The 54,788-nt window shown below is 67.5% G+C and carries 57 protein-coding genes, 1 tRNA gene and 1 pseudogene (2 of these 59 running past the window's edge); 27 read left to right on the forward strand and 32 right to left on the reverse strand.

Annotated features, from left to right (window positions below; genetic code table 11):
- From AC5JCN_RS00525 to AC5JCN_RS00545, 5 genes are all read right to left on the reverse strand, one after another.
- On the reverse strand, positions 1-388 hold the 5' portion of the coding sequence (locus AC5JCN_RS00525; protein WP_495753047.1) for a VOC family protein. 8 nt of this gene lie to the left of the window's left edge; only the first 388 of its 396 coding nucleotides appear in the window; its start codon is at positions 386-388; its stop codon lies beyond the left edge, outside the window.
- Positions 389-455: 67 nt separating this feature from the next.
- Complete coding sequence (locus AC5JCN_RS00530) at positions 456-854, reverse strand: GFA family protein (protein WP_495753048.1); 399 nt, start codon at positions 852-854, stop codon at positions 456-458.
- A gap of 35 nt (positions 855-889) precedes the next feature.
- Positions 890-1,906: a GlxA family transcriptional regulator gene (locus AC5JCN_RS00535; RefSeq protein ID WP_495753049.1), complete on the reverse strand. Its 1,017-nt coding sequence runs from the start codon at positions 1,904-1,906 to the stop codon at positions 890-892.
- A 159-nt stretch (positions 1,907-2,065) separates the two neighbouring features.
- The gene (locus AC5JCN_RS00540; protein ID WP_495753050.1) at positions 2,066-3,208 is read right to left on the reverse strand and encodes a hypothetical protein; all 1,143 of its coding nucleotides are present in this window, start codon (positions 3,206-3,208) and stop codon (positions 2,066-2,068) included.
- 112 nt (positions 3,209-3,320) lie between these two features.
- Positions 3,321-3,959, reverse strand: coding sequence for a DUF1134 domain-containing protein (locus AC5JCN_RS00545; protein ID WP_495753051.1), 639 nt, complete (start codon positions 3,957-3,959; stop codon positions 3,321-3,323).
- Between the two features lie 230 nt (positions 3,960-4,189).
- Between AC5JCN_RS00545 and AC5JCN_RS00550 the strand changes: the two genes are divergently transcribed.
- The 7 genes from AC5JCN_RS00550 (at position 4,190) to flhA (ending at position 12,068) form a co-directional block, all read left to right on the forward strand.
- Positions 4,190-4,579, forward strand: a complete 390-nt coding sequence (locus AC5JCN_RS00550) for a YHS domain-containing (seleno)protein (RefSeq protein ID WP_495753052.1) — start codon at positions 4,190-4,192, stop codon at positions 4,577-4,579.
- Positions 4,580-4,684: 105 nt separating this feature from the next.
- Positions 4,685-5,344 (forward strand): histidine phosphotransferase ChpT, encoded by a 660-nt coding sequence (gene chpT / locus AC5JCN_RS00555; RefSeq protein ID WP_495753053.1) that lies wholly within the window; start codon positions 4,685-4,687, stop codon positions 5,342-5,344.
- Between the two features lie 83 nt (positions 5,345-5,427).
- The gene (locus AC5JCN_RS00560; RefSeq protein ID WP_495753054.1) at positions 5,428-8,070 is read left to right on the forward strand and encodes a hybrid sensor histidine kinase/response regulator; all 2,643 of its coding nucleotides are present in this window, start codon (positions 5,428-5,430) and stop codon (positions 8,068-8,070) included.
- Complete coding sequence (locus AC5JCN_RS00565) at positions 8,067-8,588, forward strand: chemotaxis protein CheW (RefSeq protein ID WP_495753055.1); 522 nt, start codon at positions 8,067-8,069, stop codon at positions 8,586-8,588. Before AC5JCN_RS00560 ends, AC5JCN_RS00565 begins: the two co-directional genes overlap by 4 nt.
- On the forward strand, positions 8,588-8,953 hold the full coding sequence (locus tag AC5JCN_RS00570) for a response regulator (protein WP_495753056.1): 366 nt from the start codon (positions 8,588-8,590) through the stop codon (positions 8,951-8,953). Before AC5JCN_RS00565 ends, AC5JCN_RS00570 begins: the two co-directional genes overlap by 1 nt.
- Positions 8,954-8,969: 16 nt before the next feature.
- A complete protein-coding gene (locus AC5JCN_RS00575) occupies positions 8,970-9,830 on the forward strand; it encodes a CheR family methyltransferase (RefSeq protein WP_495753057.1) in 861 nt (286 codons plus the stop codon).
- A gap of 135 nt (positions 9,831-9,965) precedes the next feature.
- Complete coding sequence (gene flhA, locus AC5JCN_RS00580; protein WP_495753719.1) at positions 9,966-12,068, forward strand: flagellar biosynthesis protein FlhA; 2,103 nt, start codon at positions 9,966-9,968, stop codon at positions 12,066-12,068.
- A gap of 176 nt (positions 12,069-12,244) precedes the next feature.
- Here the strand turns inward: flhA and AC5JCN_RS00585 are convergent, their stop codons facing one another.
- Together AC5JCN_RS00585 and AC5JCN_RS00590 are read right to left on the reverse strand one after the other, a co-directional pair.
- Positions 12,245-13,075 (reverse strand): class I SAM-dependent methyltransferase, encoded by an 831-nt coding sequence (locus AC5JCN_RS00585; RefSeq protein ID WP_495753058.1) that lies wholly within the window; start codon positions 13,073-13,075, stop codon positions 12,245-12,247.
- A gap of 7 nt (positions 13,076-13,082) precedes the next feature.
- Positions 13,083-14,030 carry a lysylphosphatidylglycerol synthase transmembrane domain-containing protein gene (locus AC5JCN_RS00590; protein WP_495753059.1) on the reverse strand — a complete coding sequence of 316 codons (948 nt, stop codon included), beginning with the start codon at positions 14,028-14,030 and terminating at the stop codon, positions 13,083-13,085.
- Positions 14,031-14,128: 98 nt separating this feature from the next.
- On the opposite strand from AC5JCN_RS00590, the gene AC5JCN_RS00595 reads away from it, so the two are divergent.
- A complete protein-coding gene (locus AC5JCN_RS00595) occupies positions 14,129-14,818 on the forward strand; it encodes a GNAT family N-acetyltransferase (RefSeq protein ID WP_495753060.1) in 690 nt (229 codons plus the stop codon).
- A gap of 44 nt (positions 14,819-14,862) precedes the next feature.
- Here the strand turns inward: AC5JCN_RS00595 and fliJ are convergent, their stop codons facing one another.
- Both fliJ and fliI read right to left on the reverse strand, forming a co-directional pair.
- Positions 14,863-15,282 carry a flagellar export protein FliJ gene (fliJ, locus tag AC5JCN_RS00600; protein ID WP_495753061.1) on the reverse strand — a complete coding sequence of 140 codons (420 nt, stop codon included), beginning with the start codon at positions 15,280-15,282 and terminating at the stop codon, positions 14,863-14,865.
- Between the two features lie 62 nt (positions 15,283-15,344).
- Positions 15,345-16,682, reverse strand: a complete 1,338-nt coding sequence (gene fliI / locus AC5JCN_RS00605) for a flagellar protein export ATPase FliI (protein WP_495753062.1) — start codon at positions 16,680-16,682, stop codon at positions 15,345-15,347.
- A gap of 363 nt (positions 16,683-17,045) precedes the next feature.
- Between fliI and ctrA the strand changes: the two genes are divergently transcribed.
- A complete protein-coding gene (ctrA, locus tag AC5JCN_RS00610; RefSeq protein ID WP_495753063.1) occupies positions 17,046-17,747 on the forward strand; it encodes a response regulator transcription factor CtrA in 702 nt (233 codons plus the stop codon).
- A 174-nt stretch (positions 17,748-17,921) separates the two neighbouring features.
- On the opposite strand, the gene flbD is transcribed toward ctrA, so the two are convergent.
- The 8 genes from flbD to AC5JCN_RS00650 form a co-directional block, all read right to left on the reverse strand.
- On the reverse strand, positions 17,922-19,283 hold the full coding sequence (gene flbD, locus AC5JCN_RS00615; RefSeq protein ID WP_495753064.1) for a sigma-54-dependent transcriptional regulator FlbD: 1,362 nt from the start codon (positions 19,281-19,283) through the stop codon (positions 17,922-17,924).
- Positions 19,284-19,299: 16 nt separating this feature from the next.
- Complete coding sequence (gene fliN / locus AC5JCN_RS00620) at positions 19,300-19,668, reverse strand: flagellar motor switch protein FliN (protein ID WP_495753065.1); 369 nt, start codon at positions 19,666-19,668, stop codon at positions 19,300-19,302.
- A 4-nt stretch (positions 19,669-19,672) separates the two neighbouring features.
- Complete coding sequence (locus tag AC5JCN_RS00625; RefSeq protein WP_495753066.1) at positions 19,673-20,308, reverse strand: FliH/SctL family protein; 636 nt, start codon at positions 20,306-20,308, stop codon at positions 19,673-19,675.
- Between the two features lies 1 nt (position 20,309).
- Entirely contained in the window at positions 20,310-21,320 is a 1,011-nt protein-coding gene (locus AC5JCN_RS00630) for a flagellar motor switch protein FliG (RefSeq protein WP_495753067.1), read from the reverse strand.
- A 20-nt stretch (positions 21,321-21,340) separates the two neighbouring features.
- Positions 21,341-23,014: a flagellar basal-body MS-ring/collar protein FliF gene (gene fliF / locus AC5JCN_RS00635; RefSeq protein WP_495753068.1), complete on the reverse strand. Its 1,674-nt coding sequence runs from the start codon at positions 23,012-23,014 to the stop codon at positions 21,341-21,343.
- A gap of 260 nt (positions 23,015-23,274) precedes the next feature.
- Positions 23,275-23,550 (reverse strand): CtrA inhibitor SciP, encoded by a 276-nt coding sequence (gene sciP, locus AC5JCN_RS00640; protein WP_482753050.1) that lies wholly within the window; start codon positions 23,548-23,550, stop codon positions 23,275-23,277.
- Between the two features lie 114 nt (positions 23,551-23,664).
- The gene (locus AC5JCN_RS00645; RefSeq protein WP_495753069.1) at positions 23,665-24,339 is read right to left on the reverse strand and encodes a flagellar hook capping FlgD N-terminal domain-containing protein; all 675 of its coding nucleotides are present in this window, start codon (positions 24,337-24,339) and stop codon (positions 23,665-23,667) included.
- A gap of 14 nt (positions 24,340-24,353) precedes the next feature.
- Positions 24,354-26,144 carry a flagellar hook-length control protein FliK gene (locus AC5JCN_RS00650; RefSeq protein ID WP_495753070.1) on the reverse strand — a complete coding sequence of 597 codons (1,791 nt, stop codon included), beginning with the start codon at positions 26,142-26,144 and terminating at the stop codon, positions 24,354-24,356.
- A 265-nt stretch (positions 26,145-26,409) separates the two neighbouring features.
- Here AC5JCN_RS00650 and mnmA point away from each other — a divergent pair, with 265 nt between their 5' ends.
- Together mnmA and AC5JCN_RS00660 are read left to right on the forward strand one after the other, a co-directional pair.
- Positions 26,410-27,594 (forward strand): tRNA 2-thiouridine(34) synthase MnmA, encoded by a 1,185-nt coding sequence (gene mnmA, locus AC5JCN_RS00655; RefSeq protein WP_495753720.1) that lies wholly within the window; start codon positions 26,410-26,412, stop codon positions 27,592-27,594.
- A gap of 2 nt (positions 27,595-27,596) precedes the next feature.
- Positions 27,597-28,295: a class I SAM-dependent methyltransferase gene (locus AC5JCN_RS00660; protein WP_495753071.1), complete on the forward strand. Its 699-nt coding sequence runs from the start codon at positions 27,597-27,599 to the stop codon at positions 28,293-28,295.
- A 4-nt stretch (positions 28,296-28,299) separates the two neighbouring features.
- Here the strand turns inward: AC5JCN_RS00660 and AC5JCN_RS00665 are convergent, their stop codons facing one another.
- The gene (locus AC5JCN_RS00665; RefSeq protein WP_495753072.1) at positions 28,300-28,719 is read right to left on the reverse strand and encodes a DUF2721 domain-containing protein; all 420 of its coding nucleotides are present in this window, start codon (positions 28,717-28,719) and stop codon (positions 28,300-28,302) included.
- A gap of 588 nt (positions 28,720-29,307) precedes the next feature.
- On the opposite strand from AC5JCN_RS00665, the gene AC5JCN_RS00670 reads away from it, so the two are divergent.
- Together AC5JCN_RS00670 and AC5JCN_RS00675 are read left to right on the forward strand one after the other, a co-directional pair.
- A tRNA-Met gene (locus tag AC5JCN_RS00670) sits at positions 29,308-29,384 on the forward strand.
- A 351-nt stretch (positions 29,385-29,735) separates the two neighbouring features.
- Positions 29,736-30,419 carry a hypothetical protein gene (locus AC5JCN_RS00675; RefSeq protein WP_495753073.1) on the forward strand — a complete coding sequence of 228 codons (684 nt, stop codon included), beginning with the start codon at positions 29,736-29,738 and terminating at the stop codon, positions 30,417-30,419.
- Positions 30,420-30,548: 129 nt separating this feature from the next.
- Here AC5JCN_RS00675 and AC5JCN_RS00680 read toward each other — a convergent pair whose 3' ends face one another.
- Both AC5JCN_RS00680 and AC5JCN_RS00685 read right to left on the reverse strand, forming a co-directional pair.
- The gene (locus AC5JCN_RS00680) at positions 30,549-30,761 is read right to left on the reverse strand and encodes a hypothetical protein (RefSeq protein WP_495753074.1); all 213 of its coding nucleotides are present in this window, start codon (positions 30,759-30,761) and stop codon (positions 30,549-30,551) included.
- 433 nt (positions 30,762-31,194) lie between these two features.
- The gene (locus tag AC5JCN_RS00685; protein ID WP_495753075.1) at positions 31,195-32,130 is read right to left on the reverse strand and encodes a LysR family transcriptional regulator; all 936 of its coding nucleotides are present in this window, start codon (positions 32,128-32,130) and stop codon (positions 31,195-31,197) included.
- 104 nt (positions 32,131-32,234) lie between these two features.
- On the opposite strand from AC5JCN_RS00685, the gene AC5JCN_RS00690 reads away from it, so the two are divergent.
- The 3 genes from AC5JCN_RS00690 to AC5JCN_RS00700 are packed head-to-tail and all read left to right on the forward strand — an operon-like array spanning position 32,235 to position 34,037.
- Positions 32,235-32,993 carry an SDR family NAD(P)-dependent oxidoreductase gene (locus AC5JCN_RS00690; protein WP_495753076.1) on the forward strand — a complete coding sequence of 253 codons (759 nt, stop codon included), beginning with the start codon at positions 32,235-32,237 and terminating at the stop codon, positions 32,991-32,993.
- A gap of 26 nt (positions 32,994-33,019) precedes the next feature.
- On the forward strand, positions 33,020-33,622 hold the full coding sequence (locus AC5JCN_RS00695; protein WP_495753077.1) for an NADPH-dependent F420 reductase: 603 nt from the start codon (positions 33,020-33,022) through the stop codon (positions 33,620-33,622).
- 28 nt (positions 33,623-33,650) lie between these two features.
- On the forward strand, positions 33,651-34,037 hold the full coding sequence (locus tag AC5JCN_RS00700) for a nuclear transport factor 2 family protein (RefSeq protein WP_495753078.1): 387 nt from the start codon (positions 33,651-33,653) through the stop codon (positions 34,035-34,037).
- A 231-nt stretch (positions 34,038-34,268) separates the two neighbouring features.
- On the opposite strand, the gene AC5JCN_RS00705 is transcribed toward AC5JCN_RS00700, so the two are convergent.
- On the reverse strand, positions 34,269-34,796 hold the full coding sequence (locus tag AC5JCN_RS00705; protein WP_495753079.1) for a TetR/AcrR family transcriptional regulator: 528 nt from the start codon (positions 34,794-34,796) through the stop codon (positions 34,269-34,271).
- A 103-nt stretch (positions 34,797-34,899) separates the two neighbouring features.
- Between AC5JCN_RS00705 and AC5JCN_RS00710 the strand changes: the two genes are divergently transcribed.
- On the forward strand, positions 34,900-35,304 hold the full coding sequence (locus tag AC5JCN_RS00710) for a VOC family protein (RefSeq protein WP_495753080.1): 405 nt from the start codon (positions 34,900-34,902) through the stop codon (positions 35,302-35,304).
- A 112-nt stretch (positions 35,305-35,416) separates the two neighbouring features.
- Here AC5JCN_RS00710 and AC5JCN_RS00715 read toward each other — a convergent pair whose 3' ends face one another.
- The 3 genes from AC5JCN_RS00715 to AC5JCN_RS00725 are packed head-to-tail and all read right to left on the reverse strand — an operon-like array spanning position 35,417 to position 37,304.
- Positions 35,417-35,872 (reverse strand): carboxymuconolactone decarboxylase family protein, encoded by a 456-nt coding sequence (locus tag AC5JCN_RS00715; protein WP_495753081.1) that lies wholly within the window; start codon positions 35,870-35,872, stop codon positions 35,417-35,419.
- A gap of 30 nt (positions 35,873-35,902) precedes the next feature.
- The gene (locus AC5JCN_RS00720; RefSeq protein ID WP_495753082.1) at positions 35,903-36,319 is read right to left on the reverse strand and encodes a cupin domain-containing protein; all 417 of its coding nucleotides are present in this window, start codon (positions 36,317-36,319) and stop codon (positions 35,903-35,905) included.
- Positions 36,306-37,304, reverse strand: a complete 999-nt coding sequence (locus tag AC5JCN_RS00725; protein WP_495753083.1) for a catalase family peroxidase — start codon at positions 37,302-37,304, stop codon at positions 36,306-36,308. The genes AC5JCN_RS00720 and AC5JCN_RS00725 overlap by 14 nt, the downstream gene beginning before the upstream one ends.
- A gap of 144 nt (positions 37,305-37,448) precedes the next feature.
- Here AC5JCN_RS00725 and AC5JCN_RS00730 point away from each other — a divergent pair, with 144 nt between their 5' ends.
- On the forward strand, positions 37,449-38,342 hold the full coding sequence (locus AC5JCN_RS00730) for a helix-turn-helix domain-containing protein (protein WP_495753084.1): 894 nt from the start codon (positions 37,449-37,451) through the stop codon (positions 38,340-38,342).
- 144 nt (positions 38,343-38,486) lie between these two features.
- Here AC5JCN_RS00730 and AC5JCN_RS00735 read toward each other — a convergent pair whose 3' ends face one another.
- The 7 genes and pseudogenes from AC5JCN_RS00735 to AC5JCN_RS00765 form a co-directional block, all read right to left on the reverse strand.
- Positions 38,487-39,485, reverse strand: coding sequence for an aldo/keto reductase (locus tag AC5JCN_RS00735; protein ID WP_495753085.1), 999 nt, complete (start codon positions 39,483-39,485; stop codon positions 38,487-38,489).
- Positions 39,482-40,762, reverse strand: a complete 1,281-nt coding sequence (locus AC5JCN_RS00740) for a Bcr/CflA family multidrug efflux MFS transporter (RefSeq protein WP_495753086.1) — start codon at positions 40,760-40,762, stop codon at positions 39,482-39,484. The genes AC5JCN_RS00735 and AC5JCN_RS00740 overlap by 4 nt, the downstream gene beginning before the upstream one ends.
- A gap of 174 nt (positions 40,763-40,936) precedes the next feature.
- Positions 40,937-42,479 (reverse strand): annotated as a pseudogene (locus tag AC5JCN_RS00745) (cation:proton antiporter).
- Positions 42,480-42,485: 6 nt separating this feature from the next.
- Entirely contained in the window at positions 42,486-42,971 is a 486-nt protein-coding gene (locus tag AC5JCN_RS00750) for a GNAT family N-acetyltransferase (RefSeq protein ID WP_495753087.1), read from the reverse strand.
- A 32-nt stretch (positions 42,972-43,003) separates the two neighbouring features.
- Positions 43,004-43,831 (reverse strand): SDR family oxidoreductase, encoded by an 828-nt coding sequence (locus tag AC5JCN_RS00755; RefSeq protein ID WP_495753088.1) that lies wholly within the window; start codon positions 43,829-43,831, stop codon positions 43,004-43,006.
- 41 nt (positions 43,832-43,872) lie between these two features.
- Positions 43,873-44,706 (reverse strand): SDR family oxidoreductase, encoded by an 834-nt coding sequence (locus tag AC5JCN_RS00760; protein ID WP_495753089.1) that lies wholly within the window; start codon positions 44,704-44,706, stop codon positions 43,873-43,875.
- 147 nt (positions 44,707-44,853) lie between these two features.
- Positions 44,854-45,768, reverse strand: coding sequence for a LysR family transcriptional regulator (locus tag AC5JCN_RS00765; protein ID WP_495753090.1), 915 nt, complete (start codon positions 45,766-45,768; stop codon positions 44,854-44,856).
- 57 nt (positions 45,769-45,825) lie between these two features.
- Here AC5JCN_RS00765 and AC5JCN_RS00770 point away from each other — a divergent pair, with 57 nt between their 5' ends.
- Positions 45,826-46,161, forward strand: coding sequence for an NAD(P)H-binding protein (locus AC5JCN_RS00770; protein WP_495753091.1), 336 nt, complete (start codon positions 45,826-45,828; stop codon positions 46,159-46,161).
- A gap of 11 nt (positions 46,162-46,172) precedes the next feature.
- Here AC5JCN_RS00770 and AC5JCN_RS00775 read toward each other — a convergent pair whose 3' ends face one another.
- Positions 46,173-47,045 (reverse strand): aldolase, encoded by an 873-nt coding sequence (locus AC5JCN_RS00775; RefSeq protein WP_495753092.1) that lies wholly within the window; start codon positions 47,043-47,045, stop codon positions 46,173-46,175.
- Positions 47,046-47,209: 164 nt separating this feature from the next.
- On the opposite strand from AC5JCN_RS00775, the gene AC5JCN_RS00780 reads away from it, so the two are divergent.
- From AC5JCN_RS00780 to AC5JCN_RS00815, 8 genes are all read left to right on the forward strand, one after another.
- Complete coding sequence (locus AC5JCN_RS00780) at positions 47,210-48,202, forward strand: LacI family DNA-binding transcriptional regulator (RefSeq protein WP_495753093.1); 993 nt, start codon at positions 47,210-47,212, stop codon at positions 48,200-48,202.
- Positions 48,203-48,256: 54 nt separating this feature from the next.
- A complete protein-coding gene (locus AC5JCN_RS00785; protein WP_495753094.1) occupies positions 48,257-49,582 on the forward strand; it encodes an ABC transporter substrate-binding protein in 1,326 nt (441 codons plus the stop codon).
- 13 nt (positions 49,583-49,595) lie between these two features.
- Positions 49,596-50,495 (forward strand): carbohydrate ABC transporter permease, encoded by a 900-nt coding sequence (locus AC5JCN_RS00790; RefSeq protein ID WP_495753095.1) that lies wholly within the window; start codon positions 49,596-49,598, stop codon positions 50,493-50,495.
- Positions 50,496-50,498: 3 nt separating this feature from the next.
- The gene (locus AC5JCN_RS00795) at positions 50,499-51,314 is read left to right on the forward strand and encodes a carbohydrate ABC transporter permease (protein ID WP_495753096.1); all 816 of its coding nucleotides are present in this window, start codon (positions 50,499-50,501) and stop codon (positions 51,312-51,314) included.
- Positions 51,311-52,207 (forward strand): PfkB family carbohydrate kinase, encoded by an 897-nt coding sequence (locus tag AC5JCN_RS00800; RefSeq protein ID WP_495753097.1) that lies wholly within the window; start codon positions 51,311-51,313, stop codon positions 52,205-52,207. The genes AC5JCN_RS00795 and AC5JCN_RS00800 overlap by 4 nt, the downstream gene beginning before the upstream one ends.
- A 48-nt stretch (positions 52,208-52,255) precedes the next feature.
- Positions 52,256-52,987, forward strand: a complete 732-nt coding sequence (locus AC5JCN_RS00805) for a cyclase family protein (RefSeq protein WP_495753098.1) — start codon at positions 52,256-52,258, stop codon at positions 52,985-52,987.
- Between the two features lie 79 nt (positions 52,988-53,066).
- The gene (locus AC5JCN_RS00810) at positions 53,067-53,795 is read left to right on the forward strand and encodes an SDR family NAD(P)-dependent oxidoreductase (RefSeq protein ID WP_495753099.1); all 729 of its coding nucleotides are present in this window, start codon (positions 53,067-53,069) and stop codon (positions 53,793-53,795) included.
- 259 nt (positions 53,796-54,054) lie between these two features.
- On the forward strand, positions 54,055-54,788 hold the beginning of the coding sequence (locus tag AC5JCN_RS00815) for an acyl--CoA ligase (protein WP_495753100.1). Its footprint extends 805 nt past the window's final position; only the first 734 of its 1,539 coding nucleotides appear in the window; its start codon is at positions 54,055-54,057; its stop codon lies off the right edge, out of view.

Raw genomic sequence — 54,788 nt, forward strand, 5'->3', positions numbered from 1 at the left:
CCTCCAGGTAGACGGCATTGAGCTTGTTCCCGTCGAGGTCGCGGACATAGGCCGTGTAGAAGCCTGGCCCGTACTGCGGACGCAGGCCGGGGCCACCTTCGTCCCGTCCACCCGCGGCGATGGCTGCAGCATGGAATGCATCCACCGCGCGGCGGGAGGGCGCCTCGAAGGCGACGTCGACGCCATTGCCCGGCGTTGCGGGGCCGCGATCGAACGGCTCCAGCACCCAGAAGCGGCACACGGCCGTCTGGCCCACCGGCACCGGGCCGTAGCCTATTTCGGCCTTGGTCGTCTTCAGCCGCGCATAGCCGAGCGCGCCCAGCGTGGCGTCATAGAAGAGTGCGGCGCGCTTCAGGTTGCTGGCGCCGACGGTGACGTAGCGGATCATGGACATCCCTCCAGCGCGCGAGCTTAGGCGGCCCGCTCGGCGGATGTCACCTGCGCAGCGCGCGCTGTCACCAGGCGTCGTGGCGCGGTGCGTCGTCCGTGATGTCGTAGAAATCCGACTTGTCGGCGACGAAGATGTGGAGCGCCACGGAGAGACCTGTCGGCGGGTCCACCGTGCCTGCCATGATGCTCGTGCGATCGCCGCCGAAACGCCGCCAGAAGAGGTTGCTTCCGCACTCGCGGCAGAACCCCCGTTCGGCAGCATCCGAAGAGCGGTGCCAGGCAAGCTTTTCGCTGCCGTCGACCGCGAGATCGCCACTGGCAGCGGAGGTGGCGACGACGAAGTTTCCGCTGCTGCGGCGGCACTGCGAGCAGTGGCAGGCGACGCACTCCCGCAGTGGACCATTCACGCGGTAGCTCACCGCGCTGCACAGGCAGCGGCCGGTGGCGGTTCGGGATGCAGTCATGCGGTGCTCCTGGGATGGAGGATGCGCCCGGGCGTCTACGCGACGTGCCGGCGTTCCTGGGACGGCGTACGGCCGAAATGTTCGCTGTAGCACTTGGAAAAATGCGAGGCGGAGACGAAGCCGCAGGCAAGCCCGATGGTGAGGATCGGCATCGAGGTCTGGCGCAGCAGGAAGCGCGCCCGGTTCAGCCTGAGGCTGAGATAGTACTTGGTGGGCGCCTCGCCGATATACTTGCGGAACAGCCGCTCCAGCTGGCGGGTGGAGAGGCCGACCTGTTCGGCGAGTTCGGAGCAGGAGAGGGGGACCTCCAGGCTCTTCTCCATTTCCGACACGACGGCGAGCAGCTTGGGATGCGCCACGCCGAGGCGGGCGCGAAGCTCCATCCTCTGGCGTTCATGGGCGTCGCGGATGCGGTGGTGGATGAGCTGGTCGGTGACCTGCGCCGCGATGTCCGGCCCTTTCTGCTTGGCGATCATCGACAGCATCATGTCGATGGCGGCGGTGCCGCCGGCGCAGGTGAAGCGGTTCCGGTCGATCTCGAAGAGCTCCTGCGTGACGTCGATGTCGGAGAACTCCTCCTTGAAGCTGTCGTGGTTCTCCCAGTGGATCGTGCACTTCCGGCCGCTGAGCAGGCCGGCCTTGGCGAGGATCCACGTTCCCGTGCAGACGGCGCCGATGGAGACACCGTAGAAGGCCAGCGTGCGCAGCTTTGCGATCAGTTCGCGATGATCGAAGCGATGCACGTCGACGCCGGCGCAGACCACGACGGCCGGCATCGGTCCCACATCCGCATAGGAACCGTCGACCGCGATGGCGACGCCGTTGGAGGCCTTCACCGGATTTCCGTCCGGCGAAAAGACGCGCCAGCCGTAGAGCGTGCGCCCGGAGCAGCGATTGGCGAGCCGCAGGGCCTCCAGCGCGGAGGTGAAGGCGATCATGGAGAAGTCGGGCACCATCAGGAACCCGAAGGTGTGGACGCTGTCGGGTGTTCCGATTTGCCCGGCTTCGGCGGCCGCCTCGCCGGATCCGGATGTCGCGTGAGTCCTGAACATGTCCACTTCCCCCAAAGCGACACCCTGTGTCCAACTCTGGACCCCACTGCCGCAACGTCAATTCTGAATCCGACAGTTCATGTCGGTTTCAGGGCAGGGACGGGTTTCAGGACATTAAAATCCGGACCTTTACTGCCCCGGATGCGACGCGACGGCGGATCAGCTCGCGTCGGGGACCGCGGCAAGACGGGCGCGGCGGCGATCCGGCGTGCCGGTTGCGGCCGGGGGAGGGCCGTGAATGCGGAGGATCTCGGAAGCGATTCTGTCGATCTCGGAGCGCAGCGCCGCGTGATCGGCCTCGCTGGCGTTGGAGATGTCGGCGAGCGCCTGCCGGGCTTCCACCAGGTCCGATTGCAGCTGGCGGCGCTCGGCCCGCAGGGTGTCCAGCGCACCGTCCGCGGCGGCCTTCTCGGCCCGCAGCTTCTCGAGATGGGCGGAGAGCTCCGCCTCCACGACGTGCACCTGCTCGCGGGCGCGCAGCAGGCTTTCCTCGGCCTTGACCGCGCGATCCTCCATCGCCACGAGGTTGGTGCGCAGTGTCTCGTTCTCGGCATCGACCTCGGTAAGGCGGGTCGTCACGTCGGCGAGATCCTCCCTCACCTGCTCGAGCGACTGCGTGCGCTCGTCGCGGCTGCGCGTCGCGTCCGTGAGGCGGTGCTCCAGCACGGAGCGCGCCGTCTGCAGCTCGGCGATCGACAGGTCCCGGGAGGACACGGCCTGGCGCAGTTCGGCTCCCTCGCGCTGCAGTTCGCCGATACGGACCCGGAGCGCCTCGCCCGTCGTTTCCAGCGAGGCGATCGTGAGCCGGCGTTGCTCGGCAGTCTCCTGCACGCCGGCATGGGCTTCGCGCAGTGCGGCGAGATCAGCCTCCCGTGCGGCAAGGGTCTCCGCAGTCAGGTCCCGCTCCGACACCGTCCCCGACAGGGTCTCGCGCGTGCGGGCGAGATCCTCGAGCGCCGTTTCGTGGCGAGCGGTGAGGGTGGCCAGTTCATCGCTGCGGGAGGTGAGATCACGATCGAGATCGGCGATGCGCACGGCGCGGCGGCCGAGTTCGACGACGTGCTCACCGATGCGCTTCTCGATGTCGGCTTCCCTGAGTTCGAGGCGCCGGGCCTGCACGGCGAGATCGGCACGCAGGTGGTCACGCTCGGCGGCGATCTCGGCCATCGACAGGGGAAGGCGTGCCTCGACACGGCGGCGCGCCAGCCTCTCGGCGCGGCGGGAGAGCGCCGGCAGCACGAGCAGTGCCAGCAGGGCCGCCACAAGGAAGCCCACGCCGAACAGCATGGCTGCTTCGATCACTGCTGTTCGCCCTCGCTCCGCGACAACGCCATGTTCTGGGCTTCAACGTCTTAGCATATTCTTGAGCCCCCACCACATCGCGTTGAGTTGATGCGAGGGCAAGGCCGGGAGTTCAGAAGGGGTTCCAGGTCGCCTGCGGCGTGAACTTCAGGTAACCCACATTGACGCCGAGGCGAGCGCCGACGCCGGCGCTGATGGGCACCACGACCGTGTCCTGGGCGACGAGGGCCGTCATGCCGAAGCCGCCGACGAAATAGGCCGATCCGTCCACGCCCCCGAAACGCTGGAACAGCGAGTCCACCGCGGGAAGGTTGTAGACCAGCATCATGGTGCGGGCCCCCTGGCCGCCGAAGTCGAAGCCCAGCGACGGGCCCTGCCAGAAGACGCGGCGGTCGCCGGCATTGCGGGTGTAAAGCACGCCTTCCCCATAGCGCAGGCCACCGACGAAGGCGGCGCTGCCTTCCTGGCCGAGCACGTAGCCGTTTGGCTGGCCCCAGCGGCGCGTCGCTTCCTCGATCACGGAGGCGAGGCCGCGCGAGACGTTGCCGAAGAACTTGTGCCCCGAATTGACGAGCTCGTCCGGCGAGAACGTGCCGGGCGCCCCTCCCTGCTGTTGGGCCAGCGCCGCCGGCGCCGCGGTCAGGGCCGCTGCCAGGAAACCAAGTGCAAGGCTTCGCCGGCTGATGGCGGACGGCCTCGGCGCGGGCGCTTCGTCGTCGGTCCCTGCGTTCCCGGGGCACGCGTTCCGCATTCCTGCAATCTCCCGCTCTGCGTATCAACCCGGCGTCAAGCTCTCGATGCTAGTGTCCGGACCAGCCGAGTCTGACCGTTCCGAATCAAGCCCGGTCCCGCTCATTTCTCAGTGTCTAGGCAAAGATGTCTGTTGCAAGGCGTTTTGGCGCCGCTGCCCTCGTTGTCGCCCTGACCGTTGCCGCCGGGACTCACCCGGCGCGTGCCGGTGAACCGCGCGTTTTCGACGGGGTGGCCGAGCGTGTCCTTTCCGACCCCGCGTCGGGGTTCGCCCTCTTCGGTTTCGACCCCGTCGCGTATTTCGTCGAAGGCGAGGCACAACCGGGTCGGCGCGACGTCGAATACCGAATCGGCAGCACGGTCTGGCGATTCCAATCCGAAGCCAATCGCGACGAATTCGCAGCCCACCCGGAGGTTTACATCCCTGCCTACGGTGGCTACGACGCCGAAGGCATGGAGCGCGGCGTCATCGTCGTCTCGGATCCGCACTACTTCGTGGTGCAGAATGATCGTCTCTACCTCTTCCGGTCGAGCGAGGCCCGCCAACAGTTTCTGCAGCACCACGACAGCGCGGCGGCCGACAAGGCATGGGTCCAACTCGCCGCAACGCTGAGCCACTGATGCCCTTCCGCCGGCCGGACTGGCTGAAGGTTGCAGGCTCGCGGGCTTGACAGGCCCGGCCCTCTCGGCAATTTCGGGCGTGCGGCACAGGCCGCGGAGGCCATCATGACCGCTGTCACGCTCGAATCCCTCGACCTCGCCGCCCTGCTGTGCAGCCGGGTCTGCCACGACGTGATCAGCCCGGTGGGCGCCATCGTCAACGGCCTCGAAGTGCTCGAGGACGAAAAGGACGAGTCCATGCGCGGCTTCGCGCAGGACCTCATCAAGAAGAGCGCGAGGCAGGCCTCGGCCCGCCTTCAGTTCGCCCGGCTGGCTTTTGGAGCGGCTGGATCGGCCGGCGCCTCGATCGACACTGGCGACGCCGAGCAGGTGGCCCGCGGCTTCATCCAGGACGAGCGCACCACGCTAGTGTGGAATGCACCCCGCGTGCTGCTCCCCAAGAACCAGGTGAAGCTGCTCCTGAACCTGCTTCTGATCGCCACTACTGCCGTTCCGCGCGGCGGCACGATCGAGGTGAACGTCACCGTCGAGGGCGAGCAGGGCACGTTCCGCGTCGTGTCGAAGGGCATCAATGCCCGCATCCCCCCGCCGGTGCCCGGGCTGCTGGCGGCCGAGCCGGAGAGCGGCACTGTCGACGCCCACTCCATCCAGCCCTACTACACCGGCATGATCGCCCGTGCCGCGCACATGGACGTGTCGCTCTCGATCGAGGGCGACACGGTGACGATCTCGGCGCTGCCGCAACCGCAGGCCGCAGCGGCCTGAGCTTCGCAACGCGATCTTAAGCCCTTTTTGTCTTTCATGGACCGGTTTGGGGCGTCTGCCGCAGCGCCGCCGGAACAGGCTCCATGGACGAGATCCTTCGCGATTTTCTGACCGAGACGTCTGAAACGATCGAGAGCGTCGATCGCGAACTCGTGCGTTTCGAGCGAGAGCCGAACAACGAGACGGTTCTCGCGCATATTTTCCGGCTGGTTCACACCATCAAGGGCACCTGCGGCTTCCTCGGGCTGCCTCGGCTGGAGGCCCTCGCGCACGCCGCCGAGAGCATGATCGGGCATTTTCGCGAGGGCGCGCCGGTCACTGCGGACGCCGTCACACTGACTTTGGCGACGATCGACCGCATCAAGGCGATCATCAAGGGCCTGGAGGAGACCGCGGCCGAGCCCGACGGCGACGATCTAGAACTCATCTTCAAGCTTGAGGGACAGGTCGGAAACAGCGCGGCGGATACCTTCGCACTTCCCGATGACGGCTTGCCCGTGATCGACCCTCCGGCGCGCCAGGGTGACCAGCTCGAGGCCGCCGCGCTCGACCTCATCGCCTCGCTCGCGCCCGCCCTTCCGGCGCAGCTCCAGGCCATTGTATCGCCTCCGCCGGCTGCTCCGAAGGAAGACCTTCCCGCCGACGCCACCACCAAGCCGGCCCCCGCTTCACGCCCGGGGAGCGTGCAATCTGTTCGCGTCGGCCTCGACATCCTCGAAAGCCTGATGACCATGGTCTCGGAGCTGGTGCTCACCCGCAATCAGCTGATCGAGATCGCGCGGCGCAACGAGAACAACGACTTCAAGGTGCCGCTGCAGCGCCTCTCCAGCGTGACGGCCGAGCTGCAGGAGCGCGTGATGAAGACGCGCATGCAGCCGATCAGCACCGCGTGGCAGAAGCTGCCGCGGCTCACCCGTGATCTCTGCGCCGAGCTCGGCAAGGACATTGAGCTCGTCCTCACCGGGGCGGAGACCGAGCTCGACAGGCAGGTCCTGGAACTGGTGAAGGACCCCTTCACCCATCTCATCCGTAACGCCGCGGACCATGGCATAGAGCTTCCCCATGAGCGCATCGCCGCCGGCAAGCCGCCGCGCGGGGTGATCAAGGTCTCGGCCGTCCACGAGAGCGGCACCATCACCATCGAGGTCGCCGACGACGGCAGGGGGATCGACACGCGCCGGGTCGGCGCCAAGGCGATCGAACGCGGTCTCGCCACGCCGGCCGAAATCGAGCGCATGAGCCCCGGGCGCGTTGCCCGCTTCGTCTTCGAACCGGGTTTCACAACCGTTTCCAAGGTGACGCATGTCTCCGGCCGCGGGGTCGGCATGGACGTGGTGCGCAGCAACATCGAGCTCATCGGAGGCAGCGTCGACGTGCGCTGGGTCCCGGGCCAGGGCACCGTCTTCAGCATGAAGATCCCGCTCACGCTGGCGATCGTCTCGGCGCTCATCATCGAGACGGCCGGTCAGCGCTATGCGGTCCCGCAGGCGTCCGTCGTCGAACTGGTGCAGGCGCGCGGCTCCGGCGAGCAGCGCTTCGAGCGGATCAGCGGAACGTGGCTGCTGCGCCTGCGCGACATGCTGGTCCCGGTGGTCCGCCTGACGCACCTCCTCGGTCTCGACAACCCCGCCGAGTCCGCCCCCGGTGACGACGGATTCGTGGTCGTGATGCGGGTGGGCAAGCGTACCTTCGGCGTGGCCGTCGACGCCGTGTTCCATACCGAGGAGATCGTGGTGAAGCCCATGTCCGGGCTCCTGCGCAACCTCACGCTGTTCTCCGGGAACACGATCCTCGGCGACGGAGCGGTCATCCTCATTCTCGATCCCAACGGCATGCTGGCCCGTATCGGCGAGGCACCGCAGCCGATCCGTGCCACCCCCGAGGAGACCTCTCCGGTCCGGCGCCGCCTGCACGAGGAGCGCAGCTCATTCCTCGTCTTCAAGGCCGGCGACGGCGACCTGAAGGCCGTGCCGCTGGCTGCCGTGACACGGCTGGAGGAGTTCGACGTCACCGCCATCGAGACGGTCGGCGGACGCAACGTGGCGCAGTACCGTGGCGACCTCATTCCCATCGTGCAGGCCGCGCCGGGCATGGCGATCCGGTCCGGCGGCGTGCAGCCCGTGCTCGTCTTCTCCGAGCAGAACCGCACGGCGGGACTGGCCGTTGACGAGATCGTCGACATCGTCGAGGACCACGTCGAGATCCGCGCGACGGGGCAGGGGCCCGGCGTCATCGGGTCGGCGGTGATCCGCGGCCGCGCGACGGAGATCATCGACCTCGCGCACTACCTCCCGCTCGCATACCCCGACTGGTTCGAGACAACGCCGTCGCAGCGCGCCAGCCGTCCGCAACGCATCCTGCTCGTCGACGCTGCCCCGTTCTTCCGGGGCTTGCTGGTGCCCGTGCTGAAGGCGGAGCGCTACGAGGTGATCGCGCTCGCCGAGGTGGACGCCGCGCTGGAATTGCTGGAGCGGGGTGATCCCATCGACCTCGTGGTCGCCGACATCGACGCCGCCGAACGTAATGGCTTCGACATAGCCGAGGCGATCCGCCGGGACCGACGCCTTCCGCAGGTGCCGATCGTGGGCCTCGCCTCGCAGATGCGGCCCGACGCGCTGGACCGCGCACGCCGGCTCGGCCTGGCCGACGTGGTCGCCAAGTTTGACCGCAAGGGGCTGATCGAGGCTCTGGCCGAAGCCTCCGAGGCAGGCGAGATCGCAGCATGAGCGCCGCGATGCTCCAACGGGCCGACGAGGACGCCGCAGCCCTGCGGCAGGAATTCGTGACCATCGTTGTGGGCGGCCAGCGCTTCGGCCTGCCGATCGACCTCGTGCAGGACGTGTTCTTCGCCGGTGCCATCACCCCCGTCCCGCTCTCCCCTCCCGAGATCTGCGGGCTGCTGAACCTGCGCGGCCGTGTCGTCACGGCCCTTTCGATGCGCCGCCTTCTGGAACTGCCGGATCTCCCGGTCACGGGCGAGCGCATGGTCGTCGGCGTGGAATATGGCGGTGAGTCCTTCGGCCTCATCGTCGACAGCGTCGGCGAGGTCGTGAGCCTGCCCGTGGCCGACAAGCAGCCGAACCCGATCAATCTCGACCCCCGCTGGGCCCGTTTCTCGTCCGGCATCCATTGGCTGGACGACGGGCTGCTCGTCGTCGTCGACATCGACGCCGTCCTCTCCCCTGCCGCGCTGGCTGGCCACTCCGACCGGCCGCGCCCCGCCGCTTCGAAAGGCGAATTCTGATGAAGCACTGTCTCGTCGTGGACGACTCGCCCGTCATCCGGAAAGTGACGCGCCGCATTCTCGAGGCGCTCGACTTCGAGATCACCGAGGCCGAGGACGGCCAGCAGGCACTCGCCATGTGCTACGAGCGCATGCCCGACGCCATCATCGTCGACTGGATCATGCCCAACATGGACGGCTACGAGTTCGTCAAGGCGCTGCGCCGCTCGCCCGGCGGGCGGTCGCCGAAGGTGGTGTTCTGCACCACCGAGCACGACGTGGCCCACATCGCCCGCGCCATGCATGCCGGGGCCGACGAGTACATCATGAAGCCCTTCGACCGGGAGATCATGACGACAAAGCTTCAGCAGGTCGGGCTCGTTTAACGAAACGGACTGTGCCGTGAACGCAGCGGACTTCTCCTTCGTCCAGGCGCTCGCGCAGTATCGCGCGGGCCTTCTGGTGCTGCCGGAGAAGAAGCTCTACGTGGAGTCGAAGCTCACGGCGCTGGCGAGGGCGGAAGGCCTCTCCGGGGAAGACGAGGTCGTGCTTCGCGCGAGGGCGGACGAGAACGGCGAGGCCGCTGCCCGCCTTGTCGAGGCTCTGCTGCCGGACGAAACGTCGTTCTTTCGCGACCCGGCGATGTTCGAGCGCCTCGCCACCACGGTGCTGCCCACCCTTGCAGCGGCGCGCGCCGCCAGGCGGCGCCTGCGGATCTGGTGCGCCGGGACCGGCAGTGGGCAGGAAATCTACTCCGTCGCCATGCTCGTGCAGGAGCAGAGCTCGATCTTCGCGGGCTTTGCCGTCGACATTCACGGCACGGATCTCTCCCGGCGCGCCGTGGCGCAGGCCTCGCTCGGGCGCTACGGGCAGATGGACGTGCAGCGCGGGCTTTCCATCAATCGCATCCTGACCCACATGCAGCGTGTCGACGACGATACCTGGGAGGTCTCCTCCCAGCTGCGCACGGCTGTCACCGTGCGGCAGGGCAATGTGCTGCATGGCGGCGAGCAGGGTTCCTTCGACCTCGTCCTGTTCCGCAACGTGCTTCCGTCGGTCGAATCGGCGGCGAGGGTGGCGATGATGGCGCGGATCGTCGACGTGCTCGACGACGACGGCGTCGTAATGCTGGGCATGTCGGAGACGCTGATCGGGCTCGGTCCGGCCCTTGCTCCGGCGCCGGGCATGCGTGGCTTCTACGTGCGGCCGGGGATGTCCCTCTTCTCCACCGCCCATTCGGAGCGCATGGCCCTGCGCGCCTGATATCTTAACCCGCCGCTAACCATGAGCCCGGCAGAAATTGCCGGGGTGGCGCATTGCGCCGCATGGAACGCGTCCGGCATGAGCGACATCACCACCGCGCAGACAGGGGCCGTGGGGACGGGCGCAGCCGAGCGCATGGCTGGCATCGGTGGCGGCCTGAGCGGCGGCCTGGGCGGTCTCGCGCGCACGCTGCGCCGTCCCGACATCGCACTCGCCATCGGCGTGCTCGGCATCCTGGTGGTGCTGCTCGTCCCGCTGCCGCCGTTCCTGCTGGACCTCTTCCTCGCGGTCTCGATCATCTTCTCCGTCCTCATCCTGATGACGGCGCTGTTCATCGAGGAGCCGCTCGAGTTTTCCGCCTTCCCCACGGTGCTGCTCATCGCAACGATGCTGCGCCTGGCGCTGAACCTCGCCTCGACCCGCCTCATCCTGTCGGAGGGGCATACGGGGACTGGCGCCGCCGGCCACGTCATCGAGGCCTTCGGCCAATTCATGATGGGCGGCAACTACGTCATCGGCCTCGTCGTCTTCGGCATCCTGCTGGTGGTGAACTTTGTCGTTATCACCAAGGGCTCGGGCCGTATCGCCGAGGTGGCGGCGAGGTTCACCCTCGACGCCATGCCGGGCAAGCAGATGGCGATCGACGCCGATCTCTCCGCCGGCCTGATCGACGAGGCCACGGCCCGCAAGCGCCGCAAGGACCTGGAGGACGAGTCCAGCTTCTTCGGCGCCATGGACGGCGCGTCGAAATTCGTGCGCGGCGACGCCATCGCGGGGTTGCTGATCACATTCATCAACGTGGTGGCCGGCATCATCATCGGCGTCGCCCAGCACGGTGTCAGCTTCTCCACCGCGGCGCAGACCTACACGCTGCTCACCGTCGGCGACGGCCTCGTCTCGCAGATCCCGGCGCTGATCGTCTCGACCGCGGCCGGCCTGCTCGTGTCGAAGGCCGGTGTCTCCGGTTCCGCGGCGAAGGCCCTGTCCAAGCAGCTTGCCAACATGCCGAAGGCGCTCGGCATGTCAGCTGCCGTGATGGCGCTCATCGCGCTCCTGCCAGGCATTCCGATGCTGCCCTTCCTGGGCCTGGCCATCGGTGCCGCGCTGCTGGCGCGCCATACCTCCCGTCTGCAGACGAAGGTGATCGACGACGCCGCGACGGCGGCCCGCACCTCGGCCGAGACGACGGAGGCGGCACGCGAGGAAAAGATGAGCGACGTCCTGAAGATGGACGAGCTCAAGATCGAGATCGGCTACGCGCTGCTGCCTCTGGTCAACAGTCCCGATGGCAGCGACCGCCTGACCGAGCAGATCAAGGCGCTGCGGCGCACGCTCGCCACCGAGATGGGCTTCGTGATGCCCTCGGTGCGCATCCTCGACAACGTGCAGCTGGAGGCCAACAACTACGTCATCAAGGTCAAGGAAGTGGATGCAGGGCAGGGGCAGGTGTTCCCCGGCCAGTTCATGGCCATCGACCCGATGGGCGGCATGATCCAGCTGCCGGGCCAGCACACGATCGAGCCGACCTTCGGCCTGCCCGCCACCTGGGTGGACGCCTCGCTGCGCGACGAGGCGCAGGTGCGCGGCTACACCGTGGTCGACGCAGCGACCGTGATCTCGACCCACCTCACCGAGATCCTGAAGGCGAATGTCGGCGAGCTGCTCTCCTACGTGGAGCTGCAAAAGCTGATCAAGGAACTGCCCAAGGAGCACGCCGACCTCGTCAAGGACCTCGTGCCCTCCCAGGTCCCGATGACCGGCGTGCAGCGCGTCCTGCAGCTGCTGCTGGCCGAGCGGGTCTCGATCCGCGACCTCGGCACCATCCTCGAAGGCATCGCCGACGCCGTGAACTCCACCCGCAACGCTCGCGAGATCGTCGAGATCGTCCGCCAGCGCATCTCCCGCCAGATTTGTGCGCAATACACGGCGCCGAACGGCCAGCTGCCCATCATCACGCTGTCTCCGACCTGGGAGACCGTTTTCGCTGAATCGATCATCGGCAGTGGCGACGAGCGCCACCTTGCCATGCAGCCCTCGCGCCTGGCCGAGTTCGTCAACCTCGTCCGCGACCGCTTCGAGGATGCCGCCCGCGCCGGCGAGATACCCGTCCTGGTCACCTCCGCCCAGGTCCGCCCGTTCGCCCGCTCCATCATCGAGCGCTTCCGCCGCGAGACGCCGGTGCTGTCCCAGGCGGAGATCCACCCGAGGGTGCGGCTGAAGACGGTGGGGAGCCTGTAGGGGCCGTTGGCCTCCGATTGAGAGCGCGCGTCATCCCGTGCACGCCATAAGCGGAAAGCTGCGACGCAGATCCGGCATCCAGGACCGTTACGGACAGTGATCCTGGATCCCGGCTCTCCGCTGCGCTTCGGCTGGGATGACACAGCTTGATGGCATCGGACGCCCGCTGACCCTCCTCAGGAAACTTTCCTGAGCCAGAGGCTCGTCTCCAGCGCGCCGGGGACGAGCGGGATGCGGCCCGCGGGTCCAGCGTTGACGCGGTTCGTCATGCGCGTCGCCGCCCAGTGGCTGGCGAAGAGGATTTCGAAGCCGCCGCCCAGCAGGAGGGCGCCGGCGACGGTCTGCTCGTTGTAGCCGCGCCACTCCCATTCCGGGGGGTAGGGGTCGGGCAGCAGGATGTCGTGGATGTGGACGAGGACGCCGGCCTTCAGCCGGGGCAGGACGTCCAGAACCAGGCGGTCGACGTCGGTGCCGGGCATGGCGACATGGCTGGAATCGATGAAGAGGATGTCGCCCGCGTCGAGCTCCGCGAACAGGGGAAGGTCGGCCTCGCTCATCACGCGCGGGACATGCGTGACACCGAGTGTCGAGATGACGGCGCGCGGCGCCGGGTCGATGCACGTGATGCGCGTCGGCAGGCCGCGATCCGTGACGGCCCTGGCCATGAAGCGGGTCGAGTGGCCCGAACCAACCTCCACGATGCGCGAGGGCGCCCGCGTTGCGACGATGGCATAGGCGGCGGCGGCGTCGAGGCGGGGGAACCAGTCCTGGTCGAAGCGGGCCGGGAGGCCCTGTCCGGCGGCGATCGTTTCGAGTGCACCGGCACAACCATCGATGGCGGCCAGGACCTCCTCCATCGCCGGCCTTGCCGCCTCGAAGAGCGGCTCCAGCGCGGGGTAGGCGGCGGGCCGTACCGTGCCGGCATAACGATAGGGGATGAAGAAGCCGCGCCTGGCGGCGCCTGTCAGCGTGGCGAGGCCGAAGCGCAGGCGGCGCAGCGCCTTCACGGGGCGATCAGGCTTCGGGAGTGGCTTCGCCCCGGCGGGCGAGGCGGGAGCGCTCGAACACCACCACGACGAAACAGGCGAAGACGAGAGGGATCAGCAAATAGAGCAGCCGGAACACCAGGAGCGCGGCCACCACGTCGGCGCGCGGCACGTCGGGCATCGCCTTGACGAAGACGTATTCCAGCACCCCCAGCCCGCCCGGCGCATGCGACAGCAGGGCTGCCGAAAACGACAGCAGGAAGATGCCGAGCACGATCCAGAAGCCCGGGTTCCCCTGCTCGGGCAGGGCGAAATAGATGATGGCCGCCGCGCCAAGAAGCTCCAGCGGCGCGGCGAAGAGCTGCCGGAACACCACCGGCAGGCGCGGGTAGTAGATGTGGAACGAGCCGATGGTGAGGGGCCGGAAGTTCAGCCAGGATCCCAGCACGTAGAGGCTCACCAGCGCGAGCATGGCAACGCCTGCCAGCCGGGCCCAGAGCACCGGGATGTCGAAGAGGCGCTGCATCAGCTCGGGTTCGCCGACCAGGATCAGGCCGAGCAGCAGCACCGTTCCGAGCCCGAAGGTGAAGGAGCACAGCGCGACGAGGACGCCGATCTCGGCCGCGCTCAGTCCCTTCGTGCTGTAGGCCCGGTAGCGCACCATGGCGCCGGAAAAGACCGAGGCACCGATGTTGTGGGAGAGGGCGTAGGTGGTGAACGAGACCATCGAGATGAAGGTCCACGACAGCTTGCGCCCGAGATGCAGCAGGGCAATGCGGTCGTACCAGGCGAGCGCGCCATAGGCGACGAGCGTACCGGCGACGGCCATCACCCAGCGGTGCAGGGGTATGGCCGCAAGGGCGGCGACCACGTCGGCCGCCGAAAGGCCCCGGAGTTCCTTCCACAGCAGCCAGCCGGAAAACGCCACCGCCGCGAGGCCGATCACCGGCCAGACGTAGTCCATGATCTTCTTCATGTGAGGCGGCAGGGTCCGGGGAGGTCGTCAGGGAGCCCGGCATCACTGCACCAGCCGGGCCGGGACCGCAAGCCCGGGACGGCTCCGGACGCTACCGCATGGCGCGCCTGACCGAAACGCGCCACCATCGACCAGCCGCGACCGTTCTCGCCTCCGGAGACCCGATGTTCTACTCGCTCGACCGCCAGCCCCTTCAGGATGGCTATACCCCCGTTCCGCCCGGCAAGATCGTGACCGTGGTGACGGAGCTCGAGATGCTGGATCGCCCGGCCCGCCTGCGTGAGGCCCCGGCGGGTTGGAGCGTTACACAGGTCTCCGGCGCGGGCCTCGATCGCTATCTGGCCGTGTACCGGGCGATCGGGGAGAAATGGATGTGGTTCTCGCGTCTTGCGATCCCGCGCGAGCGGCTGGCCGCGGCCCTTGACGACCCGGCGCGCGAGGCTTGGATAGCAGCACGGGACGGGCGGGACATGGGCCTGTTCGAGCTCGATCGCAGCCGTGAGGCCGATGGCGAGGTCGAGGTCGCGATGTTCGGGCTCGTCGCGGACGCGACGGGGCAGGGGGCTGGCGGCTGGCTGATGGGCGAGGCGATCCGTCGCGGCTTCGGCTCGGGCGTGCGCCGCTTCTGGCTGCACACCTGCGACCTCGATGATCCCAGGGCGCTCGGGTTCTATCGCCACTGCGGCTTTCGCCCCTGTGGACGCTCCGTCGAGGTGGCCGACGATCCGCGCCTCACCGGCGCGGTGCCGCGGGGCACGCGCCCGGACATCCCGGTCATCGAAGCCTAGAATTTGCGAGCGCCGCCGTCATCTCGAAGCGGAGCCTGTACGGATCAGGCGCGGGCGAAGCTCGACCGCATGCTGAGCGCCACCCGGTCGAGTTCGGCCTGGTCGCGCACTGCCTCGGTGGCGCGGTCACGCGCATGCTCGCGGTCGTCGAGGATCTCGAATTTCTTCAGTTCCTCGAATGCCTCCTCGAGCTCGCCGCGGGCGTCGTTGAGCTGGGCGCGGAGGTCGTCCGCCGAGCGCACGAGGTTCTCCTTGCGCTGCATGGCGGCACGGGCATAGGTCGGGTAGGCGAAGTGCGCCTTGTCCGAGATGCCGGCCCGCTGCTCCTCCAACTGGATCTCTCGGTCGAGTTCGGTCGCCATCCGCTCGAAATCGGCGATCATCATTTCGATCTGCGCCACACGACGCCGCTTCTCGTCGACCTGGAAGCGCTTCAGACGCAGAATCGTATCGCGCGACTTCATGGGCCTACTCACACCTGCTCGTCCGGTCTAGCGACCGGAGGGACGTTGGGCGGAGGGCCTGATCATGGGGAGGCCAGGATCTCCGCGAGACGGTGATAACCATGACCGATTGAGGTTGACTCTTCCTTACCTTGACGGAGGAAGTCCTCGAGTACCGGATGAAGCGTGATCGCCTCGTCCACTTCGGCCGACGATCCGGCCCTGTAGGCGCCCAGCCGGATCAGTTCCTCCATGTCGGAATAGGTGGCCATCACCTGCTTGGCGCGCTGCACCACCGGCCAGTACTCCGGGTCGCAGGAACGCGGCATGGTGCGCGACACCGACTTCAGGACGTTCACCGCCGGGTAGCGGCCGCGCTCCGCGATGGCGCGCTCCATCACGATGTGGCCGTCCAGGATGCCGCGCACCGCGTCCGCGACGGGCTCGTTGTGGTCGTCGCCGTCGACGAGCACGGTGAAGACCCCGGTGATGGCGCCGTCGCCCGTGCCGGGTCCTGCGCGCTCCAGCAGGCGGGGCAGTTCCGTGAAAACGGTGGGCGTGTAACCCTTGGTGGTCGGCGGCTCGCCGGCCGCCAGCCCAATCTCGCGCTGGGCCATGGCGAAGCGGGTGACGCTGTCCATCATGCACAGCACCTGCGAACCCTGGTCGCGGAAATATTCCGAGAGCGCCAAAGTGAGATAGGCCGCCTGCCGGCGCATGAGGGCGGGTTCGTCGGAGGTCGCGACGACGACGATGGACCGTGCGAGGCCCTCGGCGCCGAGATCCTCCTGCAGGAACTCCTGAACCTCGCGGCCGCGCTCGCCGACGAGGCCGATCACGGCGACGTCGCTCGCGGCGTTGCGGGCCATCATCGACAGCAGAACCGACTTGCCGACGCCCGAGCCGGCGAAGATGCCGACGCGCTGGCCCCGGCAGCAGGTTACGAACGTGTTGAGGACGCGCACGCCGAGGTCCATGGGCTCGCCGACGCGGCGGCGTGCATGGGCCGGCGGCGGGTCGTTGCGGAAGGCGACGAGGTCGGGGCCGACGGGCAGGGGGCCGAGCCCGTCCACGGGCTCGCCCAGCGCGTTGACGACGCGGCCGAGCCAGCCGCGGGTCGGACGGACACCGCCCGGCGCGGATTGCACGACAGCCTTGCAACCCCTGCGCAGCCCCTCGACGACACCGAACGGCATGACCAGGGCGCGTTCACCCGAGAAACCCACCACTTCGCAGCGCACCGAGCGCTGCGGCGTCACCTCGATGTCGATGATGCCGCCGACATGCATGGCCCAGAGCGGTCCGGCCACCTCGATCATGAGGCCGCGCACGCTGGCCACGCGGCCCCATACGGCGGTGTCTTCGATGGAGCCGACCTCCGTTCGAAGCCCGAGGATTCGCGTCAGGGTTGTGTCGTTCATATTTCTGCACCCAGCGTAACCATTTCTTTACCCGGTCGGTTAACACTGCACCAGCCGTCACGTCTGCTCGTGGACCTGATCCCTGAACGGGGCAAGCTGCGAGTCGGGAGAGTCGGTTAGGTTTGTTTCTTCACTCGAAACATGAGCTGGTGAGTCCGCTGAAAATCGTTCTGCGAGAAGAGATTACGGCGATTCGCAAAGAATCTACCCATCCTCTCTTGCGAAGCAGAATCAGGTTTTGTTAACCAGTGTGGGCTAGCTTGCGAGTCGGAGTGAATAGGGCAGCCGCGGGGGTGTCCCGAGGCCTCAGCCGGGTCGTCCCGGCGGATGTCGAGGACGATAGGGCGAGCGTGGAGACCTGAAATGCGCGTATTGCTCATTGAAGATGACAGCGCAACCGCGCAGAGCATCGAGCTCATGCTGAAGTCCGAGAACTTCAACGTCTATACGACGGATCTCGGAGAGGAAGGCATCGATCTCGGGAAGCTGTACGATTACGACATCATTCTTCTCGACCTGAACCTCCCCGACATGTCCGGGTACGAGGTGCTGCGCAGCCTGCGCGTGGCGAAGGTCAAGACACCGATCCTGATCCTCTCCGGCCTCGCCGGGATCGAGGACAAGGTGCGGGGCCTCGGCTTCGGAGCCGACGACTACCTGACCAAGCCGTTCCACAAGGACGAGCTGGTCGCCCGCATCCACGCCATCGTGCGCCGCTCGAAGGGTCACGCCCAGTCGGTGATCACCACCGGCGACCTGGTCGTGAACCTCGACCAGAAGACCGTCGAGGTCGGTGGCCAGCGCGTGCATCTGACGGGCAAGGAGTACCAGATGCTGGAGCTCCTCAGCCTGCGCAAGGGCACCACGCTGACCAAGGAAATGTTCCTGAACCATCTCTACGGCGGAATGGACGAGCCGGAGCTGAAGATCATCGACGTCTTCATCTGCAAGCTCCGCAAGAAGCTCGCCAACGCCTCGCAGGGCAAGAACTACATCGAGACCGTATGGGGCCGCGGCTACGTGCTGCGCGAGCCCAACGACGGCGAGGAACGCATCCCCGCCTGAACGGACAGGTCCCGAGCAACACGACAAGAGCCCCGCGCGAAGCGGGGCTTTTTTGTTGGCGGTATCGAGGCCGCAGCTTGTAGGTGAGCGGGCGCCTGCATTCGGAGCGCGGGTCTTCAGACCCGCAGTTCTGAGCCCATCAGCGCGGCTGAAGACGCGCGGGTCCTCCCTGAACTACAGCCCCACCACGCGCGCCTCGCCGGGCGGCGGGATGGGCACGCCCTCGGCGGAATACTCGTTCAGCTTGTTGCGCAGCGTCCGGATCGAGATGCCGAGGATCTTGGCGGCGTGCGTACGGTTGCCGAGGCAATGGTCAAGGGTGTCGAGGATCAGCTCGCGCTCGACCTCAGCCACAGTGCGCCCGACGAGGGCCCGCGTCGTGGCCTCGGCGGTTTCCGCGGCTCGGCGCGCCTCGTCGCGGGACATGCCACTGAGGGCGTCGCCCTCCGGCGTCATCAGGGCCTCCGTGCCGATCTCGTCGCCGCTGGCGAGAAGGACGGCGCGGTGCATTGTGTTCTCCAGTTCGCGGACATTGCCCCGCCACGGATTGGCGAGCAGCGCGCGGCGGGCGTCGGCGGAAATCGGCCGCATCGGCAGCCCGTTGGCGTCTGCGTATTTGCGCGCGAAGTGGCCCGCCAGCTCCAGGATGTCCTGCGTGCGCTCCCGCAAGGGCGGGATCTTCAGGTGGACGACGTTCAGGCGGTACAGCAGGTCCTCGCGGAATGTGCCGTTGCGGACCTCGTCGGCGAGGTTGCGATTGGACGTCGCGATGATGCGCAGATCCACCGGCACCGGCTTGCCGCCGCCGACGCGGTCGATCACCCGCTCCTGCAGCGCCCGCAGCAGCTTGGCCTGCAGGCGGATGTCCATCTCGGAAATCTCGTCGAGCAGCAGAGTGCCGCCGGAGGCTTCCTCGAACTTGCCGATGCGCCGGGCCACCGCGCCGGTGAACGCTCCCTTCTCGTGGCCGAAGAGTTCCGATTCCAGCAGATTGTCGGGGATCGCCGCGCAGTTCACCGAGACGAAGGGCTTGTCCCTGCGGTTCGACTTCTGGTGCACGAAGCGGGCGACCACCTCCTTGCCGCTGCCGCTCTCGCCGGTAACGAGGATGGAGGCTTCGGATCGGGCGATCTGCTCGGCCAGCCGCACAACGCGTGCCATGGCCTCGTCGCGGAACACGAAGGCGCGGCTGTCGCGCGAGACCGCCTCGATGACGGCGGCGATCAGTTCGGGATCCGGGGGGAGGGGGATATATTCGCGGGCTCCGGCCCGGATGGCCGCGACCGGCGCGCCGGCATCGCTGCCGGTGCCGCAGGCGACGACCGGCGTGCGGATGCGCTCGGCTTCCAGCGCCTCGACGAGGTCCTTCACCGAAAGCGCCACGTCGATCATGACGAGGTCGGCGCCCTTGCTGCGCATCACGGCAAGCGCCTGCTCGACGCTCTCGGCGTTGACCACGCTGGCGCCGCGATCCACCGCCATCTTGGTGGCGAGGATGAGCTGGCCCCTCATTGTGCCGACGATCAACAGGCGCATGGTTCAGTCTCCCGTGTCAGCGGTCGGCCTTGATGATTTCGGTCATGGTCACGCCCAGGCGGTCCTCGACGAGAACCACCTCGCCGCGGGCAACGAGACGGTCGTTCACGAAGATGTCGATCGCTTCGCCGACGCGCCGGTCGAGCTCGAGCACGGCGCCGGGGGCAAGGCGCAGCAAGTCGCCGATCTCCATCCGTGTGCGGCCGAGGACGGCCGACACGTTCACGGGCACGTCGAACACGTGCTCGAGGTCCTGCGCCACCTTGCCGGCTGGGGCCTCGCTGCCGGCCACCGCGCGGCTACCGTCGTCGGAGAAGCCGAGGTCGAGGTCGGAGGCGCCACCGCCCTTCAGGTTGGGGAGCGGTATGTCGTCGGGGCCGGCCATCGTCTCAATCCCTTCCTGTCAGCCCGCCCGCAGGCGGGCCGATATGGCGCGCGATCGCCTCGCTCACCTGGCGATCGAGCGCGCGGGCGTCACGGGCAAGTCCCCCGTCCGCCCATTCCAGCTGGAAGTCCCCCACCGCCATGTCGGGCTCGCCGAGGATGACGAGGCGTCCCTCGAAGCCGCGCTCATGGGCTTGCCGGTCCAGGACAGCCTTAACGCGATCGACCAGGTCGGACGGGACGCGCGCCACGAGGTGCGGCGCGGCGGAGAGCTGCCGGAAGCACTCTGCGGCGGCTGCTTCCAGCGCCGCCAGGGGCTCCCTCGCGACGGCCTCGCCGGCGAGCTTGCGGGCGAAGGCCATGGCAAGCTCTGCCGCCTCGGTCTCGAAGTGCGCGCGCTCCCCGTCGAGCCTCGCGAGGATCTCCGCCGACTGTGCCGCCAGCGCCTCGATCGCGACCGCCATGCGCATCGCGGCTTCGTCCTCGGTATCCCGCCGGCCCTCGATCAGGCCGCGGGCAAAGCCCTCCTCCTCGGCCTGCTTCAGCCGTTCGAGGTCGGCCGAGCGTCGTCCGAACGAGGTGGTCCGGCGGTCGGACGTGAATTCTTCGTCGAAGGCGAACTTCGTGGCCTTGATGGTCATTTCAGTACACCAGATCGTCTTCGAGCTTGCCGTGCGGGATGGCGATCAGCCCATCCTTGTCGAGAGCCTTGGCAATTTTGACAACGGCCCCCTGTGCCTCGTCCACTTCGCGCAGGCGCAACGGTCCAAGCGAGGTCATTTCTTCCTCCAGAAGCCGCTGCTGCTTGCTGGCCATTCGCGACGTGAAGCGCCGCCGCACCGCCTCCGGTGATCCCTTGAGGGCCTTGGCCAGCACGGTGCGGTCGGTGCGCGAGATGACGAGCTGAATGGCGCCGGCATCCAGCCTGACCAGGTCGTCGAACGTGAAGAGCAGCGCCTTGATCTTCTCCGCGGCCGGAGTGTTCACCCGCCCGAGATCCGTCAGCAGCGCCGCCTCCACGCTGCGGTCGAGCTGGTTGACGATGTCCACCACCTTCCCGAACGCGTCCAGCGGCGTCTCGCGCAGCGCGTTCGTGACGAACTCCTGCCTCAGCGTGTCCTCGATCCGCTCCATCACGGGGCGGGCGACGTTGCTGGCCGTGAGCATGCGGTCGAGCAGTTCCGCCGACTGCTGGCGTGGCAGCAGACCGAGGACCTTGGCGGCCTGCTGCGAGGAGAGCCTGCCGAGGATCAGCGCGGAGGTCTGCGGCAGCTCCGACTTCAGGTAGTTGGCCACCACCGACTCGTGCAGCTGCGAGAGCCTCTGCCACGTGCTGCGGTCGGACTTGGTGCCGATCTCCTCCATGATCTGCGACACCCGCTGCTCCGGCAGCAGGCGCGACAGCAGCATGCGGGTGTTCTCCATGTCGCCCGTGACCGAGCCGGCGCCCATCTTGCCGGCAAAGTCGACGATCAGGGTTTCCACCTGCTCCGAGTCGACCACGCCGAGATGCGCCATGGCCGAGGAGATCGTCCTGACCTCCTCGTCGTCCAGCCGCTCCCATACCTCCTTGCCGTGCTCTTCCCCCAAAGCCAGCAGCACGATGGCTGCGCGCTCGGGTCCGCTGAACCGTCGCTGTACGCTCGGCGGCATCGATCTCTCCGTTCTGGAAATCACGATCCTTCATGGATCCACTGCCTTAGAATGGTGACGGTGCCGGCGGTGTTCTCCTTGACCATCGAGCCGATGCGCTCGATCGACTTGGCCTGCACCTGCCCGTTGACGCGGGCGATGTCCATCATCCGTCCCGTCGCCGATTCGTCGGCGAGCGCGGCGGCGATGTGGGGCGGGAGCGCGCCGTTGTTGGGGGCTGCTGCAGCGGCATCGCTGCCCCCGGATTGGTCGCCCCCGCCTGCGGCGGCGCGCGCCGCGGCGGCGATGTTCGGGGCGAAGGGGGCGAGAATGGTCTTCACCAGCGGGCGGACGACGACCAGCGTCACGACGAGCGTCATGAGGGCGAGCACGAAGAGCTCGATGCCCTTCATCACGTCGTCCTTGGTCGGCGTGAACATGGCGAGGAAGCCGGACGATGCAGCCGAGCCGTCGACCGCGGTGGGCAGCTCGGCGAAACGGAGGTTCACAACCTCCACCTGGTCTCCGCGCTTCTGGTCGTAGCCCATGGCGGAGCGGACGAGCGCTCCGATGCGGTCGAGTTCCTCCTGCTGGCGCGGCGTGTAGGTGGGCGGGTTGGTGCCATCCTGCTGATAGACGCCGTCGACGAGCACGGCGACGGACACGCGCTTCAGGCGGCCGCCGTCCATCATCTCGGTCTTGGTCGTCTTGGTCATCTCGTAGTTGACGGTCTCCTCGGTCTTGTTGGAGGCATCCTTCTGGACGGGGGAGTTGTTCTGGCCCGTGCCGGGAGCGCCCGGCAGTTCGTTGCCGACGCTGACGCTGTCGCCCTTGCTGTCGGTCGTCTGCGCACTCTCGTTGCGGGTCTGGGTGGAGCGCACGACCCGGCTTTCGGGATCGAAGGATTCCGTCGTCTGCTGGATCCGGTTGTGGTCGAACTCGGCCGAGACCTCGACCCGCGTGCGGCCCTCGCCGACGACGCTGGCGACGATCTCCTCGATGCGGCCTTTCAGGCGGCGCTCGAAGCCGACCTGCTTCTCGTCCAGCTGAAGGGCAAGGGGGTTGTCGCCTTCCCCGCCATTGGCCAGCAGCCTGCCGCGCTCGTCGACGATGGAGATGTTCTCCGGCTTCAGCCCTTCCACGGCCGAGGCGACGAGATGGCGAATGGCGCTGACCTGCTGTTGGTCCAGGTCGCCCGTCACCTTCAGCGCGATGGAGGCGCGGGCCTGCTGACGATCGCGCTCGAAGAGCTTGCGCTCGGGCATCACCAGGTGCACCCGGGCGTTCTGCACCTTGGAGATCGAGCGGATGGTGCGCGACAGCTCGCCCTCGAGCGCCCGAAGTGCGTTCACGCCCTGCACGAAGCTCGTGGCCGAGAAGGCGTCGCCCTTGTCGAAGATCTCGTAGCCGACGCTGCCGCCGCTCGGAATGCCCTTGGACGCGAGTTCCATCCGCAGCCGGGGAATGTCGGCCTTCGGCACGGCGATGGCCCTGCCTTCCGCCCGAAGCTCGTAGGCGACGCCGCGCGTATCGAGTTCCTTGGCGATCGCCGTTGCGTCCTCGGGCTGCAGGTCCGTGTACATGACGCCGTAATTGGGCTGCGACGCCCGCATGATCATGAAGGCGAAGAACCCCACCAGGGCCAGAGTCACGGCGCCCATCGCCGCGATGCGGCCGGGTCCGAGCCTGGTCAGGAAGTCGGTGACGCCGTTCAACGCGGTCCCCATGCCCTGCGCGCCGCTGCCGAGGGGCAGTGACGGACGCGGCAAAATTTGCCCGGTACAGGGTTAGCGAACGGTTAAAGTCCGGTCCGGGCAGCGGATTTCGTTGCAATCCGATGCCACAGGTTGCGCCTTTTCGGGTTCACACCCGCTCTCGCGCGTCATTCGCATTGGCCGGATCCCGTTAGCCATGCCGAAACGCGAACGCCGGCCCAGGGGGCCGGCGCCGCAAAACTTTCGGGGGCGGAGGACCGTCAGTGACGGTACTGCTGGATCCGCGTGGTGCGCAGGCCGGCAAGGCCGTGCTGGTCGATCGAGGCCTGCCAGGACAGGAACTCCTCGACGGTCAGAGTGTAGCGGCTGCAGGCCTCTTCGAGGCTTAGAAGCCCGCCACGGACCGCTGCAACCACCTCGGCCTTCCGCCGGATGACCCAGCGCCGGGTATTGGATGGCGGCAGGTCGGCGATCGTCAAAGGACTGCCGTCCGGGCCGATCACGTATTTCACCCTCGGTCGATAGGGTTCGGTCATTGTACGCTCACACACACTCGACTGACCAAAATCACGGTGAACGATAGGGCGGTTCCGCTTAAGAATTGCCTAAGCGAATCGCCGAATTTCTCATTCCCGCCATCTCGGGTTGTGTCAGGCTGCAGAGCGGCGGACGGACTTTACCTTGTCCATCGGAACCGAGATGTCGCCGATCTTCAGCACCGTGCCGGCATCCGTGATGTCCACCGCGTCCACGAGGCCGTTGATCATGGTGGAGACGTTGACGCCCTTGCCGCTGATGTCGGTTGCCGTCACGCCGATTGTGTAGGTGCCCGATGCGGCCTTCGCGCCGGCGGTCGTGCGCCCATCCCATGTGAAGGTCTGGTCACCCGCCGTCAGGCTGCGCTGCTCGGTCCAGACCGTCTCGCCCGAACTGTTCTTCACCGTGACGGTCGCGGTGGACGCGCGCGGGGCGTTGAGGTTCCAGGTGCCCGACGTCCCGTTGAACGGCGCTGCGGCGCCGTCGGCCGTCACCGTCATGCCGACGAAGTTCGCGGCCGCCGAGGCGTTGGCCGCCTTGGTCGCGCTGAGCAGGTCGCCGAGCGTGGTGTTGGACTTGATGAGCTGTTCGACCGAGGCGAACTGCACCAGCTGCGAGGTGAACTGGTTGGTGTCCATCGGGTCGAGCGGGTTCTGGTTCTTCAGCTGCGTCGTGAGCAGCAGCAGGAACTGGTCGAAATTGTTGGCGATCGACTTACTGTCGCTCACGGTTTTCGACTGCGAGGTCGCGGTGCTCGCCGACGAGCCGGTGCCGGAGACGGTGGCCATGGCTGCTGCTCCTCTCAGATCCGGATGTCGAGGCCACCCGGCCCCGCCTGAACGCGGCGGATCGCCGCCATCAAATCCTCGGGCGGTTCAATCTTCGTTGCCGCGTTCGGGACATTCGTCTGCTGCTGCCGCCGCTCTTCGCCGCCGGACCATGCCTGCTGCTGGCCGGCGCCGTTATTGAGCGTGAACTGCAGGCTGCCTTCGGAGGTCTTCAGGCCGGCCTGGTCGAAGGCCCGCTCCAGGGTGCGGGAATCGCGCTGCAGCATGGCGAGCGTCTCGACCTTGTCGACGACGAGCTGAGCGGTGACCTTGCCGTCGTCGTCGACGCCGATGCGCACGTCCACACGCCCGAGATCCTCGGGATGCAGGCGCACGGTGAACTGCTGCGCCCCCTCGAGGACGCGCATGCCGATCTCGATCGGAACGGCCTGCACCGGCACGGCCGGCGTCTGCGCAGCCGGCTGGCCGCCAGGTGCAGGAAGCTGCGATGCCGCCTGCGTGTCGCGGTGGAGCCCGGCAGCGTGCATCGGGCCCTGCCCGGCGGAGGCCGGGTCGAGGCTGAAAGTGGTGATCTGGAGCTCGCGCTGAACGCCGAGGGGGGACGATGCCTTGTCGCTGCCCGGGACCTCGCCGGCAGCCTTTGTCTCACCGGCCCGGCCGGTGCGAGCCGCGCCATCCTTGCCGGCTTCGGTGTCCCCCTTAGGGGGCTCTGCGGCCGTGGCGCCAGCTGTCGCGACGTCCGTGGCAGGCGCTGCCGGCGGAGCGGGTTGCGGGGCGGTGAGGGCCCCGGCCTGAGCCGCCGTCGGCGGCGTGCCCGGCTCGCCCTTGCCCGCTCCGCCGGGCAGCCGCATGTCGGGGAGCACGGCCCCGTCCCTGGCGGACGCGTCCTTCTGCTGCGCCTTTCCGGCCTCAAATCCTCCTTGGGCCGGCGCCGGTGAATCCGTCCCATTGCTCTCGTCTGCCGCGTCAGATGAGGAAACGACGGGCTGGTCGGGGCTCTGCTGGCGGGCGGCGCCGGTCCGGGGCGACGAAGAAAAGCTCCCTCTTGCGCCTGCCGTGCCGGCCACAGCGAGTGCGGCGACATCATCCTGCGCGGCGGTCTGCGCTGCCGGCTGGGTCTCCACCGGCTGCGCCGGAACGGGCTGCAGCAAGGCCACTGCCGCCGGCGCAGGTGCCGTCGCGACAGGCGGAGCGGGCTCCGCCGGCACGGCATCGCCGAGGGCGGCCATGAGGGCTGCCAGCGCGGGGTCGGCCGAAGGCGAGGCAGCATCCTGCTCGTCCTTGCCGGTCTTACCCGCCTCCTTGGCGCCATTCGCTTCAGCCGGGGTCACCGCGTTCACCTCGGTTCCCTCGGGAGGAGCGGTGGGCAGCGTGTCCGGCGCTGGCGCCGATATCGACCTGTCGGCCGGGCGGACCGTCAGATCCTGGTCATCGTCGCCGTCATGCTGCTGCCGGGCTGCGTCGTTCCGGCCGGTGCGGGCCTGGCGGGAAGGCGGGGAGGGCCTGTCGGCCTGCGCCGCCCTGTTGGCCCCAGCGTCACTGCGATCCGGTTCCCGGACCGGCTGCCTCGTCTCATCGCTTGTGTCGGCGCGAGCCGCGCGGTCGGGCCGCTGGCGCTCCACGTCGCGGGGCCCTGCCTGTCGGCTGACCGGACGCGAAGGCTCCCGGACACGATCCTGCGCGCTCGCGGCCTCGTCGAGGCGGGCGCCGAACTCGTCCCGCCGGCCCGTGCCGCGAGCCTGTGACGGGCGCAGGGAGGCCTCGGGAAGCGGGACGGTGGTGCTATTCTGGACTGCGGACGCCATGGTGCTCACTCTCTCGGGCCTTCCGGCTGCAAGCACCGCGCCAGCACCAAACGTCGCCTCTTTCCCTTGATTTTCCTCGCTTTCCGCCCATCTCTCTGCAGCGGGGGAGAGGTGGGAATCTGCCGTGAGCGGCAGAATCTGCCCGGTCCGGGCCGAGAGCGCGGGCAGGCACCGCGGTGCCGGTGGCACGTCCGGCCGCATCGGAGTAAAGAGGAAGACCCCGGTGATCGACACTGTCCCCCGCGTGACATCCAGGCGTACGACCATGACGAACAGCCTCGACCTTCCTGGACGGCCGCAGGACCACCGCGTGGTCGTTGCGATGTCGGGCGGCGTCGACAGCTCCGTGGTCGCCGCGCTGCTGGCGCGCGAGGGCTTCGACGTGGTCGGCGTCACCCTGCAGCTCTACGATCACGGAGCGGCCGTGCACCGGGCCGGATCCTGCTGCGCGGGCCAGGACATCCACGACGCCCGCCGCGTGGCCGAGGCGCTCGCCATCCCGCACTACGTGCTGGACTACGAAACGCGCTTCCGCGACGCGGTGATCGAGCGCTTCGTCGACAGCTATCTGTCCGGCGAGACGCCGGTGCCGTGCATCGAGTGCAACCGGCAAATCAAGTTCCGCGACCTGCTCGACACCGCCCGCGAGCTCGGCGCCTCGGCGCTGGCCACCGGGCACTACGTCGTCAGCCGTCCCGCCCCCGGTGGCGGACGGGCGCTCTACCGCGCGCATGATGCCGAGCGCGACCAGAGCTATTTCCTCTACGCCACCACCCCCGAGCAGCTCGACCTGCTGCGCTTTCCGCTGGGCGGGATGCCGAAGAGCGAGGTGCGTTCCATCGCCCGCGACCTCGGCCTGGCGGTGGCCGACAAGCACGACAGCCAGGACATCTGCTTCGTGCCCAGCGGCCGCTACGCCGAGGTGATCGAGCGGCTGAAGCCCGATGCGGCGCGGCCGGGAGACATCGTGCACGTCGACGGGCGCGTGCTCGGCCGCCACCCCGGCGTGCTGCACTACACGGTGGGCCAGCGACGCGGGCTCGGCCTGTCCACGGGAGAACCGCTCTACGTGGTGCGGCTCGACGCGCAGGGCGCACGCGTGATGGTGGGGCCGCGCGAGGCACTGGCGACGCAGAGGGTGCAGTTGCGCGACCTCAACTGGCTCGGCGACGCGCCGCTCTCGACCCTGCCCGCCGAAGGCGTCGAGGTGGCCGTGCGCGTGCGCTCGACGCGGCCGCCGCAGCCCGCCCTGCTGCGCCTTGCAGCTGGCGAGGCCGAGGTGGAACTGCTGACCGGAGAATACGGCGTTTCGCCCGGGCAGGCCTGCGTGCTCTACGCCGATGCGGGACCGGGCGCGCGGGTGCTCGGCGGCGGGTCCATCGTGGCCGGGACCGGGCGAGCCGAACTCGCGGCGCAGGGCGGCAGCGTGGCCCTCGCCGTCGGATCCTGACCATGCCCGAGACCCTCGACAACCAGGCCGTCGTGCGGGCCTATGAGCGCTGGGCGCCGGTCTACGACCTCGTCTTTACCGCAGCGCTGGCGCCGGGCCGTGCGGCGGGCGTGCAGGCGGCCGAGCGGGCGGCGCGCCGCATCGGCGGAGCCGTCCTCGACGTGGGCGTGGGCACCGGCCTCGAGCTGCCACGCTTCAGCCATTCCGTTCCCGTCGTGGGCGTCGATCTCTCCGAACCCATGCTGCAGCGTGCCGCCGAGCGCGTGGCGCGCGAGCGCCTGACCGGCGTGCAGGGGCTCGCGGTGATGGACGCGCAGCATCTGGCCTTCGCCGACGGGGCCTTTGCGGCGGCGCTGGCGCCTTATGTGATGACGGTCGTTCCCGATCCGTGGGCGACGCTGGACGAGCTTGCCCGCGTGACGAGGCCCGGCGGCGAGATCGTGCTGGTGAACCACATCGGCGCGGAGGAGGGACCCCGGGCCGCGGTCGAGGCCTGGATGGGCCGGCGTGCCGAGCGGCTGGGCTGGCGCCCTGAATTCCCGTGGTCGATCATCGGCGACTGGTCCGATGCGAGCCCCTGCGTGCGCCTGGTGGAGCGGCGCAGCCTGGCACCCTTCTCGCTCTTCACGCTGGTGCGGCTGGCACGTCTCGACGGCCTGTATCGCCCCGCGTCACGCCCGGCGCCCGTGAGGGCGCAGTAAGGCCTCAGCCCTCACCGGGAGGAACCAGCCGGTCGACCTCGGCGAGGCCCACCCGCACCTCGCGGTAGAACTCGACCAGCGCCGCCGCGACGAAGCCGTTGGCGGCGAGGAACAGCAGCGCCGCGCCGTAAATGTGGTCGAAGTGGAAGAACGCGCCGGTGAAGGCCAGCGCTAGCAGCAGGGCCGTGCACATGCCCGACGCGAGCGCCAGGTTGATCGCCCTGTGCAGCCGGCGGGCGCGCCTGCGCAAGGCATGGCGGCTCGCCTTGTCCGGCGCCTTGTTGTCCTCCAGCGCCGCCATGACCCCGTTGAGGCGCGACGTGAGGATGGACACCAGCCCCGTGACCGCGCCCAGAAAGAAGGCCGGCGACGCCGCCTGGGTGAAGACCGAGGCCAGGCGTGCGGAATCGAGAGGAAGGTCCACCAGCGTCTTGCCCCGTTCGCGCGGCCCCGACCGCGCACATCTTGCGCGGGAATGCGTCCGGCGCCACCGCGCGGCCAGCCGCGCCTTCCTCTCGTTGGCGGTGCAACCGTGTCCTGTCAATCGCCCAGGTTGAGCCAGCGCGGCACCCAGCGCCCTTCCGTGTGGACGACCGGCAGTCGCGTCGCGGCGAAACCCGGCATGCCGCCGAGCCGTGCTCCCGGCCATGTCCCCCGAGCCGGGCTCCCGCCCGCGCCTCCGAGCTGAGCGACAGCTCCGTGGCCCCGAGCCGTGCCTCCACATCATGCTCCCCGGCCCAGCTCTTGTGCGCGTCCCCAGAGGCTCTACCGCGGTGGCCTCGGCCCCGGCCCGCGCCGCCTCAGCGCTCCCGCGGCGCGCCTGCGCAAGAGGTCCCGTCAGGCCGCACGCAACGGGTTCGACAACCCGCGCGCAAGCTTCGGAAAAGCCGCGCGCATGTTACCCCATGCTCCCGGACCCTTCCTTGACACCCGCCACGGCCCCAGCCTATATCCGCACCGCCCAGCGGGGGTGCACCGACCGAACCCCGCAAAGCCAGCCGCAAGGCACCGGGGCGGAGTAGCTCAGCTGGTTAGAGCAGAGGAATCATAATCCTTGTGTCGGGGGTTCGAGTCCCTCCTCCGCTACCATTTTGCGATAAGTATCTGAAATAACTTACGAATTTCCGATTTACGGTAGCGGTTCTTGTAACCTGAAAGGCACTCCCAAGTGTTCTTTTCCGGCTCCCTCAAACTGGAGCCTCGCCGTGACCAAAGATCGTTCTGGAACGCCGATTACGCCTAGCGCCCTGACCCGTGACCAGCAGCTTGCGTTCATCAAAGCTTTGGCGCGCTTCCACGCTCGTGTAGACCATGACGCTGGAGTGTCAGGGCTGCGCCGGAAGCGGTTGCTGATGCCGCGCATAAAAACCTGAGCGTAGCCCGCGATTTCTGACTGGCTGCGTTGGCGCTATCGTTCTCGATCGCTCGTCGAGAATCGCCATGTCAGAGAAGCCCTCCGAGTTCAGACCTTGCAACGTCGACAGCTACCGTGGGCTGGTGTGCCGCCTCGTTGACCATCGCTCCACGAGCGTCCCACGACCTATGAACATCGCGTCCAACATCAGCTACAGCCTGCAGTATGTAGAGTTTCTGTCTACGTATTACCGCAAGTACGACCACCACTTCACGATCGATGCGCTACTCGTGAAAGACTTCATCATAGTTTGCTGCGGCATCCTCGAAGCCGTTTTCTACTATGTCGTTAAATCTAGGGGGTGGGCTAGAACAACTGACTTGGAGTTGATCAAGGTGTCTAAGGGTAACCCGTTCGAGCACGGGGGCGACAAGATCATCATACACACCCATATGCTTCGGGTGCTGCCAGAGCCGGTTTTTGAGCAGATGACGTTTGACCAAATGGCCAAGAAAGTGGAAAGCAAGCGTGTCTTCAACGACTCTGGGCTGTATCAGAAGCTCGCGAAAATGCGGAAGCTTCGAAACCACATACACCTTCAGAGCACGTCCCAGGATTTCACCAAGACAGATTTCAATGCCTTCTCACGAGCCGATTTCTGGGAGATGTCGGAGTTGCTTTGGTTGGTGCTGTCCAGCCACTTGTTCAATCCGACTTCTGAGCAGCTGGAGCTTATCGCCTTCCTCAAGAAGCCAGCAGCTACCTCTTAACGCAGCCAATTGCACGACAAGCAGGCTGCACTCGGGACCAAGGGGAGTGGCCACCTCCGTCTTCCATATGACGGGTCCCCGCTACAACCTACCTGCCGTGCACCTAGGCGGCCCCACCTAGGGTAGAACTCAGCCCGGGTTCGTAAGGCCATCCCACTCGCAGTCTGCCGCTTCGATTGCGTCCAATGCTGCACGCAAGGAACTATCGATACCGCTTTCCGGCTGTTGCGCAGAGGCAAGGCGCACGCCTTCGACAATGCCGTACGCTTTGGCGAGGTCGAACTTGTTACAGTTCACATGACGCTCGGTGGCGTCTTTGCCGTCTGCCGTGATCTTGACCATTAGTACCTCCTGGAAATGAATTAAGTCCTATGCCTCCTTTCTAACTCCTAGCCGTGCGTGGGCAAGGGAAAAGCGCCTAGCTGCAATTAATTGCATTGCAGTTGATTGCACCGGTGTCGTTTCGATAACTTCAAAAAGTCCAAATCTGTCAGCAATTTATGCGACCTATATATAACGGAAAAGCAGGGTGGCGTTGGAACAAACACGCTCCTCCGCTACCATTGTCCGTGATACATATGCCTGCTCCATCGCACGCATGATGGATCGCCGGGCCGCCGCCGCCTCCACCGGGAGAGCTGCGGCATTGCACGGTCCAGCACTATGACTGCCGGCAGTGCCCACAGCCCCGCTGAAAGCGACTTCTTGACCCTGAGCAGACGTTGGGGACGTCCGCTTTACGGCGGAAAGTCCTACTCTGCATCTGTTCGCTGTTTCACGCCCGTCCAAGGCTTCCCGCGAAGCGCTCCGCCAGGCGTTGCGCTTTGAACGACGCCTGAAGCCAGTCGACAAAGGCTCTGGTCTTGGCCGGCAGGAGCCGGCGCGACGCGTAGTAGAGCGAGATCGCGCCCGCATCGGCGTACCAGTGCGGCAGAAGCCGAACGAGTCGTCCGTCATCCAACGCGGGCAGGACGTCGGGGACGGCGAGCATGGCGACGCCGAGGCCGAGGAGCGCTGCTTCGCGCGAGGCCGCCGGGTCGTTGACGATGATCGTCTCCCGCAAGAGGCCGGGCATCTCCCGCCCGCCGGCATCGCGCAGCGTCCAGTGGCGGATGCGTCCCGTCGCTATCGACCGCACAACGATGCCGTCCCATTCCTGAAGGTCCCCCGGGTCCCTCGGCTGCGGCCTGCCAGCGACAAAGCCGGGTGATGCCACGGCGATAATATGGGCGGGCGCGAGCGGCCTTGCCACGAAGCCCGGCGACAGCTCGAAGCCGCCGCCGATCGCGGCGTCGTAGCCCTCCGCGACGAGGTCGACCGGGCGGCTCTCGAAGTGCCACTCGGGCTTGACGAGCGGATATCGCGCGAGGAAGTCCGGGAGCATCGGCAGGATGGTCGTGAGGCCGAGCGTCGGCGGCATGCTGAGCTTCAGAAGGCCCGCAGGCTCGTTTCTCGCCCGCGTGATCCCCGCGATGGCGTCCTGAACCCCTTCGAGCGGACCCGCGATCGCCAGCCGGAACGTCTCACCCGCCTCCGTCAGCGTGAGGCTGCGCGTCGAGCGATGGAACAGGCGGACACCCAGGCTGCGCTCCAGCACGGCGACGCTGCGGCTCACCGCGGCCGGGGACAGCGACATGCGCCGCGCGGCTTCGGAGAAGCTCCCCAGTTCGGCGCTGCGGACGAAGCACTCGAGGTTGGCGAGGGACTGCATGGCCTCACCTTCAATGTTTGCTTGAAAGTGTGTCAAGGCAGTTCCGGCTACTTCGAGGGAAATAAAAGAGGCAACCTCCGGGCTTCGAAACACGGAGCCACCTCATGTCCCCAGCCATCCGCCCCCTCGCCGGCAAGACCGCACTGGTCACCGGCGGATCCCGCGGCATCGGCGCTGCGATCGTGCAGCGTCTCGCTAGGGACGGCGCAGACGTGGCTTTCAGCTACTCCCGGTCGAAGGACCAGGCGGAGCACGTGGTCGCCGCAGTCGAGCAACTCGGCCGGCGCGCCGTGGCCATTCGCGCCGACCAGGCGATCCCCACCGACGTGGAGACGCTTGTCCGCGAGGCCCATCGGGTCCTCGGACGGTTGGACATCCTGGTGAACTCCGCAGGCGTGTTCGTGACCGGTCCTGTCGGCGACCCCCAGGCGGATCTCGCCGCGTTCGACCACCAGCTCGCGGTGAACGTGAAGGGGGTGGCGGCCGCAGTGCGCGCCGCCGTCCCGCTCCTGACCGACGGCGGCCGGATCATCTCGATCGGCACCACCGGTGCCGACCACGTCCCCTTTGCCGGGGCGGCCGACTACATCGCCACCAAGGCGGCCGTCGCGGCCTATACCCGTGGGTGGGCGCGCGACCTCGGTCCCCGCGCCATCACCGTCAACGTGATCCAGCCGGGTGCGATCAACACGGACATGAACCCGGAGGACGGTGCCTTCTCGGGCATGCTGAAAGGACTGGCGGCCCTCGGCAGGTATGGCCAGCCGGAGGAGATCGCCGCCGCGGTGGCGTTCCTGGCCGGCCCTGACGCCAGCTACATCACCGGCGCCACCCTCAACGTCGACGGCGGCCAGTCCGCCTGAGCCATTCGGACATCCTGGAGCGCATCATGACCAGCATCGGCATCATCGGGGCCGGAGAGATCGGCGGCGCCATCGCGGCGGCGTTGTCCCGGCACACCATCTCCGCCGTCATCGCGAACAGCCGCGGACCTGCATCTCTCGCGGATCTCGTCGCGGGCCTGGGACCGAGCATCACCGCCGGAACGCGCGAGGATGCGGCCGCCCGTGATATCGTCATCGTCGCCGTCAACTGGTCCAAGCTGCCCTCCGCGCTGGCCGGCCTGCCCGACTTCGGCGGACGTATCGTGATCGACGCCAACAACCCGATCGAGGCGCCCCTGTTCAAGCCGGTCGATCTCGGCGGTCGATCGTCGTCGGAGGTCTTAGCCGACCTCGTTCCGGGCGGGCGCGTGGTCAAGGCGTTCAACCACCTTCGCTCCCACATCCTGTCGGGCGACCCGGCTTCCGAGGGTGGCCAGCGCGTGCTGTTCTACTCGGGGGACGACGGCGGGGCGAAGCAGCAGGTTGCTTCCCTGATCGAGCGGCTCGGCTTCTTCGGCATTGATCTCGGCACCCTTGCTGTCGGAAGCCGCCTCGTCCAGTTTCCGGGTGGTCCCCTCGCGGCCCACAACCTCGTCAGGTTCGGCTGAGCCCCGGTCGTCCAGGAGAGAACCACTCATGTCCGCCAGCGCCGCCCCCGAACCCGACTACGACACGTTGCTCCGCCGCAACCTCGAGCACGTCTTCAACGAGCGGGATGCCGCGCGGCGAGCCGACGCCGTCGCAATGCTCTTCGTCGAGGAGCCCGTCATGTATGAGCCCACGACCGTCGTGCGCGGCCGGGAGGCGATTTCGAACGTCGCCGGCACACTGCTGGAGCAGTTCGGACCCACCTTTAGATTTGCCCCCATGGCCGATGCCGTCGGCCATCACGGCCTGGGGTCACTGCGCTGGCAGGCCGGCCCGGACGGCGGCCCGATCGCCGTCACCGGCACCGACGTGGCTGAAATCGTTGACGGGAAGATCTCACGGCTGTGGGTGCTGCTCGACCCGCCGCGGCCCTGAAGCGCTGGAGAACCGAGGCGCCGGCCAAAGTCTTCCGCTCCACGCTATTCCCTTGGGTGGCTCAGCAACGATCCCGCGACAACATCTTCGACCGACCCGGCCCAACCGTCACCGGATCGGGACAGGGCAAGCGTCTGGCCGCCGAAGCGGAGCGCGCATCCGGGATTTCGGGTGACACCAGGCCATCCCTGCCAATTGCGCGCGTCCGGGACCCGACCCCGCGAAGCGGGGTCATCGGGCGAAAATGCCGGCGCATGCCACGTCCAGATAGGCGTCAACGTCGCATCCGGATGGAACGTCACCTCCGAAGAGCAGCGGGACATAGAGAGGTCCGTAAAGAACCGAAAGCGCAGCCCGAATGTGGACGCCGGACCTCACCTCGCCTGCTTCCACGGCGCGCGCCATCCGCTCAAGACCCCAGCGCTGCCGGGGGGCAAGCCATCGCTCCCCCAAGGCTTTGGCCAACTCAGGCTCGGAGCGTGAAACACCCAACATCGCGGCGAGAGCACGCCCTTTCTCTCCGCGCAACAGTCGCGCCAGCTCTCCGATTTGAGACCGGAAATCGCCCTCCGCCGAGCCCGTGTCGGGAAAGCGCAGCTGCTCTTCGGTTGCGCGGAAGAAAGCGTCGACGGCGAGTTCAGCGCGAGACCGCCACCAGCGGTAGATGGTCGTCTTGCCCGAACCCGCTGCCGCGGCCACTGCCTCGATGGTCACGCCCGCGTAGCCGCGCTCGACCAGCAGCCGAAACGCCGCATCCAAGATGGCGACCTGCGCCTTTTCGCTACGCGGCCGTCCCGAAACTCTTGACTCGTTCATACGAAACGATAGCGTATCGAATATTCAACAGCAAGGAACCGCATCTATGGCTGTGATCCCCCATACCATCGACATTGTCGTCGCCGACATGGCCGACGCGCTCCGCTTCTACCGGACCTTGGGTTTGCAGGTGCCCGACGGACTGGACGACGAGATGCAGGTGCAGGTCGCCACTCCGGGGGGCGCGACCCTGGGATTTCTCACCGAGGCGATGATGAGGCAGGCTTATCCCGATTGGGTCCAGCCGGTTGGCCAACGTGTGACCTTCGCCTGCCGGTGCGACAACGCCGCCGAGCTCGACGCGACATACGATCATGTCGTGGCTGCTGGCTACGTGGGCCGCAAGGAGCCTTGGGACGCCTTTTGGGGCCAGCGTTACGCCATGCTCAATGACCCCGACGGCAATCGCGTCGATCTGTTTGCAGCCATTGCCGCGGACGGTGAGGAGTAAGGCCGTCGTGGAGGCCTGGGCTGGCCGAGCCGAACGCGAAGGATTGACCTTGAGCTGACGTTCAGCAGGTCCAAAAAGCGATCCGAATGGTCGGCTCGTCCGATCCACGGCTTCACACCGGCTGGCGGGGCTCGGGGCCCCGCCGGAAGCTGATCGCGATCCGATTGTAGGTGTTGATCAGACCGATCGCGAGCGTCAGGTCGACCAGCTCCTTCCCGTCGAAGAGGGCCCGGGTCGATGCAAAGACCTCGTCAGGGACATGGCTGTCGGCGACCAACGTAACTGCTTCGGTCCAGCCGAGCGCCGCCTGCTCACGAGGGGTGAACCAGCCTTCCGCCTCCCGCCACGAGGACAGCAGCAGCAGCTTCTGAGGGGACTGACCCGCCTTCAGCAGGTCCTGCGCGTGAGTGTCGATGCAGTAGGTGCAGCCATTGATCTGCGAGGCGCGGAGGTAGACGAGGTCGACCAGGGACTTCTCGAGCCCGCATCCCGATACGTATCCATAAAGCGCCCCGAGGGCCTTCATTCCCGGCGCGGCCAGCGCCTGGTAGTCGATCCGCAAGCTCATGTCGGATGTCCTTTCAGATCGATGCCAGGGTCACGGATCGTCCGCCTTCAGCGCATCGCCCGTCGGCGCGATGAAGACGACGAGCAGCATCGCCGGCTCGGTCGCGCTGCCGTTCTCAGTCAGGACGTGATGATCCCCGGGCTTCTCGGTCCAGCTGTCTCCGGTTCGGTAGGTGCGGACAGGCTCACCCTCGATCTGGCTCCGCACGGTTCCGGCGAGCACGCGGGCGAACAGGAAGGCGCGGCCATGACGGTGTGGCGATGATCTCGAGCCCGGCGGCAAATTGACCTCGACGGCCGTCATCGTCTGCCCGGGAAGGTTGGGCAGAGCTTCATTGAGAATGGGCCGGAGCGTCTCCGGCGGTGCCGAACCAGCCTGCCCGGTACCGCTGGCGATCCCCGCAGCCAGAACACCGGCGGCGAGGACCCGCGACCTACTGCCGTTCACCGAACGACACCGGGTAGGCCGCGTTGCGCACCTCGACCATGGGATCGGCGATACCGATCCCGGAGGGAACGTCGCCGGGGAGGAAGAGGAGCGCGCGATCGCGCTCGGGCGTATTGGGAACCGCCTTGTCGATGGTGATGACCCCGAGCGTCACCTGCCGGCGAGTGTCGGGCCAGGCGAGGGAGGGGTCGTCGACCCTGTCGCCGGGATCGCCGACCTGGGCGATCCAGGTGAAGGTAACGGGGTGCTCGGCGACGCGGGGCCCGATCTCGTCCATGAGATAGTCGGCCGAGCGGGCCTTCACTGCGTCTGGCGACAGATAGTGCTCGCCGTCGCCGGGAACGTAGCGGTACCGCACGGCAAGCTTCTTCCCGGCCGCATCCACGAAGTAGAAGGCGTTCACCCCGAAATAGGCGGCCGTCGCAAAGCTCTCGGGTGGCGGCTTCTGCGTGGTGAAGAAGGCGAGCGCGCGCGGGTGGGATGCGAAGAAGGCGTCGAGCGGCGTCGGCTTGGCCGCGTCCGGGCCGCTCTTCGGCAGGGCCTGGAGCAGCGTGCTGAACTCCGCAGCAGTGGCCACCGGAAAGCCGTTGAAGCTGTGGGAGACGATGTCGTACGTCGCCCCGTCCGGGAGATCGAACTTGATGGCCAGGCCGCGCGGGTTCGCATCTCCGCTGGTGTCGGGGATGTCGGGCAGGCCGGTGAAGTCCGAGAACCTCACGGTAACCGGGCGGCGGCCCGCGAACACCGACGCGGTCGAGAGTTTCGCTGCATCGGCAGTCGGCTGAAAGCTGCCCTGGAGAATAACCCCTTTGGCGTGGACCGCCCGGGCATGCCGATTACCGAAGGCGCCGTGGAAATCTTGCACCAGTTGCGCGGGCAGGTCTGATGAAGCCGTTTCTGCCATCGCCGTTGCTCCCGCAGTCGCGAGCAGGGTCATTGCACTCGTGAGAATGGTCAGCGTCGTCCGCCGTCGCTGCTGGTCCATCGCAGGCTCCTCGCCGGGAAGAAGGAGCCCCTACGCTCCCAGAGGGCGGTTCACGTGTCCGTTCCCAGATTGCTGTTTTTGCCGCCGCGCGGGCCTGCAAATGCTAGGGTGCACGCGCACCTTGTTCCCCCGTGAGGTTGCTCCATGGACCTGCTCGCCGACGGGCTGCGCAAGTATGGCGGGCTCGACGTCGTCTCCACCTCCCGATCACTCGCCTGGCACGGACTGGTGGCGGACCTGCGCCATCACGAAGCCGCGGAGCTGCCGCCCTTCGAGCCGAAGGCGCTGGAGATCTGCATCGCCGTCGCCTGCCACGAGGACTGCGTGGTGACGCGCCGCGGCCAGGGTGTCTGGCAGCGGACGCAAGTCGAGCCCGGCGTCATCTGGCTCTGCCCGAGCGGGGTGCAGGAGGAGGACATCCGGATCTCCGAATGGCACGACATCCTGCATCTCTATCTGCCGGTGGACGGCTTCATTCGCCACGCCGACGAACATGGAGGTGCTCCGGTGGCCGCGGACTCCGTCCGCTACCTCGCCGGGGTGCGGGACGACCTGATCCGGCAGGCCGGCTGGCACCTGTTGTCGGAGATGCGGGAGCCGACATCGACTTCGCAGTTGCGCGTGCAGGACCTGTCGCAGCGACTGACCGGGCGGATCGTGGAGCGCTACGCCAGCGGCCGGGGCAGGGCTGGTCCGGTGCCGCGCCAGCATCGCCTTGATGAACAGAGGCTGCGGCGCGTGCTGGAGTACATGGCCCAACACATCGAGCAAGATATCAGCCTCGACGACCTCGCCGCGGCGGCGTGCCTGAGTCCTTTCCACTTCAACCGGATGTTCACCCGGCGCATGGGGATGCCTCCCCACCGCTATGTCGGCCGGATGAGACTGGAACGCGCGAAGACTCTCCTCGCCCTCGGGCGCCTTCCCCTGGCCGAGATCGCCCTCGCGTGCTGCTTCTCGTCGCAGTCGAACTTTTCACGCGCGTTCAGGAGAGCCACGGGAGCAAGTCCGCTGAACTTCCGCCGACAGGCGAATTAGGCCGCTCTTGGCCAGAGAAGGGAAACTGCGTCACAGAGGGTGCGATGGAGCAACTACCCGACCATCGCTGACGGCAGTCAGGACGGACCTGCTTTTTTCCGAGACGAGAGCACCGGGACTGGACACGGCTCTCGCCGGTTGCCGTCAGCGGTTGGTCTGGGCCAGCACGGCCTCAGGAAGCCTCGCGCCGTGGATGGGGATCCTGTACGCAGCGTCTGCAATGGACGCGAGGTCAGCGGCTGTGAGTTCAACTTGCGCTGCGCCGAGGTTTTCCTCGAGGCGATGCCGTTTGGTCGTGCCGGGGATCGGCACGATCCAGGGCTTTTGGGCCAGCAGCCAGGCGAGCGCCACCTGGGCGGGGGTGGCCTGCTTGGTCCCGGCGATCTGCTTCAGGAGGTCGACGAGCGCCATGTTGGCGGCTCGCGCGGCTGAAGCGAAACGGGGCGACATCGAGCGGAAATCCGTCGGCGCGAGCTGGGTTGCCGGGTCGATGGTGCCCGTCAGGAAGCCGGCGCCAAGTGGGCTGAACGGCACGAAGCCGATCCCGAGTTCCTCACAGAGCGCAAGGACGCCGTTCTCCTCCACGTCGCGGGTCCAGAGCGAATACTCGTTCTGAAGAGCGGTGACGGGCTGCACGGCGTGCGCACGACGCAGGGATTCCAGGCTGGGCTCCGAGAGGCCGAAGTGCCTGACCTTGCCGGCAGCGATCAGGTCCTTCACCGCGCCCGCCACATCCTCCATCGGAACGGCGGGATCGACCCGGTGCTGGTAGAGGAGATCGATGCGATCTGTCCGCAGTCGCTGCAAGGAGGCCTCGACCACGGCGCTGATGTGATCGGGCCGGCTGTTGAGCCGTCCGGTGCGGGCGCCGGTCGCCATATCGATGTCGAATCCGAACTTGGTCGCCAGGACCACCCGGTCGCGGAAGGGTTCGACGGCCTCGCCCAGGATAGCCTCGTTCGAGAACGGACCGTAGGCCTCGGCCGTGTCGAAGAACGTGATGCCACCCTCATAGGCCGCCCGGATCATGGCGACGGCCTCGTCGTGGGGTGCCGGCGTGCCGTATGCCGAGGTGAGGCCCATGCAGCCATAGCCGAGGGCGGAGACTTCGAGGCCGTCATGGCCGAGGGTGCGTGTCTTCATGACGTTTCTCCTGTCGAAGCGTTGGCGACGGGGATCCTGGGCAGGAGCAGCCGCGTCACGGTGAAACTGAGGATGCCGCCGGCGCCGATGATCCAGCCCATGGGCCAGGGCGTGCCATCGGCGAAGGCGCCGACCATGCCGGCGCTCAGCATGCCCATGACGTAGTGGGTAGCGCCGACCAGCGCGGAGGCAGCACCGGCCTGGCGCGGGAAGGCGGCGAGCGCGCCCGCCACGGAGTTGGCGACGATGAAGCCCGACATCGACGTGTAGAGCAGGAGGGCAGCCACGAGGCCAGGCAGGCCGCCCCAGCCAGTCCGCGACGTGACCATGACCAGGGCTCCACCGACGGCAAGCACCAGGGTGGCCGCCCGCAAAATCCGATCGGCCCCGAAGCGGCGCACGAAGCGGGCATTCAGGACGTTGGCACCCATGATCACCGCGACCGCCAATCCAAAGAGCAGGCCGTAGAGACGCGGGTCCACGCCGTAGTACTCAATATAGGCGAACGGCGTGCCGGCGATGTAGGCGAAGATCCCCGCGTAGTAGAAGCCGCCTGCCAGTGCATAGCCGACGAGCCGCTTTTCTCCGAGAAGGCTTGCGTAGCTGGCGAACGCTTCGCGCAAGGGCGTCGGGTCGCGGCGGGACGGAGGAAGCGTCTCGGGAATGGTCCGCAGCGCCAGCAAGGCCGCGGATCCGCAGACTGCGATCAGCCAGAAGATGGCCTGCCACGACCAGAGAGCCACGATCTGGCCGCCGAGGATCGGCGCGGCGAGCGGCGCCACGGCCATGATGGTGATCAGGGTGGACAACATCTGCGCCGCCCGGTCCCGGGCATACAGGTCCCGAACCATGGCGCGCGACAGGACCGGCCCGACCGAGGCGCCCAACGCCTGGGCCACACGCCACAGTGTAAGCGTCGCGACGGACGTCGAGAGGGCGCAGCCGATCGTCGCCACGACGAAGAGGGCGAGGCCTGCGGCCACCGGCCCCTTGCGTCCCAAGCGGTCGCCAAGCGGCCCCCAGAGCAGCTGACCGAGGCCGAAGCCGATGAGGTAGCCGGAGATGGTGAACTCCATCTGCCCCGGTGCCGCCTTGAGTGCCTGGGCCATCGCCGGCAGGGCCGGGAGGTACATGTCGGTCGCGATGTTGCCCAAGCCCATCAGCGCGCTCAGCACCACGAGCATGTGCAGCGGAACGCGGTCCGGCTGGCCTTCAGCCGCTTGCGGCCATGCGTGGGTTGCGTCCGTCGCGAGACCGGAGGGATGGGAGGAGGACATTGCGTCACCTTCGGCGTGGAGCGGAGGCCAGCGTCTGGAGAGCACCCTGACGCTCACACCGACAGCGGCCCCTGCTTTCTGAAGGTAGCGATCAGAACGCCCTGCGATTAGCCGGGGTAATCTGACTGAACCTATGACGCCGGCTTATCAATGAGGCCGCCCGCCGTTCTAGGCTCAATTGGCCCCGCGGCTCAGGCTGAGCTCCCGCCAGTCCAGGTCCTCCTCGATGCGACGGTAGGCCTCGTCGCCGATGGTCCCGGCGCTGCGAAGATCCTCGAGCGCTGGCACGGCTCGCCACCAAAGCCCGCCGTCGCAAAGAGGCCCCGGGGGCGGGATGCGGCGCGTCAGACAATCGCGCCTGCCCGAGGTCCTCGGTGTAGTCCTGTCGCAGGCGCTCGGCCTCGGCGCTGGTATTCCCGTCGAGCGTCCCCATGGCCGCCTTCAGGACGGCCTTCCTTGCGAGCCGCAGCTCCGTCTCGACAACGTCGTCCTTCGGCAGTGCCAGCAATCGCAGGAGGGGTCGTAGCGTGAGACCCTGGAGAACCAGGGTGCCCAGCACGACCACGAACGCCGTCAACTGGATCGCGTCGCGCTCTGGGAACCCGGCGGGTACGGCGAGCGCCGCGGCAAGGGTGACGATGCCACGCATGCCCGACCAGCCCACGGCCAGGGCCTCGCGGGCGGAGGGGGCGTCCTGTTGCCGAGGAGAGCCCCGGGAGAAGACCCGCCGGGCGATGGCATCCGCGTAGTGATGAGTGAAGACCCACGCGATGCGGACGACGATGACGACCCCCAGAATGGCAACCGCGGCCAGCAGGTCGTGCCAGCGTTCAGCGGGGCCGAGCGCGGTCCAGATGGGACCGAGCTGCAGGCCGACCAGCGTGAAGGCGAGGACGTTGAGGACAACGGTCGCCGTCTCCCAGATGGCGAAGGACGGGATCCGCAGGCGGGCCGGCATGGGCGAGGACGTCCGCCGCGCCAGCGTCAGGCCGAACACGACCAGGGTGACCACGCCCGACAATTCAAGGCGCTCTGCCAGGAGCCAGAGGGCAAAGGTCATCACGAACTGGAGGATGACCGAGCTCGGCGCATCCTCGATCATTCCTGTCAGCCGGCGTGCGGGGAACGCGGCGAGCCACCCCACGAGAACACTGCCGGCGAAGACCAGGGCGAACGCGGGCGCCGCGTCCTTGAGACTGAACCCGCCCGCCGCCACCGCTCCCACGGCGAGCCGGTAGATCAGCAGCGCGGAGGCGTCATTCAGCAGGCTCTCGCCCTCCAGGATCACGCGCATGCGGTGGGGCGGCTCGACCTGGCGCAGCACCGCGAGCGCAGCGACGGCATCGGGCGGCGCCAGCAGGGCGCCCAGCGCGACGGCCGCCGCCCAGGGCATCTCCGGGAAAAGCCACCGGGCCGTGAAGGCGACGGCCACGGTGGTAAGGCCGACGGCGACCAGCACGAGCGATGAGACCGGAATCCAGTTCCGGCGCAGGTCCCGCAGCGATGCATCATAGGCCGCGTCGAGCAGCACGGGCGCGACGAAGAGCGCCAGGGTCAGGTCCGGGGGAAGGTCGAGCCGGGGTGCGCCCGGCACGAAGGCGAGCAGGGCCCCGCCGAGGGCCAGCAACGTGGGGTAGGGCACGCCGTACCGGCGCGCGAATATGGAAAGGAGCGTGGCAGCCAGGAGCAGGGCCAGAAGGGATTCGAAGACATGCACGAGCCGTCACTCCTTGCCGTGCGGCTCCCACGTCATCTCCACCATGGTGCGCCGGAAGCCGATCTTGCGAAACAGGCTCTGGGCCGCAGCGTTGCGTGCGGCCGTGGAAAGCACTACCCGCGGAGCCCCGCGTTCGAGGAGAGCGGCCAGGGTCGCGTCCAGCAGCCGTCGTCCGATCCCTTCGCGGCGGCGCGCGGGATCCACGATGAGGTCGTAGATGACCCCGGCCGCACCGCGCAGCGCCATGTAGTCGGTCCCTTCGACACCCGCGTAGGTGTAGCCGAGGCAATTGCCCGCCTCCTCGGCGACAAGGACGACGACGTCCTCCCGGCCGAGGTGGCTTGTCAGGAAGCGGCCGTAGGCGCGGGCGGTGTCAGGACCGGCCGGGATGAACCGCTCGGGGTCGAGGCCATGGTGCATGTCGACCAGCAGGGCGCCGTGGCGACCCAGGGTGGTTTCGTCGGCCGGGGACGCGGGCCGGATGCGGATCATGGCAGGCTGGTCCAGGGTTGCGGACCTGCGCCTCACTCCGGCGCAAGCTCTCCGTACCAATAGGCCGCCGTGACGCCGCCATCCATCAGGATGTCGCTGCCCGTGATGAAGCCTCCGTCCGGCCCCATCAGCACCGCCGCCACGCCGGCGACCTCGTCCGGCGTGCCGGCCCGGCCGGCTGCGGAGATGTCGATCATGCGCCTGTAGCCCTCGCCACGGGGGCCGATCAGCTTGTCCCGCGCGAGAGGGGTCATGATGATGCCAGGGCTGATCGCGTTGATCCGTGCGCCCCGCTTGCCCCAGCGCACCGCCTCTGCGGCGACGCGCAGCACGTTCCCGCGCTTGGAGAGCTGGTAGGCGTGCAAGGTGTCCTTGAACTCGCCTGACGCGAGGAAGTGCAGCGCCAGCAGGTCCTCCACCGGCGTCATTGCCAGCGCCTTGTTCGTCTCGGTGGGAAGCCCCGGGAGCCGGTGGCCCGACTGCGAGGCGATCACCACGCCGGAACCGCCCGGCGCGATGACCTCGCCGAAGAGGTCGAGCACCAGGGCCGTTCCGTAGAGGTCGACCTTCAGGATGGTCTCGATCGGCGCCTGGCTCGGCGAGACGCCCGCAGCGTGGACGAGGCCGGTCACTTCGCCGAGGCCCGTCGCCTGAGTGACGAGCCTCTCGACGTCGGCGCGGGAGGAGACGTCAATCTCGGCGGTGCTGGTCTCGAAGCCCGCGTTGGCCAGCACTTCGGCGGCAGCAGCGGCGTTCTCTCGGGAGCGGTCGGCCAGCAGAACGTGCCTGCCGGTCCCGATCCGCCGGGCGATGGCCTGGCCGATCTGGCCGGGACCGATGACGACAAGGACGTTGGTCATGACTGTAGTCCCTTGCAGGAGGGAAGTGGCTCGGCCGGGCCTCAGCCCGGCATCGGCAGCGTGCCCGCGAACATGGCGGCGATCACGCCCCCGTCGATCAGGAGGTCGCTGCCGGTCACGAAGCCGGCGTCGGGGCCGAGGAGGTAGGACGCGGCCACCGCGATCTCCTCGGGCGGGGCCATCCTCCCGGCCGGAGACGCGGCGAGCATCGCCCTATAGCCCTCGCCGATGGGCGAGTTGAGCTCGTGCTGGGCCAGGGGCGTCGCCACGATGCCGGGGCTGATGCTGTTGACCCGTGCGCCACGCCTGCCCCAGGCGATCGCTTCGGCCTGGACGCGAAGATGATTGGCGCGCTTGGCCATGATGTAGGCCGCCATCGAGTTCGGTACCGCGTCGCCCTTCAGGAACGGCAGGTCGAGCAGTTCGTCGGCCGGCGTGAAGCCCAGGGCGTGGTTTTGCTCGGCCGTCAGGGGCGGCATCATGTGGCCGGCCATGCTGGAGATCACGAGGCCGGCCCCGCCGGGGGCGATGATGCGGCCGAACACCTCGAACACCAGCGCCGAGCCGTAGAGGTCGACGGCCAGGACCCGGTTCGGAGGCGCCATGTTGGGCGAGAGCCCGGCCGTGTTGACGACCTGCGTGACTCTGCCCAGCGACTGGGCTTTGTCCGCCAGGGCCTGGACGGAGCTCCGGGACGACACATCCACGATCTGTGTCTCGACGTGGTAGCTGCCGTTGCGGAGATCTTCGGCCGCGGCCGCGAGGAGCTTGTCGTTGAAATCCGCAAGAAGGACGGTCTTGCCGAAGCCCTGCCTGCGGGCGATGGCCATGCCGATTCCGCCGGCGCCGATGACCACGATCACGTCGCTTGCCATGTCGATTGCTCCTCCCGCAGGTCCGGAGGCGGAGCGCGATGCGGCGCCGACCCGGACGGGCTGGCCGACACTTAGACGTCGCGACTTCCTGCGATTAGCGGGCGCTCGCTGGATGCGCTTATTCGATCCGCTAATGAATGCCCGGGATCACGCCGGGGAGCCGTTCCTCTGCGGGCTTGCCCTCAACTCGTCGAGCAGAGCCGAAAAGGCCGGAGAAGGGTGCCGGCGATTGGGATAGTAAAGGTGGTATCCCGCGAACGGAGGGCTCCAGTCCTCCAGCACCTGGACCAGCCGCCCCGCCGCGACGGCATCTCTTGCCACGTCTTCCATGATGATCGCGAGCACGCCCCCGTTCAGCGCAGCGTCCAAAAGCAGCTGGGAATCGTTGAGCACCAGGGGGCCGTCGACATGCACGTTGACGGCGTGGCCATCGCGCTCGAACTCCCATGCATAAAGGGCTCCGGAGGACGCGAGCCGGATGTTGCAGCAGCGGTGCCGGGTGAGATCCTGCGGTTCCTGCGGAGTACCGTGCTCGGCGAAGTAGGCAGGTGATCCGACGACGACCATGCGCAGGTCGGGACCGATCCGCAGCGCGACCATATCCTTGGCGATCTGTTCCCCGAGCCTCACGCCGGCGTCGAACTGCTCGGTGACGATGTCGTTGAGCGCCGACGACACGGAGATCTCGACCTTGATGTCGGGATAGCGGGCGGTGAGCCGCAGCACGGCCGGCCAGAGGACGGTCTCCACGGCATGCCGCCCAGCCGTCAGCCGCAGCGAACCGGACGGCTCCTCCCGCAGGGCGCTGAGAGCGTCCAGGCGAGCTTCGATATCGCCCAGTGCCGGCCTGAGCGTCTCAAGCAGCTGTTCGCCTGCCGGCGTGGGCATGACGCTGCGGGTCGTGCGGGTCAGAAGCCGGATCTTCAACCGCTCTTCCAGCCGCCGGACCGATTGGCTCAGCGCCGATTGCGAGCGGCCGAGCCGGGCGGCGGCCCGCGTGAAGCTGCGCACTTCCGCGACAAGCGCGAAGATCGCGAGATCGGCCAGCTCATCGGTCAGCATTCATCACTCCAGCTGATCAGTGCATGCACGATTTCCAGCCTAATCCGATGACTGTTGGTGCTCCACTCTCCCGCTGGCTTGGCTACGCCACCCACCCGCGGGCTGAGATACGACCCTGAGCAAGTCCAGCTCCTCGACCGCGCGACGCTGGTGCGGGCCGTTACCGGAAATGACATCGTCTACGCGAACCTGGCCGGAGACCTGGAACGACAGGCCGAGGCCATCGTCTGCGTGATGGCCCAGACCGGCGTGCGGCGGCTGATCTTCGTGAGCTCGATGGGGATCTATGACGAGATCCCCGGCGAACGCGTCGTCGAGCGCCGGGTGAGCGTTCGCGTGCACTTCACTCGAGCCTGGTCCGGCGATGTTGCTTCGGTGCCGGTGACACCGTAGCGCCGCGTTGATCAGCGCGCCCGGTCCACCACTTCGCACAGCCGTTCCAGGCGGGGCAGGGCGTCCTCCCGCAGCGCCTTTTCGGTGTCGGCGTTGCCGATGACCGTGCGCCATACCGCGCGGCCAGCAAGGAAGCCGGAGGCGCCTTCCTTGCAGCACCATTCAACGGCCTGGGGGAAGTCGTCGGGTGCCACCCCCGAGGAGAGTACCACCCAGGGGCTGGCGATGATCTCGGTGAGTTCGGCCGCCTGCCGGCGGACCAGCGCCTCGCCGCCCTTGCCATAGTTCGGGACCTCGGCCTTGTAGAGATCGGCGCCGCAGGAGCCGAGTTCGCGTGCCGCTGCGAGGATCCCGGCCTCCGCATCCCAGGCCCGGCCGTCGCGCGGCCTGCGCGAGACGGGCTCGACGATGCTGATCAGGTCGGCCTCGCGGCAGCGCGCCAGGAAGGCCTCGACGAGGGCGCGGCGGCTTTCCGGCGTTTGGTCGGGACGCCACGGCACCAGTAGCTTCAAGGCCACGCCACCGTCTTTCTTCACCTTGGCGGGTTCCACCAGAGGATCGAGCTCCACCTCTCCGACGAGCTCGCCATGGGCTGGGATAAAGTCGTCCGCCGCCGCGATCAGTCCGCAGCCGGGAGCGACGGCCTTTTCGGCCACGGCCCGGTCCCAGGCGAAGGGTCGATCAATCAGCACGGCGGAGGCTGCAGGGGTCAGCACGCGCAGTGCCGCCATCTTGAAATCCGAGAGCTGAGCGTCGCTCACCGGCCCGTCCTGCTTTTCCGCGAACATGGCCCGCATGGATTCACGCTGGTCCACCGCGAGCATCGCGAACGCGCCTGACGGGCGCTGCAGCGTGGCGAGGGCGGGTGAGGCGGATCGGGCCATGGTCGCTTGCTCCGGAGGGTGGCCGGGTCCACCGGCCTGCCGGGTTCTGTGTAAAGCCCCCACGGACGCGTGTAAACGTTGACATATGACCTCGTTTCGTGATGTACACGTTGACATCGGCCTGAACCCTAGAATTTGCAAAGGAGCTGCCGGTGGGAGGAGCCGTGAACCGCAAGCCGGCGACGGTCTTCGATGTCGCCCGGGAGTCGGGCGTCTCGACCGCCACCGTCTCGCGTGTCTTCACCGGCAAGACCGACCGGGTCGCGCCGGAGACGCTGGAGCGGGTTCGCCATGCGGCGCGGCAACTCGGCTACACACCGTCCGAGATCGGCCGCTCCCTGCGGCTCGCCACGACGCGCATCGTGGTGCTCATCGTGCCCGACGCTACCAATGATTTCTGCGCCGACGTCGCCATTTCGCTCGAGCAGGCGCTGAAGACCGCCGGGCTCTCGATGGTCCTATGCAACACGGGCGAGGACGCGGACCGGCAGGACGAGCTCATCGACGATGCGGAGGGGCTTCGGCCGCACGCCGTCATCCTTCTCGGCGCCATCGACACTCCGCGCCTGCGGGCGCTGGCCCGCTCGAAGACGCGGGTGGTGTTCGTCAATCGCCGTCCGTCGCCGGGGGTGAAGGCGCCCTTCGTCGGCATCGACAACGAGGCCGCCGGGCGCGTTGTGGCGCGCCACTTTCTTGACCGGGGCTATGCGCGCTTCGCCATCATCCATGGCTCGCGCCGCTATTCGGCGAGCCGCGGGCGGCTCACGGGCTTTCTTGCCTGCCTCGCGGAGAGCGGTGTTCCCGCCGATAGCGTCACGCAGATCGAAAGCGAGCTCACCATGGAGGCAGGCTACCGGCACGGACGGGAGCTGCTCAGCCGCGCTTCACCGCCGCGCGCCGTGTTCTGCGGCAACGACATGATCGCCTACGGCATCCACCGCGCCGCCACCGAGCGCGGCGTCGGCGTGCCCGCGGATCTCGCGATCTGCGGATTCGACGACAACCGGGTCAACGAGTGGCTGGCGCCCTGGCTGACCACTGTCCGCATCCCCGCCCTCGATTTCGGGCCGGCCGTCCTCTCCCTCCTGCAGGGCGGCGAGGCGGCCGAGGGAGAAGTCATCCTGCCGTTTTCCCTGACCCTGCGTCATTCGACATGACGAACTCCTTTTCCTGACGACGCCGCCAAGAAACCAAAGCAAAGGAGGAAAATCATGAGGGCTCTACTTCTATCAGGCGTGTTCCTGCTCGGAGCCGCCGGGGCGCACGCCACCGAGATCACCGTCGCCACCGTGAACAATCCGGACATGGTGATGATGGAGAAGCTCAGCGCCGAGTTCACCAAGGCGCACCCCGACATCACCGTGAAGTTCGCCGTGCTGCCCGACGCTGTGCTGCGCCAGAACATCACCCAGGACGTCGCGGTCGGGGGAGGACGCTACGACATCGTCACCGTCGGTCCCTACGAGGTGCAGTCGAGCTGGGTCGCCAACAAGTGGCTCGCGCCCCTGACCCCGATGTTTGCCGGCCTGAGCGACGCCGACAAGAAGGCCTACGACCTCGACGACCTCATCCCGACGATCCGCGGTGCGTTGTCCGTCAAGAACGACCTCTATGCGCTGCCCTTCTACGGCGAGAGCTCCTTCACGATGTACCGGAAGGATCTGTTCGAGAAGGCCGGCCTCACCATGCCGGACGCGCCGACCTGGACGCAGATCGCCGAGTTCGCCTGCAAGCTCAACGACCCGAAGAACGGCGTCTACGGCATCGCCATGAAGGGCATTCCGGACTACGGCCAGCTCGCGCCCTTCATCACCTTCATGCACTCCTACGGCGCTAAGTGGTTCGACGAGAACTGGAAGCCGCAGATCAACAGCCCCGCCTTCAAGAAGGCGTTCGTCGCCTACACCGACCTCGTGAAGAAGTGCGGCGCTCCCGGTGCGCCGAACATCGGCTTCAACGAGGCGCTGACCCTGATGAGCCAGGGCAAGGCGGCGATCTGGGTCGATGCCACCGTGGCCGCCGGCTTCCTGGCCGATCCCAAGAGCTCCAAGGTTGCCGGCAAGATCGGCTACGCGCTCGCGCCGACAGAGGGTTCGCAGAACGGCTCTGCCTGGCTGTGGACCTGGGCGCTCGGCATCGTCGAGAGCTCCAAGCACAAGAAGGAAAGCTTCGAGTTCATCCGCTGGGCCACCTCGAAGGAGTATGCCGACCTCGTCGCCAAGACCGAGGGCCCGCTGCGGATCCCCTCGGGCACGCGCACGTCGACCTATGCGCGGGCGGACTACACCGGCGCAGCCCCCTTCGCGGCAACCGTGTTGAAGGCGATCGAGGCGGCGGACATGAAGAACCCGTCGAAGGACAAGGTGCCCTACACCGGCACGGCGCAGGTCAACATCCCCGAATACGCGTCCTGGGCGGCCGAATTCGGCCAGAACTTTTCGGCGGTCATCGCTGGCAGCATGTCTGTCGACGACGCGCTCAACAAGTCGCAGGACGCGGCGGTGCGCGTGATGACTGACGCCGGCTACATCAAGTAAGGCAGCGTTCAGCTTGGCATCCGCGACGATGGAGGCGGCCCAGCGGGGCCGCCTTGCTCCCTCCAACTGGGCAACATGGCCGGCGGTGGCGTATCTCATCGTCACCACGCAGGTGCCGCTGCTGGCGACCGTGTATTTCAGCCTGCACAGCTGGAACCTGCTCTATCCCGCCCGCCCCGTGCGCTTCGTCGGGATCTCCAACTTCACCTACATCTTCTCCGACGCGGTGTTCCGCACGGCAATCTGGAACACCGTCTTCTACACCGTCACGGCGGCTATCCTGACGACCCTGATCGGGCTGGGGCTGGCCTTGCTGGTCAACCAGCTCCGCTTCGGCCGGGGGCTCGCCTATTCCATGCTGTTCACGCCTTTCCTGGTGATGGAGACGGTCAATCCCATCATCTGGAAGAACATGATCCTGAACCCGATCTACGGGTTGCTGGCCTTCGCCATGACCTCGCTCGGCTTCGAGCCCATCGACCTCATCACCAATGCGCCGCGCTCGGCCGTGATCCTGATGATGACGTGGCAGTGGGCGCCCTTCATGATGCTGATCCTGCTCGCCGGCCTGCAGTCCCTGCCGCAGGAGTCGGTGGAGGCCGCGCGGATCGACGGCGCCAACACCTGGCAGCTCTTCGGCTACATCACCCTGCCGCACCTCGTGCCCTATCTCGCGGTCGGCATGCTGATCGAGGCGATCCTGTTGCTGCCGGTGTTCGGGCCGATCTATGTCGGCACCTATGGAGGGCCGGGAAACCAGAGCGTCAATCTGATGTTCTCGGTCTACCGCATCCTGACCGAGCAGTACGAGATCGGCCGCGCCGCGGCGGGCGGCCTCGTCACGGCGTTCATGACGACGGTGGTGGCGCTGGCGCTGCTCGCCTATGTGCGCCCCTACATGGAGAGGAACTGAGCCATGGCGTCGCCTTTGCGCCATGGTCTCCTCGTGCTGGCGACCTTCCTCGCCGCATTCGTCATGTGCTTTCCCGTGCTGTGGACGGTGTTCACCGGCTTCAAGGCCGAGTCCGATGCCATCGCCGTGCCGCCGACCTTGTTCGTGCCGCTCACGGCCGAGCACTATATGGGCGCGCTGGCGGGCAGCTATCCGCATTATCTCGGCAACACGCTGATCGCGGTGTTCGGCTCGATGCTGGCAGCCTTCGCGCTCGCCCTGCCGGCGGCCTACAAGCTCGCCTTCTTCCCCGGGCGCAAGGCGAACGACATCCTGTTCTTCGCGCTCTCGACCCGGTTCATGCCCGGCGTCGCGGTGATCGTGCCGATCTTCCTGCTCTACACCAAGCTCGGCCTCATCGACTCGCTGGTCGGGCTCGTGATCATGTACACGACCCTCAACATCCCGATCGCGCTCTGGCTCATGCGCAGCTTCTTCCGCGACATTCCCTTCGAACTGATCGAAGCCGGGATGATGGAAGGCGCCAGCCATCGGGTCATCTTCTTCAAGCTCGTGCTGCCGCTCTCCAGGGCCGGGCTGGCGACGACGGCCTTCCTGCTGCTCATCCTCACCTGGAACGAATTCTTCTTCGCCGTGAACCTTTCCGGGCGCGGCGCAGCCACCCTGCCGGTGTTCATGGCCTCCTTCTTCACCAGCGAGGGACAGAGCTGGGCGCGAACCTCGGCCGCGGCGATCCTCGCCATCCTGCCGGTGCTCGCAGTCGGCTGGCTCGCTTCGCGCGCCCTGGTGAAGGGCACGCTCACGGGGGCGGTGAAGTGACGCCGTCGGTCGCCTGCGTCGGGGTGGCGACGCTCGACCTGATCTATGGCGTCGACCGGCTGCCGTCGGAAGACGGCAAGATGCACGCGCGCTCGTATCGGGAAAGCGGCGGGGGCATGGCGGCGAACGCCGCCGTCATCGTCGCCAGGCTTGGCGGCCAGGCCTCATGGTGCGGCCGGCTCGGCGACGACGATCTCGGTCGGCGCATCCTGGACGGGCTGATCCGCGAGAACGTCGACGTCTCCAGCGCCAGACTTTATCCCGGGACTCCATCGCCTCACTCCATCGTCCTCGCGGATCGCAGGGGCGACCGCGCCATCATCCTCTTCCGCCCGCATACGGTAGATCCCGATCCGTCCTGGCTGCCGCTCGGCACTCTCGTGCGCGCGGACGCGGTCCTCGCGGATAATCGCTGGATCGAGGGAGCCGCGGCCGTGTTCGCCGCCGCGCGCGCCGTGGGCAAGCCGGCCATCCTCGATGCGGACGCGGCGGCCGATGCCAGGACCGGGGAGGTGGTGCGAGCTGCGACCCACGCCATCTTCTCGGCGCCGGGCCTGTCCGGCCTCTACGGGACCGACGATCCCGCCGAGGGGCTGCGCCTCGCCGCCCGCGATTGCCGCTTCGTGGCCGTGACCATGGGGCCGGAGGGCGTGCGCTGGATCGGACCGGACGGCATTGCGCGCTCCATGCCGGCCTTCCCCGTCGAGGCGATCGAGACGGTGGGTGCCGGCGACATCTTCCACGGCGCCTTCGCGCTGCGGCTGGTGGAGACTGGCGACGAGCCGACGGCGCTGCGCTTTGCAGCCGCGGCCGCGGCAATCAAGTGCGCAGGTGAGGGCGGACGGGAGAGCTTTCCCGACAGGGGGGCCGTCGAGGCCCTGATCGCGGGCTGAGGACAACGACGACAAAGGTGCGCAGGTACCGAAACGAGGGAGGAAACCATGACGGACAAGGTGGCGGCACTGGGAGACCTCGTGCGCTCGATGCGCTCTGTGGACCTCGCGCCGAAGCTCGAACGCGGCATGCCGAAATTTCCGACCCATCCGCACCTCGTCATCGACCCCACGGTGACTCACAAACGCGACGGCTATTACTGCCAGTCCATCGCCATGGCCGAGCACACGGGCTGTCACTGCGACGCCCCGGCCCACATCCACGCCGATCGCATGCACGAGACGATCGACACATTCCCGGCCGACTGCCTCGTCGGCACGGCGCGCGTCTATGACTTCTCCGACCGCGAGTGGAAGCCGGGGGAAGTGCTGACGCGCGACGACATCCTCGACTACGAGCGCAAGCATGGCGCCCCGGTGGGAGAGGGCGAGATCGCCTTCGTCAACTTCGGCTGGCTGAAGCGCTTCTGGCACTGCGACGCGCGCGCCCACTTCTATGTCAAGAACGAGCCCGGCATGGACGACGGCGTGGCGACCCTGTTCCGCGACCGGGGCGTCAAGGCCGTCGGCGCCGATACGGTCGCCTGCGAGACCCCGATCGTCGACGGCGTGATGGGCGACGCGCCAGGCCACAGCCGGCATTGGCTGCCTCACCGGATCCTCATCCTGGAATGCGTTGCCCGGCTCGAACTGCTGCCGCGCAGCTGCTTCGTCTTCATGGCGCCGTTGCCCATCGAGAACGGCTCCGGCTCGCCGCTTCGTCCTCTCGCCTTCTTCTGAGGCGCGCTGTCCTGCCGCACGCGGTCCGTGCCGCGCACCGGACCGTTGTCCCCCGAACACGCTATCGAAAGTGCCCGCCATGACCACGCCAATCCCCGGTCCGGATTTCAGTGTCGCCGGAAAGACCGTTCTCATCACCGGTGGCGCGGGCGGGATCGGCGGCGCCTTTTCCCAGGCATTCCTCGCGCACGGGGCGCATGTGATCGTGGCGGACGTGGCGCCGCCCAAGGAGCCTGACGCCCGCATCCGGTATGAAATTCTCGACGTGCGCGACGACGCGGCTGTGGACGCGCTGGCTGCCGGGATCGAGACACTCGACGCGGTCATTCATTGCGCCGGACGGCTCTTTCGCTGGGAAGAATACAAGCCGGACGTGTTCAAGGACGTGCTCGACATCCACCTCGTCGGGGCGCTGCGGCTCGCCAATGCCTTCCGGCCGCACCTCGCGCGCACAAGGGGATGCCTCGTCAATATCGGGTCCATGTACTCGTATTTCGGCGCGCCGCAGGTGCCCGCCTATGCGGCCGCCAAGACGGCCATCATCTCGTTGACGAAATCGCTCGCGATCTCGTTCGCCGCCGAGGGCATCCGTGTGAACGCCATTGCCCCCGGCTGGATCAAGACGGAGATCAGCCGCGGCGGGCGCGAGAACCCCGAGTTCAACGCCAGGGTGGTCGCGCGCATTCCCGGCGGAGAATGGGCGGAACCCGAGGATCTCGCCGGCACGGCGGTCTTTCTCGTCTCGCCCGCCTCGCGGCTCATCAACGGGGTGACCATCCCCGTGGACGGTGGATATTGCGCGAGCTGACGGCCATCCGCGCATCCACTTCCAGTAGCCAGAAGGTGTCGGGAGGAGCGGATCAGATGTCGCGGCGGCGCCGGACTCCCAGATCATGGAAGCGGGCGTTTCATCTCGAGGCGCAGCTTCGGCGCATTCCCTTCGGGCGTCTCCGGTGACCTCTTCCGATCCTTCATGTTAACAGTCGATCACTCGCCTTCGCCCGTGAACCGCCCGGGTCTGCGGTGCGAGTGCGCAAGATGCCGATAGCAGGCCGGAGACACGCGTCATGTCGCAAACGATCCAAGCGCTTCTGCAGCGCGGTGCGGAGGCCTCGCCCGCTATCGACGCTCCTGACCGCCCGACGCTGACCTATGGCGGGTTGCGCGACCTCGCCGGCCGGACCCAGGCGGCGCTGAATTCCATGGGCGTAGGGCGTGGGGATCGCGTGGCCATCGTCCTGCCGAACGGCCCCGAGATGGCGACCTCCTTTGCGACCATCGCCGCCAGCGCGACGACCGCGCCGCTGAACCTTGGCTACCGCGAGGACGAGTTCGACTTCTACATCACCGACCTGAAGGCCAAGGCGCTGGTCGTGGCCCGCGACTATACCGGCCCCGCGCTGGCGGTTGCCGCCCGCCATGGGGTGCGCATCGTCCGCCTCGACACGGATGCCTCCAGGCCGGCCGGCTGGTTCGACCTGTCGTCGGAAACAAGCGGAACGGCGACGGACGCCACCACCGGTTTTGCCGGCCCGGACGACGTGGCGCTCGTCCTGCACACCTCGGGCACCACGTCGCGACCCAAGATCGTGCCGCTTCTCCAGCGCAACGTCACGGCGTCCGCGCGCCACATCGGCGAGACGCTGCGCCTCACGGCCGAGGACCGCTGCCTCAACATCATGCCGCTCTTCCACATCCATGGATTGATCGCGGCCGTGCTGTCGTCCTTTGCCGCGGGCGGGTCGATCTGGTGCTCGCCGGGCTTCAACGCGCTGTCCTTCTTCTCCTGGCTCGAGGCGGC

The organism is Alsobacter sp., assembly GCF_059501845.1.

Bases quoted from the DNA above. Each gene is read 5' to 3' on its own strand.
- AC5JCN_RS00750 (WP_495753087.1), bottom strand. From the start codon at position 42,971: ATGATCCGCATCCGGCCCGCGTCCCCGGCCGACGAAACCACCCTGGGT.
- AC5JCN_RS00765 (WP_495753090.1), bottom strand. From the start codon at position 45,768: ATGCTGACCGATGAGCTGGCCGATCTCGCGATCTTCGCGCTTGTCGCG.
- AC5JCN_RS00675 (WP_495753073.1), top strand. From the start codon at position 29,736: ATGTCAGAGAAGCCCTCCGAGTTCAGACCTTGCAACGTCGACAGCTAC.
- mnmA (WP_495753720.1), top strand. From the start codon at position 26,410: ATGACGAACAGCCTCGACCTTCCTGGACGGCCGCAGGACCACCGCGTG.
- AC5JCN_RS00645 (WP_495753069.1), bottom strand. From the start codon at position 24,339: ATGGCCACCGTCTCCGGCACCGGCTCGTCGGCGAGCACCGCGACCTCG.
- AC5JCN_RS00545 (WP_495753051.1), bottom strand. From the start codon at position 3,959: ATGCGGAACGCGTGCCCCGGGAACGCAGGGACCGACGACGAAGCGCCC.
- fliI (WP_495753062.1), bottom strand. From the start codon at position 16,682: ATGAACGACACAACCCTGACGCGAATCCTCGGGCTTCGAACGGAGGTC.
- ctrA (WP_495753063.1), top strand. From the start codon at position 17,046: ATGCGCGTATTGCTCATTGAAGATGACAGCGCAACCGCGCAGAGCATC.
- AC5JCN_RS00710 (WP_495753080.1), top strand. From the start codon at position 34,900: ATGGCTGTGATCCCCCATACCATCGACATTGTCGTCGCCGACATGGCC.
- AC5JCN_RS00680 (WP_495753074.1), bottom strand. From the start codon at position 30,761: ATGGTCAAGATCACGGCAGACGGCAAAGACGCCACCGAGCGTCATGTG.
- AC5JCN_RS00760 (WP_495753089.1), bottom strand. From the start codon at position 44,706: ATGGCAAGCGACGTGATCGTGGTCATCGGCGCCGGCGGAATCGGCATG.
- AC5JCN_RS00695 (WP_495753077.1), top strand. From the start codon at position 33,020: ATGACCAGCATCGGCATCATCGGGGCCGGAGAGATCGGCGGCGCCATC.
- flbD (WP_495753064.1), bottom strand. From the start codon at position 19,283: ATGCGCCTGTTGATCGTCGGCACAATGAGGGGCCAGCTCATCCTCGCC.
- AC5JCN_RS00700 (WP_495753078.1), top strand. From the start codon at position 33,651: ATGTCCGCCAGCGCCGCCCCCGAACCCGACTACGACACGTTGCTCCGC.
- AC5JCN_RS00715 (WP_495753081.1), bottom strand. From the start codon at position 35,872: ATGAGCTTGCGGATCGACTACCAGGCGCTGGCCGCGCCGGGAATGAAG.
- AC5JCN_RS00565 (WP_495753055.1), top strand. From the start codon at position 8,067: ATGAGCGCCGCGATGCTCCAACGGGCCGACGAGGACGCCGCAGCCCTG.
- AC5JCN_RS00785 (WP_495753094.1), top strand. From the start codon at position 48,257: ATGAGGGCTCTACTTCTATCAGGCGTGTTCCTGCTCGGAGCCGCCGGG.
- AC5JCN_RS00690 (WP_495753076.1), top strand. From the start codon at position 32,235: ATGTCCCCAGCCATCCGCCCCCTCGCCGGCAAGACCGCACTGGTCACC.
- AC5JCN_RS00535 (WP_495753049.1), bottom strand. From the start codon at position 1,906: ATGTTCAGGACTCACGCGACATCCGGATCCGGCGAGGCGGCCGCCGAA.
- AC5JCN_RS00530 (WP_495753048.1), bottom strand. From the start codon at position 854: ATGACTGCATCCCGAACCGCCACCGGCCGCTGCCTGTGCAGCGCGGTG.
- AC5JCN_RS00650 (WP_495753070.1), bottom strand. From the start codon at position 26,144: ATGGCGTCCGCAGTCCAGAATAGCACCACCGTCCCGCTTCCCGAGGCC.
- AC5JCN_RS00590 (WP_495753059.1), bottom strand. From the start codon at position 14,030: ATGAAGAAGATCATGGACTACGTCTGGCCGGTGATCGGCCTCGCGGCG.
- AC5JCN_RS00685 (WP_495753075.1), bottom strand. From the start codon at position 32,130: ATGCAGTCCCTCGCCAACCTCGAGTGCTTCGTCCGCAGCGCCGAACTG.
- AC5JCN_RS00630 (WP_495753067.1), bottom strand. From the start codon at position 21,320: ATGCCGCCGAGCGTACAGCGACGGTTCAGCGGACCCGAGCGCGCAGCC.
- AC5JCN_RS00725 (WP_495753083.1), bottom strand. From the start codon at position 37,304: ATGGACCAGCAGCGACGGCGGACGACGCTGACCATTCTCACGAGTGCA.
- AC5JCN_RS00570 (WP_495753056.1), top strand. From the start codon at position 8,588: ATGAAGCACTGTCTCGTCGTGGACGACTCGCCCGTCATCCGGAAAGTG.
- AC5JCN_RS00775 (WP_495753092.1), bottom strand. From the start codon at position 47,045: ATGGCCCGATCCGCCTCACCCGCCCTCGCCACGCTGCAGCGCCCGTCA.
- fliJ (WP_495753061.1), bottom strand. From the start codon at position 15,282: ATGAAGTCGCGCGATACGATTCTGCGTCTGAAGCGCTTCCAGGTCGAC.
- flhA (WP_495753719.1), top strand. From the start codon at position 9,966: ATGGCTGGCATCGGTGGCGGCCTGAGCGGCGGCCTGGGCGGTCTCGCG.
- AC5JCN_RS00810 (WP_495753099.1), top strand. From the start codon at position 53,067: ATGACCACGCCAATCCCCGGTCCGGATTTCAGTGTCGCCGGAAAGACC.
- AC5JCN_RS00560 (WP_495753054.1), top strand. From the start codon at position 5,428: ATGGACGAGATCCTTCGCGATTTTCTGACCGAGACGTCTGAAACGATC.
- AC5JCN_RS00660 (WP_495753071.1), top strand. From the start codon at position 27,597: ATGCCCGAGACCCTCGACAACCAGGCCGTCGTGCGGGCCTATGAGCGC.
- AC5JCN_RS00740 (WP_495753086.1), bottom strand. From the start codon at position 40,762: ATGTCCTCCTCCCATCCCTCCGGTCTCGCGACGGACGCAACCCACGCA.
- AC5JCN_RS00595 (WP_495753060.1), top strand. From the start codon at position 14,129: ATGGCGCGCCTGACCGAAACGCGCCACCATCGACCAGCCGCGACCGTT.
- AC5JCN_RS00795 (WP_495753096.1), top strand. From the start codon at position 50,499: ATGGCGTCGCCTTTGCGCCATGGTCTCCTCGTGCTGGCGACCTTCCTC.
- AC5JCN_RS00755 (WP_495753088.1), bottom strand. From the start codon at position 43,831: ATGACCAACGTCCTTGTCGTCATCGGTCCCGGCCAGATCGGCCAGGCC.
- fliN (WP_495753065.1), bottom strand. From the start codon at position 19,668: ATGGCCGGCCCCGACGACATACCGCTCCCCAACCTGAAGGGCGGTGGC.
- AC5JCN_RS00730 (WP_495753084.1), top strand. From the start codon at position 37,449: ATGGACCTGCTCGCCGACGGGCTGCGCAAGTATGGCGGGCTCGACGTC.
- AC5JCN_RS00625 (WP_495753066.1), bottom strand. From the start codon at position 20,308: ATGACCATCAAGGCCACGAAGTTCGCCTTCGACGAAGAATTCACGTCC.
- chpT (WP_495753053.1), top strand. From the start codon at position 4,685: ATGACCGCTGTCACGCTCGAATCCCTCGACCTCGCCGCCCTGCTGTGC.
- AC5JCN_RS00805 (WP_495753098.1), top strand. From the start codon at position 52,256: ATGACGGACAAGGTGGCGGCACTGGGAGACCTCGTGCGCTCGATGCGC.
- sciP (WP_482753050.1), bottom strand. From the start codon at position 23,550: ATGACCGAACCCTATCGACCGAGGGTGAAATACGTGATCGGCCCGGAC.
- AC5JCN_RS00735 (WP_495753085.1), bottom strand. From the start codon at position 39,485: ATGAAGACACGCACCCTCGGCCATGACGGCCTCGAAGTCTCCGCCCTC.